General features: G+C 73.2%; 51 protein-coding genes (2 of these 51 cut by a window edge). 24 read left to right on the top strand and 27 right to left on the bottom strand.

The window, feature by feature from the left end; all coding sequences use genetic code 11:
- Together cobU and ACIBMZ_RS13060 are read right to left on the bottom strand one after the other, a co-directional pair.
- Window positions 1-828, bottom strand: partial view of a bifunctional adenosylcobinamide kinase/adenosylcobinamide-phosphate guanylyltransferase gene (cobU, locus tag ACIBMZ_RS13065; RefSeq protein ID WP_396693208.1) — the start only. It extends 1080 nt beyond the left edge of the window; 828 of the gene's 1908 nt are visible here — the first part of the coding sequence; its start codon is at window positions 826-828; the stop codon falls past the left edge of the window.
- Window positions 829-901: 73 nt separating this feature from the next.
- A complete protein-coding gene (locus ACIBMZ_RS13060; RefSeq protein ID WP_396693206.1) occupies window positions 902-1108 on the bottom strand; it encodes a hypothetical protein in 207 nt (68 codons plus the stop codon).
- A gap of 175 nt (window positions 1109-1283) precedes the next feature.
- Here ACIBMZ_RS13060 and ACIBMZ_RS13055 point away from each other — a divergent pair, with 175 nt between their 5' ends.
- Both ACIBMZ_RS13055 and ACIBMZ_RS13050 read left to right on the top strand, forming a co-directional pair.
- Window positions 1284-1484 carry a hypothetical protein gene (locus tag ACIBMZ_RS13055; protein ID WP_396693204.1) on the top strand — a complete coding sequence of 67 codons (201 nt, stop codon included), beginning with the start codon at window positions 1284-1286 and terminating at the stop codon, window positions 1482-1484.
- Window positions 1484-2275, top strand: a complete 792-nt coding sequence (locus tag ACIBMZ_RS13050; RefSeq protein WP_396693202.1) for a site-2 protease family protein — start codon at window positions 1484-1486, stop codon at window positions 2273-2275. The genes ACIBMZ_RS13055 and ACIBMZ_RS13050 overlap by 1 nt, the downstream gene beginning before the upstream one ends.
- A gap of 52 nt (window positions 2276-2327) precedes the next feature.
- Here ACIBMZ_RS13050 and ACIBMZ_RS13045 read toward each other — a convergent pair whose 3' ends face one another.
- The 3 genes from ACIBMZ_RS13045 to ACIBMZ_RS13035 form a co-directional block, all read right to left on the bottom strand.
- Window positions 2328-3326 carry an aldo/keto reductase family protein gene (locus ACIBMZ_RS13045; protein WP_396693200.1) on the bottom strand — a complete coding sequence of 333 codons (999 nt, stop codon included), beginning with the start codon at window positions 3324-3326 and terminating at the stop codon, window positions 2328-2330.
- A 138-nt stretch (window positions 3327-3464) separates the two neighbouring features.
- Window positions 3465-8054 carry a WG repeat-containing protein gene (locus ACIBMZ_RS13040; RefSeq protein ID WP_396693198.1) on the bottom strand — a complete coding sequence of 1530 codons (4590 nt, stop codon included), beginning with the start codon at window positions 8052-8054 and terminating at the stop codon, window positions 3465-3467.
- Window positions 8055-8479: 425 nt separating this feature from the next.
- Window positions 8480-9040 (bottom strand): helix-turn-helix domain-containing protein, encoded by a 561-nt coding sequence (locus ACIBMZ_RS13035; protein ID WP_396693196.1) that lies wholly within the window; start codon window positions 9038-9040, stop codon window positions 8480-8482.
- A 66-nt stretch (window positions 9041-9106) separates the two neighbouring features.
- Between ACIBMZ_RS13035 and ACIBMZ_RS13030 the strand changes: the two genes are divergently transcribed.
- Window positions 9107-9979: an AzlC family ABC transporter permease gene (locus tag ACIBMZ_RS13030; RefSeq protein ID WP_396693194.1), complete on the top strand. Its 873-nt coding sequence runs from the start codon at window positions 9107-9109 to the stop codon at window positions 9977-9979.
- Window positions 9973-10281, top strand: coding sequence for an AzlD domain-containing protein (locus tag ACIBMZ_RS13025; protein ID WP_396693192.1), 309 nt, complete (start codon window positions 9973-9975; stop codon window positions 10279-10281). The genes ACIBMZ_RS13030 and ACIBMZ_RS13025 overlap by 7 nt, the downstream gene beginning before the upstream one ends.
- A gap of 64 nt (window positions 10282-10345) precedes the next feature.
- Here the strand turns inward: ACIBMZ_RS13025 and ACIBMZ_RS13020 are convergent, their stop codons facing one another.
- The 3 genes from ACIBMZ_RS13020 to nadA all read right to left on the bottom strand — a co-directional run bounded on the left by ACIBMZ_RS13020 (window position 10346) and on the right by nadA (window position 13766).
- Window positions 10346-10948: a DUF3043 domain-containing protein gene (locus tag ACIBMZ_RS13020; protein ID WP_396693191.1), complete on the bottom strand. Its 603-nt coding sequence runs from the start codon at window positions 10946-10948 to the stop codon at window positions 10346-10348.
- A gap of 73 nt (window positions 10949-11021) precedes the next feature.
- Complete coding sequence (gene murA, locus ACIBMZ_RS13015) at window positions 11022-12377, bottom strand: UDP-N-acetylglucosamine 1-carboxyvinyltransferase (protein ID WP_396693189.1); 1356 nt, start codon at window positions 12375-12377, stop codon at window positions 11022-11024.
- 213 nt (window positions 12378-12590) lie between these two features.
- Window positions 12591-13766 carry a quinolinate synthase NadA gene (gene nadA / locus ACIBMZ_RS13010; protein ID WP_396693187.1) on the bottom strand — a complete coding sequence of 392 codons (1176 nt, stop codon included), beginning with the start codon at window positions 13764-13766 and terminating at the stop codon, window positions 12591-12593.
- Window positions 13767-13834: 68 nt separating this feature from the next.
- Between nadA and ACIBMZ_RS13005 the strand changes: the two genes are divergently transcribed.
- The 3 genes from ACIBMZ_RS13005 (at window position 13835) to ACIBMZ_RS12995 (ending at window position 16757) form a co-directional block, all read left to right on the top strand.
- The gene (locus ACIBMZ_RS13005; protein ID WP_396693185.1) at window positions 13835-14974 is read left to right on the top strand and encodes a glycerate kinase; all 1140 of its coding nucleotides are present in this window, start codon (window positions 13835-13837) and stop codon (window positions 14972-14974) included.
- Between the two features lie 185 nt (window positions 14975-15159).
- Window positions 15160-15528, top strand: coding sequence for an iron-sulfur cluster insertion protein ErpA (gene erpA, locus ACIBMZ_RS13000; RefSeq protein ID WP_007072244.1), 369 nt, complete (start codon window positions 15160-15162; stop codon window positions 15526-15528).
- 251 nt (window positions 15529-15779) lie between these two features.
- Window positions 15780-16757, top strand: a complete 978-nt coding sequence (locus ACIBMZ_RS12995; RefSeq protein WP_396693183.1) for a carbohydrate kinase family protein — start codon at window positions 15780-15782, stop codon at window positions 16755-16757.
- A 70-nt stretch (window positions 16758-16827) separates the two neighbouring features.
- Here ACIBMZ_RS12995 and ACIBMZ_RS12990 read toward each other — a convergent pair whose 3' ends face one another.
- Together ACIBMZ_RS12990 and ACIBMZ_RS12985 are read right to left on the bottom strand one after the other, a co-directional pair.
- On the bottom strand, window positions 16828-17052 hold the full coding sequence (locus ACIBMZ_RS12990) for a sulfurtransferase TusA family protein (RefSeq protein WP_396693181.1): 225 nt from the start codon (window positions 17050-17052) through the stop codon (window positions 16828-16830).
- Complete coding sequence (locus tag ACIBMZ_RS12985) at window positions 17049-18200, bottom strand: cysteine desulfurase family protein (RefSeq protein ID WP_396693179.1); 1152 nt, start codon at window positions 18198-18200, stop codon at window positions 17049-17051. Before ACIBMZ_RS12985 ends, ACIBMZ_RS12990 begins: the two co-directional genes overlap by 4 nt.
- Before the next feature lie 195 nt (window positions 18201-18395).
- Here ACIBMZ_RS12985 and coxB point away from each other — a divergent pair, with 195 nt between their 5' ends.
- Both coxB and ACIBMZ_RS12975 read left to right on the top strand, forming a co-directional pair.
- The gene (gene coxB, locus ACIBMZ_RS12980) at window positions 18396-19364 is read left to right on the top strand and encodes a cytochrome c oxidase subunit II (protein ID WP_396693177.1); all 969 of its coding nucleotides are present in this window, start codon (window positions 18396-18398) and stop codon (window positions 19362-19364) included.
- 11 nt (window positions 19365-19375) lie between these two features.
- Entirely contained in the window at window positions 19376-19804 is a 429-nt protein-coding gene (locus ACIBMZ_RS12975; RefSeq protein ID WP_396693175.1) for a cytochrome c oxidase subunit 4, read from the top strand.
- 177 nt (window positions 19805-19981) lie between these two features.
- On the opposite strand, the gene ACIBMZ_RS12970 is transcribed toward ACIBMZ_RS12975, so the two are convergent.
- The 4 genes from ACIBMZ_RS12970 to ACIBMZ_RS12955 form a co-directional block, all read right to left on the bottom strand.
- Window positions 19982-20185 (bottom strand): hypothetical protein, encoded by a 204-nt coding sequence (locus tag ACIBMZ_RS12970; protein ID WP_396693173.1) that lies wholly within the window; start codon window positions 20183-20185, stop codon window positions 19982-19984.
- A gap of 146 nt (window positions 20186-20331) precedes the next feature.
- Window positions 20332-21375, bottom strand: coding sequence for an anthranilate phosphoribosyltransferase (trpD, locus tag ACIBMZ_RS12965; protein WP_396693171.1), 1044 nt, complete (start codon window positions 21373-21375; stop codon window positions 20332-20334).
- Window positions 21376-21463: 88 nt separating this feature from the next.
- Window positions 21464-21859 (bottom strand): hypothetical protein, encoded by a 396-nt coding sequence (locus tag ACIBMZ_RS12960; protein WP_396693169.1) that lies wholly within the window; start codon window positions 21857-21859, stop codon window positions 21464-21466.
- A 174-nt stretch (window positions 21860-22033) separates the two neighbouring features.
- Window positions 22034-22984 (bottom strand): cytochrome c oxidase assembly protein, encoded by a 951-nt coding sequence (locus ACIBMZ_RS12955; protein WP_396693526.1) that lies wholly within the window; start codon window positions 22982-22984, stop codon window positions 22034-22036.
- 171 nt (window positions 22985-23155) lie between these two features.
- On the opposite strand from ACIBMZ_RS12955, the gene ACIBMZ_RS12950 reads away from it, so the two are divergent.
- The 5 genes from ACIBMZ_RS12950 (at window position 23156) to ACIBMZ_RS12930 (ending at window position 28235) form a co-directional block, all read left to right on the top strand.
- A complete protein-coding gene (locus ACIBMZ_RS12950) occupies window positions 23156-23755 on the top strand; it encodes a heme-copper oxidase subunit III (RefSeq protein WP_162854382.1) in 600 nt (199 codons plus the stop codon).
- 72 nt (window positions 23756-23827) lie between these two features.
- The gene (locus tag ACIBMZ_RS12945; RefSeq protein ID WP_396693167.1) at window positions 23828-24664 is read left to right on the top strand and encodes a cytochrome c; all 837 of its coding nucleotides are present in this window, start codon (window positions 23828-23830) and stop codon (window positions 24662-24664) included.
- A gap of 20 nt (window positions 24665-24684) precedes the next feature.
- Window positions 24685-25758 carry a ubiquinol-cytochrome c reductase iron-sulfur subunit gene (locus ACIBMZ_RS12940; RefSeq protein WP_396693165.1) on the top strand — a complete coding sequence of 358 codons (1074 nt, stop codon included), beginning with the start codon at window positions 24685-24687 and terminating at the stop codon, window positions 25756-25758.
- Complete coding sequence (locus ACIBMZ_RS12935; RefSeq protein WP_396693163.1) at window positions 25755-27380, top strand: cytochrome b N-terminal domain-containing protein; 1626 nt, start codon at window positions 25755-25757, stop codon at window positions 27378-27380. Before ACIBMZ_RS12940 ends, ACIBMZ_RS12935 begins: the two co-directional genes overlap by 4 nt.
- Before the next feature lie 168 nt (window positions 27381-27548).
- Entirely contained in the window at window positions 27549-28235 is a 687-nt protein-coding gene (locus ACIBMZ_RS12930) for a DUF4142 domain-containing protein (RefSeq protein ID WP_396693161.1), read from the top strand.
- 196 nt (window positions 28236-28431) lie between these two features.
- Here ACIBMZ_RS12930 and ACIBMZ_RS12925 read toward each other — a convergent pair whose 3' ends face one another.
- The 5 genes from ACIBMZ_RS12925 to ACIBMZ_RS12905 form a co-directional block, all read right to left on the bottom strand.
- On the bottom strand, window positions 28432-28719 hold the full coding sequence (locus ACIBMZ_RS12925) for an Lrp/AsnC family transcriptional regulator (protein WP_117228404.1): 288 nt from the start codon (window positions 28717-28719) through the stop codon (window positions 28432-28434).
- Window positions 28720-28820: 101 nt separating this feature from the next.
- Window positions 28821-29729 carry an NDP-sugar synthase gene (locus ACIBMZ_RS12920; protein ID WP_396693159.1) on the bottom strand — a complete coding sequence of 303 codons (909 nt, stop codon included), beginning with the start codon at window positions 29727-29729 and terminating at the stop codon, window positions 28821-28823.
- Window positions 29726-30268 carry an NUDIX hydrolase gene (locus ACIBMZ_RS12915; RefSeq protein ID WP_396693157.1) on the bottom strand — a complete coding sequence of 181 codons (543 nt, stop codon included), beginning with the start codon at window positions 30266-30268 and terminating at the stop codon, window positions 29726-29728. The genes ACIBMZ_RS12920 and ACIBMZ_RS12915 overlap by 4 nt, the downstream gene beginning before the upstream one ends.
- Window positions 30269-30321: 53 nt before the next feature.
- Window positions 30322-32103 carry a RelA/SpoT family protein gene (locus tag ACIBMZ_RS12910; protein ID WP_396693524.1) on the bottom strand — a complete coding sequence of 594 codons (1782 nt, stop codon included), beginning with the start codon at window positions 32101-32103 and terminating at the stop codon, window positions 30322-30324.
- A gap of 130 nt (window positions 32104-32233) precedes the next feature.
- A complete protein-coding gene (locus ACIBMZ_RS12905; RefSeq protein ID WP_396693155.1) occupies window positions 32234-33988 on the bottom strand; it encodes a DEDD exonuclease domain-containing protein in 1755 nt (584 codons plus the stop codon).
- A gap of 136 nt (window positions 33989-34124) precedes the next feature.
- Between ACIBMZ_RS12905 and ACIBMZ_RS12900 the strand changes: the two genes are divergently transcribed.
- The 3 genes from ACIBMZ_RS12900 (at window position 34125) to ACIBMZ_RS12890 (ending at window position 38114) form a co-directional block, all read left to right on the top strand.
- Window positions 34125-35549: an NYN domain-containing protein gene (locus ACIBMZ_RS12900; RefSeq protein WP_396693153.1), complete on the top strand. Its 1425-nt coding sequence runs from the start codon at window positions 34125-34127 to the stop codon at window positions 35547-35549.
- Window positions 35550-35733: 184 nt separating this feature from the next.
- On the top strand, window positions 35734-36993 hold the full coding sequence (locus ACIBMZ_RS12895) for a M48 family metallopeptidase (RefSeq protein ID WP_396693151.1): 1260 nt from the start codon (window positions 35734-35736) through the stop codon (window positions 36991-36993).
- The gene (locus ACIBMZ_RS12890; RefSeq protein WP_396693149.1) at window positions 36990-38114 is read left to right on the top strand and encodes a glycosyltransferase family 4 protein; all 1125 of its coding nucleotides are present in this window, start codon (window positions 36990-36992) and stop codon (window positions 38112-38114) included. The genes ACIBMZ_RS12895 and ACIBMZ_RS12890 overlap by 4 nt, the downstream gene beginning before the upstream one ends.
- 77 nt (window positions 38115-38191) lie before the next feature.
- Here the strand turns inward: ACIBMZ_RS12890 and ACIBMZ_RS12885 are convergent, their stop codons facing one another.
- The 5 genes from ACIBMZ_RS12885 to ACIBMZ_RS12865 all read right to left on the bottom strand — a co-directional run bounded on the left by ACIBMZ_RS12885 (window position 38192) and on the right by ACIBMZ_RS12865 (window position 45111).
- On the bottom strand, window positions 38192-39847 hold the full coding sequence (locus tag ACIBMZ_RS12885) for a putative bifunctional diguanylate cyclase/phosphodiesterase (protein WP_396693522.1): 1656 nt from the start codon (window positions 39845-39847) through the stop codon (window positions 38192-38194).
- A 79-nt stretch (window positions 39848-39926) separates the two neighbouring features.
- Complete coding sequence (locus tag ACIBMZ_RS12880) at window positions 39927-40736, bottom strand: SAM-dependent methyltransferase (protein WP_396693147.1); 810 nt, start codon at window positions 40734-40736, stop codon at window positions 39927-39929.
- Window positions 40737-40926: 190 nt separating this feature from the next.
- Complete coding sequence (locus ACIBMZ_RS12875; RefSeq protein WP_088972416.1) at window positions 40927-41595, bottom strand: response regulator transcription factor; 669 nt, start codon at window positions 41593-41595, stop codon at window positions 40927-40929.
- Between the two features lie 7 nt (window positions 41596-41602).
- A complete protein-coding gene (locus tag ACIBMZ_RS12870; protein ID WP_396693145.1) occupies window positions 41603-43297 on the bottom strand; it encodes a histidine kinase in 1695 nt (564 codons plus the stop codon).
- 14 nt (window positions 43298-43311) lie between these two features.
- Window positions 43312-45111 carry an AMP-dependent synthetase/ligase gene (locus ACIBMZ_RS12865; protein ID WP_396693143.1) on the bottom strand — a complete coding sequence of 600 codons (1800 nt, stop codon included), beginning with the start codon at window positions 45109-45111 and terminating at the stop codon, window positions 43312-43314.
- A 137-nt stretch (window positions 45112-45248) separates the two neighbouring features.
- Here ACIBMZ_RS12865 and ACIBMZ_RS12860 point away from each other — a divergent pair, with 137 nt between their 5' ends.
- From ACIBMZ_RS12860 to ACIBMZ_RS12835, 6 genes are all read left to right on the top strand, one after another.
- Complete coding sequence (locus ACIBMZ_RS12860) at window positions 45249-45704, top strand: SRPBCC family protein (protein ID WP_396693141.1); 456 nt, start codon at window positions 45249-45251, stop codon at window positions 45702-45704.
- Between the two features lie 40 nt (window positions 45705-45744).
- Window positions 45745-46506, top strand: a complete 762-nt coding sequence (locus tag ACIBMZ_RS12855; protein ID WP_396693139.1) for a hypothetical protein — start codon at window positions 45745-45747, stop codon at window positions 46504-46506.
- Between the two features lie 68 nt (window positions 46507-46574).
- A complete protein-coding gene (locus ACIBMZ_RS12850; RefSeq protein WP_396693137.1) occupies window positions 46575-47522 on the top strand; it encodes an ROK family glucokinase in 948 nt (315 codons plus the stop codon).
- Window position 47523: 1 nt separating this feature from the next.
- Window positions 47524-48228 carry an endonuclease/exonuclease/phosphatase family protein gene (locus ACIBMZ_RS12845; protein WP_396693135.1) on the top strand — a complete coding sequence of 235 codons (705 nt, stop codon included), beginning with the start codon at window positions 47524-47526 and terminating at the stop codon, window positions 48226-48228.
- A 91-nt stretch (window positions 48229-48319) separates the two neighbouring features.
- On the top strand, window positions 48320-49729 hold the full coding sequence (locus ACIBMZ_RS12840) for a flavin-containing monooxygenase (protein WP_396693133.1): 1410 nt from the start codon (window positions 48320-48322) through the stop codon (window positions 49727-49729).
- A gap of 103 nt (window positions 49730-49832) precedes the next feature.
- Entirely contained in the window at window positions 49833-50636 is an 804-nt protein-coding gene (locus ACIBMZ_RS12835) for an alpha/beta hydrolase (protein ID WP_396693520.1), read from the top strand.
- Window positions 50637-50758: 122 nt separating this feature from the next.
- Here ACIBMZ_RS12835 and ACIBMZ_RS12830 read toward each other — a convergent pair whose 3' ends face one another.
- Together ACIBMZ_RS12830 and ACIBMZ_RS12825 are read right to left on the bottom strand one after the other, a co-directional pair.
- Entirely contained in the window at window positions 50759-52174 is a 1416-nt protein-coding gene (locus ACIBMZ_RS12830; protein WP_396693131.1) for a trehalose-6-phosphate synthase, read from the bottom strand.
- A 186-nt stretch (window positions 52175-52360) separates the two neighbouring features.
- Window positions 52361-53209: a DUF308 domain-containing protein gene (locus ACIBMZ_RS12825; RefSeq protein WP_396693129.1), complete on the bottom strand. Its 849-nt coding sequence runs from the start codon at window positions 53207-53209 to the stop codon at window positions 52361-52363.
- A 328-nt stretch (window positions 53210-53537) separates the two neighbouring features.
- On the opposite strand from ACIBMZ_RS12825, the gene ACIBMZ_RS12820 reads away from it, so the two are divergent.
- Window positions 53538-54242, top strand: a complete 705-nt coding sequence (locus tag ACIBMZ_RS12820; protein ID WP_396693127.1) for a lysophospholipid acyltransferase family protein — start codon at window positions 53538-53540, stop codon at window positions 54240-54242.
- Window positions 54243-54261: 19 nt separating this feature from the next.
- On the opposite strand, the gene ACIBMZ_RS12815 is transcribed toward ACIBMZ_RS12820, so the two are convergent.
- Window positions 54262-56424: the 3' portion of an ATP-binding protein gene (locus tag ACIBMZ_RS12815; RefSeq protein ID WP_396693125.1), read on the bottom strand. Its footprint extends 1404 nt past the window's final position; 2163 of the gene's 3567 nt are visible here — the last part of the coding sequence; the start codon falls outside the window, past its right edge; its stop codon occupies window positions 54262-54264.

The raw sequence follows: 56424 nt of genomic DNA, 5'->3' as shown, positions 1-56424 counted from the left end.
ACCGGCGTAGTCGTCGGGCATCGGCAGTTCCATGCCCGGCTGGATGACCAGACCGGTGTCGGCCACCGGCAGCGTCATGGTGGGTGCGGTCCAGCCGGTGTCGTCGGCGGCCGGGACCGGGGCCGGTGCGGCCGGTGCCGCCGGGGCGCTCACCGGAGGCGAGGCGGGCAGCGGCGCGGCGGGACGCGCGTGGCTCGGGCCGCCCTGTGCGGGTACCGCCGTGCCGTTGACGGCGACGGACGGGCCCGGCGCGGACTCGGTGGCGGTAACCGGGCCGGGTGCGGTCGGCTTCAGCCGGACCGGCTGGCCGGCGACCACCAGCACCACGGCGTCGCAGGCGTCGGCGACGGCCCGGTTGACCGCGCCGAGCGCGTCGGTGAAGGCCCGGCCCAGCGGCGTGGTCGGGACCAGGGAGAGGCCGACCTCGGGACTGACCAGCACCAGCCGTGCCGGGCAGTCCCGGACGGCGGCGGCCAGCTCGGCGACGGTGGCGGTGTCGTCGGCCGGCTGGTGGGCCGGGTCGAGCAGCACGGTGACCCAGCCGCCGAGGTCGTCGACGAGCAACGTCTCGTCCGGCCGTGCGGCGGCGAGCACGTCGGCCAGCCGGCGTGGGTCGTCCGCCGTCTCCTCGGTGCTCCAGGTCGCCGGCCGGCGCTCCCGGTGCGCGGCGATCCGTGCCGCCCACTCCGCGTCGTCGTCGCCTCCGCCGGCGGCGGTGGCCACGTACCGGACCGTGGCCGCGTCGGCCACCAGGGACTCGGCGAACTCCGACTTGCCGGAGCGGATGCCGCCGAGCACCAGGAGCGTGTTCCACCCGTCTAGGGACATGGCTCGTACCTTAACGGCCAGCCGCGCGCGGGCGGCATTCGCAGGGCGGTGCGGCGACGCCTCCCGCGCCAGCTCACCGATGCTCGGGGGACTGGTACATGTAGTCGTTGGGGTTGACGTCCGCCGGCTTCGGGTCCTCCTGCCAGGCACCCTCGCCGGGACGGGCGACCAGGGCGTCGATCAGTTCCTCCCGGTCCATCTCCCGAGCGCCCTCGATACCGCCGTGTACCGCGATGTCGCGAAGCTGTGCCGTGTCCATCTCCGGGATGGGTGTCGTCATCGTCTCGCCTCCGTGAAGATCCGGTTCCTCGGGAGATACCCGGCCCGGCGAGGGTCAACCGCGTGCCGGAGCACCCTCGACCGGCGCCCGTGGTCGGGCGGTCGGCCGTGCGGTACGACTACGCTGGCGCCAGGTCCGTCCCAGCGGGACATCAGCGGCGAGGGGAGACGCGCACATGGCGTGGAGCTGGCGGTACGAGGGCGCGAACGGCGAGTCGGTCGACGGGCCGGGGGAGTCGTTCGGCAGCCAGGCGGACGCCGAGTCCTGGGTCGGCCAGACCTGGCGCGAGCTCGCCGCGTCCGGCGTCACCTCGGTCGCCTTGCTGGAGGACGACCGGGTGGAGTACCGGATGAGCCTGCAACCCCCGGCGGAGTGATGACGCCCCGGGACTCCGAGCCGCTGGTGCTGGGGGTGCCCCGGGCCGCGTTCCGGCCCAGCCCGGTGTTCCTGGCCCTGGTCGCGTTGCTGGTCACCAGCGCACTACTGACCTGGCACGGGGTGGGCAACGTCCGCCTCGCCGTGTTCGGCTTCGTGGTCACCGGCTGGCTGGTGTCGCTCTGTCTGCACGAGTACGCCCACGCCCTGGTCGCGTACCGGTTCGGTGACCGGGGGGTGGCCCACCGCGGCTACCTGACGCTCAACCCGCTCAAGTACAGCCACCCGCTGCTGTCCATCGCGTTGCCGGTGGCGGTGGTGCTGCTCGGCGGCATCGGACTGCCCGGCGGCGCGGTCTGGGTGGACCGGCACGTGATCGCCGGACGACTGCGGCACACCCTGGTCAGCCTTGCCGGCCCGGCCACCAACGTGGTGTTCGCGCTGGTGCTGGTGGCGGTGCTGCGCCTCGGCTCGTCGGGCGGCGGGCCGGTGGAGTTCTGGGCCGCCGTCGCCCTGCTCGCCTTCCTCCAGGTCACCGCCAGCCTGCTCAACCTGCTCCCGGTGCCCGGACTCGACGGCGGCAACATGATCCAGCCGTGGCTGAGCCCGCCCTACCGGCGGATGTACGACCTCTTCGCGCCGTACGGCTTCATCCTGCTGTTCGCGCTGCTCTGGAACCCGACGATCGGCGGCTGGTTCTTCGACGCGGTCTTCGCCATCGGTGACCTCCTGGGCCTGCCGCCCTGGCTCTACGCCACCGGCCTGGACCTGGTCCGCTTCTGGCAGAGCTGAACCGGGGGTCCCGGCCGGGGCAGGTGAACGCCCCGGCCGGAAACGGACCGGATCAGGGGCGCTCGGCCGGGGACTCGGTACGCGCCGGGTCCCGCTCGGTGACCGGCTCCACGATCTCGTCGATCGCCTTGAGCAGACCGGCGTCGAGCTTGACCCCGGCCGCCTTGACGTTGTCGTGCACCTGCTCGGGGCGGGACGCGCCGATGATCGCCGAGGAGACGTTCGGGTTCTGCAGCACCCAGGCGACGGCGAGCTGGGCCATGGTCAGCCCGGCCTGGTCGGCCAGCGGCCGGAGCTGCTGCACCCGGGTCAGCACGTCGTCGGTGAGCCACTTGGCGATGAAGCCCGCGCCGGACTTCTCGTCGGTGGCCCGGGAACCGGCGGGCGGCGGCTGGCCGGGAAGGTACTTGCCGGTGAGGACGCCCTGCGCCATCGGCGACCAGACGATCTGGCCGATGCCCAGCTCCTCGGAGGTCGGTACGACCTCGCTCTCGATGACCCGCCAGAGCATCGAGTACTGCGGCTGGCTGGAGACCAGCGGGATGCGCAGCTCCCGGGCGAGGGCGTGGGCCTCGCGGATCTGCGACGCCTTCCACTCGGAGACCCCGATGTAGTGCGCCTTACCGGCGTGCACGACGTCGGCGAACGCCTCCATCGTCTCTTCCAGCGGCGTGCTGTAGTCGTACCGGTGGGCCTGGTAGAGGTCGACGTAGTCGGTCCGCAGCCGGCGCAGCGACCCGTTGATCGACTCCATGATGTGCTTGCGGGACAGTCCCCGGTCGTTGCGGCCCGGACCGGTGGGCCAGTACACCTTGGTGAAGATCTCCAGGCCCTCGCGCCGCTCCTGCTCCAGCGCCCGGCCGAGGACGTCCTCGGCGCGGGTGCCGGCGTACACGTCGGCGGTGTCGAAGGTGGTGATGCCGGCGTCCAGGGCGGCTCGGACACAGGCGAACGCCGCATCCTCCTCGACCTGCGAGCCATGGGTGATCCAGTTGCCGTACGAGATCTCGCTGACCATCAGGCCGGAGCGGCCCAGGTGTCGGAATTCCATGCCACGACCCTAGCCCCACCGGGGGTGCGAACGGCCAGGGCGATTCTCGACGCACCGGCGGGCGTGGCCGTCCGTCCCCGGTGGCGTGCCGGGCGCGGACGGACCGTGTCCCCGGCGGCGACGGCCGGACCGTCCAGGTCAGAGCGTCGGGCTGGTGTCGCTGAGCAGCCCCTCGATCTCCGCGACGACCTCGTCCGGGTTGCGGAACATCGGATCGATGAGCGACCCGCCGCGCCGGTCCAGCGCGCCCCACTGCCCGACCCCGTTGGTCGCCAGGAACGCCACCGGATGGATCAGCAGCACCGGGTGGGCCGGGGCGACCAGCACCTGACCGGTCCGGTCCACCACGCCCTTGCGCCCGGCCAGGTCGACCACGGCGAGTCCCTCGTCGGTGAAACCGTCGACGTACCGGCCGTCGGCGAGCGTGGTGTGGAAACCGTGGTAGCGGGTCGGCACCACGATCTGCCCGGTGCGGTCGACGGCACCCCATCCGTCGCGGCGGACCGCCGCCACGCCCCGGCGAAACGGTCGCACCTCGGCGAAACCGGGCGGCACCACCACCGCACCCGCGGTGTCCACCGCCAGCCAGCCGCTCTCGTCCCGCACCACCCAGGCCAGCCCGTCGGAGAAGGGCCGGGCCGCCAGGTAGGTCGGTTCGACAACCGTCTCGCCGGTCAGGTCGATCAACGACCACCGGTCGTTCGGCGCGCCGCGTACCCAGGCCAGACCCTCCCGGAACGGCTGGGCCTCGGCGTACCGGGCCGGGACGACCAGGTCACCCTCGCCGTCGGCGTACCCCCACATGCCCTCGTCGCCGTCGCGGGTGGGCACCGGGGGTCGCTCCCGCTCCAGCACCTCGTCCCAACTGCGCGGGTACGGCCCGAAGCCGCTCTCCTCGGCGCGCGCGGCGACCGCGTCCAGCCCGGTGCGTACCCGGGCCAGCAACTCGGCGTCCCCCTCGCCGCGCAGGTCGAGGGCCCGCTCGAAGTGGTGGCACGCCTCCATCAACCGGCCCTGGTCATAGCAGGACCGCGCGGCGTGTTCGTGCAACGCGGCGCGCAACCGGTCCGGCAGCTCCACCGAGTTGGCCTCCGCGAACAACCGGTCGGCCTCGGCGAACTCGCCCCGCCACCGCAACACGTGCGCCAAGCGCGCCTGTGCCAGCGCGGACCGCCGCAGCTCGCCGGTCGCCTCCGCGTAGGTCAGCGCCAACCGGCCGTCGTCCAACGCGTCGTCGAGATCACCGAGGACACGCGACGCCACCGCCCGCAGGCTCAGCAACCGGGCCCGGGACCGGTTGTCCAGGGCGGAGGCGAGCTTGTCGGTGAGCCCCTGCCGGAGTTCCCGCAGTTCCTCCGGATCGTCGACCGTCTCGCGCAGCGTCGTCGGGTCGAGCCGCCAGGGGTAGTGCGTCAGCACCTGCTCCGGGTCGGCCGGTGCCTCGGGCTCCTCCTCCGGCTCCGGCTCGTCCCGCTGTTCCGGCCCGGCCGCTGGTTGCGGCTCGTCCCCCGGCGCTGTCGGGTCGGTGTCCGCCGCCGGCCGGTCGTCGCCAGGCCGGAGGTCGCCGGTCCCGCGCAGGAGGTCGTCGGTGACCGTCGGCGGGGGGCCCGCCGCCGTGGTGCCGATGGTCTGCGGCACTGAGGTGCCCGGGGACGTCTGGCCGTGCGGCGGTGCGGACACCGGCGCGGCCGACGCCGACGGGCCGTCGAGATCCGCGAGGGTCTCCGCCTGCGGCGGGGCGGGCACGGCGGAGACCGGGGCGGCGGGTGGCGCGGAGACCGTCGCTGGCAGACCCCGGTCGGCTGCGTGTGGGCCGGGTGGTGCGGAGACCGGTGCCGACGTGTCGAGGTACGGCGGTGCGGAGATCGGTGCCGGCAGGTCCCGGTCGGCCGAGCGTGGAGCAGGTGGTACGGAGATCGGCGTCGAGAGGTCGAGGGCCGGTGGTGCGGAGACCGGGATGGCGAGCTGCGGAATCCGGTCCGCCGGATCGAGATCGGACGGACTGGCGGCGAACGGCGCGGACGTCTCCGGGAAGACGGGCGCGGACACCGGCCGGTCCGGTGGTCCCGAGACCGGCCGGTCCGGGATTCCGGAGATCGGGCGTGCGGGCGGCCCGGAGACCGGGCGTGCCGGGGCGTCGGTGTCGGAGTGCAACGACGGCGTGGCAAGAGCCGGCGTCGGCGGTCCCGAGACCGGCCGCTCCGTCTCCGTCGGTCCGGCGGCGAACCACGATGGCTCCGGTGCCTCCGGGGAACCGTGACGGGCGGGCCGGTCGGGGGTGACCGCACCGGGACCCGCCGCCCCGAACCATCCCGCGCCGTTCTCGGGCGGCGGCGGGGACGGCGAGTGCGCGGCCGGTTCGGCCGGCGACGGCAGGAAGCGGGTCGGCTTCCGGTCGGCGGGCCGAGGCTCCGGCACGGACCGCTCGACCGGTGGTCGCTCGATGGGCGGGCGTTCGACCGGCGGGCGTACCGGCCCGACAGCCGCCGGCGCGGGCGGTGCGGAGACCGGGCGGTGGCCGGGTGGCCCGCTGACCGGGCGGTGCGCGGGCGGTGCGGAGACCGGACGGACCGGTGGCGGACCGGCGGCGGGCGGTGCCGCCGCGACCGAGGGCGCCGGGCTCGGTGGCGGGGTCGCGACGACCGGCTGGTCGTGCAACGGAGCGGGACGGACCTGGTGCTCGTGCAGCGGCGCCGGGCGTACCTCGTGCTGGTGCAGCGGTGCGGGGCGGACGGTGTCTCCGGTCGGCGCGCGGTTCCCGGCGGCTGCGGCAGGCCGGTCCCGGTTCGGGTCCGGGCGGTCGAGGCGGTCCCGGTCGGGGCGAATGCCGGTGGGCCGGTCGCGGTCGACGTCGTCGGGCCGGTCCGGGACCGCGGCGAGAGGCCGGTCCCGGTGCGTGACGTCGGGCCGACCCCGCTCCGGAGCGGGGGAGACCGGCCGGGCGCGGCCGGCCGCGGGCGACACCGGACGGTCCGAGTCAGGTGCGGGCGACACCGGTCGGTCGGGGACCACCGACAGGTGGGGACGACCGGGCCGGGGCACGTCGCCGTCCGCTGCGGGGGAGACCGGGCGGTCGAGGTCGGGACGCCGCGCGGCCGGGCGGTCCGCCTCGAACCGCTCGGGCCCGGCCGGGGCCGGGAGGTCGGCGCGACGACGCTCGTCCGGCTGGTACCGCTCGGTGTCGGGCTCGGCAGCCGCCGGCCGCTGGTACTCGCGGTGGTCGCGCCCGGTGCTCGGACGCAGCGGCCCCGGCGCGGGCCACGGCAGGTCTCCGCCTGCGGGCGGCTCCGGTCGCGCTGGGTCGGGACGATCCCACTCGTCGCGGGGAGCGCGGATCGGCTCCTCGTCGACGTAGCCGTCCGGGTACGGGGCGCTGTCCGGGTCACCCACGCTGAAGTCGTCGCGGTAGTCGTACCGTTCCACCGCCGGTCTGTCGTCGAACGACGGCTCGCCGGGGTGGCTGCTCCACTGGTAGCGGGGTCGCGAGGAGGATTCGCCGGGCGGTCGGCGGTCGGCGTCCTCGGCCGGTCGACGCGTCGCGGCGGCCCGCCGCCGGTCGTCGTCCGGCTCCGACGTCCAACCGGGTTCCCGACGACTCGCCGGCGAGACGGGTGCGTCCCGGTCCCAGCGCCCGTCGCGCCCCACGGGTTCGGCACGGCGCGGACGCTGGGGGCGGCGGTCGGGGTCGCGCTCGTCCCATGGGTCCGGGCCGCGCCGGGCATAGCGCTCCGGGTCCCGGTCGTCGTGTCGGTCCGGATCCCGGCGGGCGTAACCGTCCCGGTCGTCGCGTCGGTCCGGCTCGCGTCGCGCATAGCGGTCGGGGTCACGTCGGTCGGGGCCGTGTCGGTCAGGGCCGCGCCGGGCGTACCGGTCGGGGTCTCGGTCGTCGCGTCGGTCGGGGTCGCGCCGGGCGTACCGGTCCGGGTCGCGGCCGTCGAGGTCACGTCGGTCGAGGTCACGTCGGTCGGGATCGCGTCGGTCGGGATCGCGGTCGCGCCAATCCGCGTCGCGGCGCTCGGGAGCGTCCCAGCCGCGTCGGTCCGGGTCGCGTCGGTCCGGAGCCCGGCGGTCGTACCGGTCGGCGTCGCGGCGGTCCTCCTCGGGCCGGACGTGACGGTCGGCGTCGTGTCGGGCGTACCGGTCCGGTTCCCGAGGGTCGCGTCGGTCCGGGTCGCGTCGGGCGTAGCGGTCGGGCTCCCGCTGGTCGCGGCGGTCCGGGCCGGGTGGGGCGTACCGGTCGCGTCGCTCCGGGTCCCTGGGCGGGAACCGGTCCGGGTCGCGTTGGTCGCGGCGAGTCGGTGCACCGGCGACACCCTGCGCGCCCGTTTCGGACCAGGTGATCCCGTCCCGTCCGCGTTCGGACCAGCGACCCTCGGCGTCGGGCCGTTCCGGACGCGGACCGGCGGGGGACCGGTCGTACGGTGGCGCGCTGGTGGGTCCGTCGGGGCGTCGGGGCTCCGGGACGTCCTGCCGTCCCGGGCGGCCGTCCGGCTCGTCGTCCCAGGAGCGGCCGACGTACGTGCCGTCGGGTCGGGTCGGGGCGAGTGGTGGCACCTCGGCGCGGCCGACGGCGCTGGACCGGCTGCGGCCGGGTGGCGGCTGGTGGTCGAGGCCGATGTCGCCCGGGTATCGCTGGCCCGGGAACTGGGGTTGCCATTCGGCCGTCGGTTCGAGGACCCAGGAGGGGTCGGCGGGGCCGGGCCACCGGTCGGCGTAGCCGCGACTCATCCGCCGGGCCCGTCGCTGCGGCCGGGACGTCGCCGGGTGGCGGCGCCGGCTGCGGCACGGTGGTCTCGGGGTGGCCCGGCGGGCGGGATGGCACCGGAAGGCACGATCACGGCAGACCACGGGACCGACGTCCGCCCGCTCACGGGCGTGCCCCGGTGGTCGGCTCGCGTCCGCTCGCTCACGCCGATGTCACCTCGTCGGAAATGGTCGCGCTGGGCACCCCCGCAGGCCGGTGAAGTCGCTCGTCCCGGCACCGAATGGCTGCGCATGGAGGGTAGCGGCGCGGGCTCGTTCACCGCCACTGCGGCACCCTCGTCGAACCTAAACGTTATCCTATTGATCAGGACATTTAGGTCTTTGGTCGGGTCGGAATTCCGGCGATCCGCCACCCTTGGTCAACTCGTCGTCGCGCCGCCCGTCGCGGCTCAGGGATGCTCCATCACCAGCACCGCGAAGGTACCCGGCGCGAGGGCCTCGTAGCGGTGCGGGGCGTCGCCGGGGAAGGTCGCGTAGTCTCCCGGGTCGAGTTCCACCTGCTCCTGCTCGGGGCCGCAGCGCAGTCGGCCGGAGCCCACCACCACGTGTTCCACGCTGCGCGGGGTGTGCGGGTCGGCGGTACGCACCCGGCCCGGTTCCAGCTCGATCAGGTACACGTCCCGGCGGGCGTGGGCGGCTCCGGCGGTCAGCAGCGTGCCGACGAAGTCGGCGTGCTCGGAGCGGATGCGGGGGCCGTCGCCGGCCCGGATCACCCGGACCGTGGTGGCCGGCGGCTCGACCAGTCGGCTGAACGGCACGTCGAGCGCCACTCCCAGCGCCCACAGTGTCTCCACGCTGGGGTTGCCGACGCCGGACTCCAGTTGCGACAGCGTCGACTTGGCGATGCCGGCCCGCCGGGCCAGCTCGGTGAGGGAGATGCCCACCCGCCGCCGTTCGTAGCGGAGGGCGGCGGCGATGGTGGCCAACGGGGGAGTGGGTTCGGGGGCCATGGTTCGCTCCGTCGGTCATGCTGTTCTATTTGACGAACATCAGCGGCGTGTTCATCATGATGAACCATGCGTACGCCAGAACGAACACCGGGGGCCGGCGGACTTCGGGACGTCGCCGCCATCGCCGCGGCGATGATCGCCGTGGGCGCCTCGTTCGGCGCGGTCGCCGTGGCGGCCGGAATCCCCGGCTGGGCCACCGTGACCATGTCGGTGCTGGTGTACGCCGGTGGCGCCCAGTTCATGGCGGTCGGGTTGCTGGCCGCCGGCAACCCGGTCGCCGCCGTCTTCGCCGGGCTGCTGCTCAACGCCCGGCACCTGCCGTTCGGGCTGACCCTCGGTGACACGATCGGCCGCCGGTTGCGGCACCGCCTGCTCGGCAGTCACCTGATGACCGACGAGGCGACCGCCTTCACCCTGGCCCGACCGCCCGGTGCGGACCGTCGCCGGGCGTTCTGGCTCGCCGGGGTGCTGCTCTTCCTCGCCTGGAACGTCGGCACCGTGCTCGGCGTGCTGGCCGGCGGGGTGGCCGGTGACCCGGCCGCGCTCGGGCTGGACGCGGCCTTTCCCGCCGGCCTGATCGCCCTGCTGCTGCCCAGCCTGCGTGACCCGGAGACCCGGCGGATGGCGCTGGTCGGTGCCGTGGTGGCGGTACTCACCACGCCGCTGCTCCCTGCCGGACTGCCGGTGCTGCTCGCGTTGGCCGGCCCGGCACTGCTGGCCGTCCGGCGGATCCGGACCGGTCCGACGTCGGCCGACGCGCCGGTGTCCTCGGCGGCGGTCGACGCACCGCAGACCCGTGCGCCGGAGGGTTCCGTGCCGGGCGGCCTGATAGAGAACGCTGCGCCAGGGGACGGCCCGGTACCCGCCGACACGCCGACGGTGGACGCGCCGGGGACCGAGCCGGTGCCGGCCGGGCGAGGGGAGAAGGAGCCGTGCTGATCGCGGCGATCGTGGCGCTGGCCGTCGGGACGTACGCCTTCCGGGTCGCCGGGGTGCTGCTGCGGGACCGGCTCGACCTGCCGGCGTGGGCGCGGCAGTTGTTGCCGGTCGGCGCGGCGGCCCTGCTGGCGGCGCTGGCGGCCACTGCGGCGCTGACCGAGTCGGGCGGGTTCGCCGGTTGGGCCCGCCCGGCGGGGGTGCTGGTCGGGGTGGCGCTGGCCTGGCGGCGCGCGCCGTTCGTGGTGGTGGTCCTCGCCGCCGCCGGCACCGCCGCCGGGCTGCGCCTACTCGGCGTGCCGTGACCGCTGTCGGTCTGCGACGGGAACCTGCCGGAGCGGTCGCCGCCGGGTGGCGGCGACCGTCGGATCAGACCGGGTCGCCGATGGCGACGCGCGGCTCCGGCGTACGCAGCTTGCGGAAGGTGATCGACCGCATGATGGCGTAGAAGTAGAGCGAGCCCATCCGCTGGTCGGTGCGCGGGAAGCGTTCCCGGACCAACTTCTTGATCTTGCGCGAGATGAGCACGGAGTCGATCACCACGCCCAACGCCAACGCGCCCCAGAGCAGGTTGGACGCGAGCCGGATCTCCGGAGGCATCGCCTGGTTGGAGCCGATCAGCACGACCAGCGCGCCGCCGAAGAACCAGGTGCCGACGGTACGCCGGGAGTCGACCACGTTGCGGGCGAGCAGCCGCTCCGGCCCCCGGTCACGGGGGCCGCCCTCACGCCGGAACTCCGCCGACGCCTCGGCCCGCCGCTGGCGACGCAGCGCCTTGGCCTCTTCCTTGCTCAGCGGCTTGGTCGCGCCGGCCGGTCGACGGCCGGTGGTCGGCCGCTTGGGCGTCTCCCGCCCCTTGCTCGGCGTGTAACCACGCGCACGAGTGGACTCCGACTCCTCCTCGGCCGGGGTCTCCGGCTCGGTGACGGGATCGGCGAGGTCGGCGGACTTACGACGAAACAGCGACGGCACGCGGCAAGGGTAGCCAACGCCACGAGCCCGGTGCACATCGCGGGTGCACCGGGCTCGTACGGGAGTGGCCGGGTCAGGGGCGCTCGACGTGCGCGCCGAGGTCGGCGAGCTTCGCCTCGAAGTCCTCGTAGCCCCGGTTGATCAGGTCGACGCCGTACACCCGGGAGGTGCCCTCGGCGGCCAGCGCGGCGATCAGGTGGCTGAAACCGGCCCGCAGGTCGGGGATGACCAGGTCGGCGGCGTGCAGTTTGCTCGGCCCGGCGATCACCGCCGAGTGCTTGAAGTTGCGCCGGCCGAAGCGGCACGGGGTGCCGCCCAGGCAGTCCCGGTAGACCTGGATGTTCGCACCCATGGTGTTGAGCGCCTCGGTGTAGCCCAGCCGCTGCTCGTAGACCGTCTCGTGGACGATCGACAGGCCCCGCGCCTGGGTCAGCGCCACCACCAGGGGCTGCTGCCAGTCGGTCATGAAGCCCGGGTGCACGTCGGTCTCCAGGGCCACCGCGTTCAGCTCGCCGCCCGGGTGCCAGAACCGGATGCCGCCCTCCTGGCCCGGGTGCCCGAGCTTGGGCGGACGGGCGTCGGTCACCTCGTACTCGCCGCCGACCGAGCGGAAGACGTTCAGGAAGGTCATCATGTCGGCCTGCTCGGCACCGAGCACCTCGACGTGACCCCGGGTGGCCAGGGCCGCAGCGGCCCAGCTCGCCGCCTCGATCCGGTCCGGGATCGGCCGGTGGGTGTAGCCGTGCAGCCGGGGCACACCCTGGATCTCGATGACCCGGTCGGTGTGCACCTTGATGATCGCGCCCATCTTCTGCAGGACGCAGATCAGGTCGATGATCTCCGGCTCCACGGCGGCGTTGCGCAGCTCGGTGACGCCCTCGGCCATCACGGCGGTGAGCAGCACCTGCTCGGTCGCGCCGACACTCGGGTAGGGCAGCGAGAACTTCGTGCCGTGCAGGCCGTTCGGGGCGGACAGGTGCAGCCCCTCGGGCGTCTTGTCGACGGTGGCGCCGAACTCCCGCAGTGCCTGGAGGTGGAAGTCGATCGGGCGGGGCCCGATGTGGCAGCCGCCGAGGTCCGGGATGAAGGCGTGCCCGAGACGGTGCAGCAGCGGCCCGCAGAACAGGATCGGGATCCGGCTGGAACCGGCGTGCACGTTGATCTGGTCGGTGCTGGCGCTCTCCACGTTGGCCGGGTCGAAGACCAGCTCGCCGTCCTCGAGACCGTCGGTCACCTTGACGCCGTGCAGCCCGAGCAGACCCCGGACCACCTCCACGTCGCGAATCTTGGGTACGTCGAACAGCCGGCTCGGGCTGTCGCCGAGCAGGGCGGCGACCATCGCCTTGGAAACCAGGTTCTTCGCACCGCGCACGCGGATCCGCCCTTCGAGCGGGGTGCCTCCGTGTACGACCAGGACGTCGTCGGTCAACGCAACCTCCAGCGCGTGCGTGCTGCCGTATCGATGTGGGTCACCGCGGGTGGCTACCCACGGCGCGGTCGCGGCCAAACGCACACGCCCGCGGTGTCTCGTCCGCCCGGCAGCATAGCCCTCTGTGATGAGAATGGATCCGGTCACACTACCCCTGGGGGCATTTATCGGTGATCCGGCACTTTTGTGTACGGCAATGGTTGCCGAGAGTGATCAGGAGCCCGGTAGTGCGAGCATCTGGTCCAGCGCCACCCGCGCGTGGTGCGCGGTGTCGGCGTCGACGGTGATCCGGTTGACCACCCGACCGGCGACCAGCTCCTCCAGCGCCCACACCAGGTGCGGCAGATCGATGCGGTTCATCGTCGAGCAGTAGCAGACGGCCTTGTCCAGGAACATGATCTGCTTGTCCGGGTGTGCCAGCGCGAGCCGGCGGACCAGGTTCAGCTCGGTGCCGACCGCCCAGGCCGAACCGGCCGGCGCCGCCTCGATCGTACGGATGATGTACTCCGTCGAACCGACCAGGTCGGCGGCGGTGACCACCTCGTGCCGGCACTCCGGGTGCACCAGCACGTTCACCCCGGGCACCCGCTCGCGGACGTCGTTGACGCTGTCGAGGGTGAACCGGCCGTGCACCGAACAGTGCCCCCGCCACAGGATCATCCGCGCGTCGCGAAGCTGCTCGGGCGTCAGCCCACCACCCGGCTTGTGCGGGTCGTAGAGCACGCAGTCGTCCAGCGTGAAGCCCATCTCCAACACCGCCGTGTTGCGGCCCAGGTGCTGGTCGGGCAGGAAGAGCACCTTCTCGCCCTGCTGGTACGCCCAGTGCAGGGCCCGCTCGGCGTTCGACGAGGTGCAGACCACCCCGCCGTTGCGGCCGACGAACCCCTTGATGTCGGCCGACGAGTTCATGTAGGTCACCGGGACCGTCTGCGCCGCGATGCCCAGCTCGGTCAGGACGTCCCACGCGCTCTCGACCTGCGGCAGCGCGGCCATGTCCGCCATCGAGCAGCCGGCGGCCAGGTCCGGCAGGATCACCTGCTGCGCGTCCGAGGTGAGGATGTCGGCGCTCTCGGCCATGAAGTGCACGCCGCAGAAGACGATGTACTCCGCGTCCGGCCGGGCCGCGGCCTCGCGGGCCAGCTTGAACGAGTCACCGGTCACGTCGGCGAACTGGATAACCTCGTCACGCTGGTAGTGGTGCCCCAGCACGAAGACCCGGTCACCGAGCGCGGCCTTGGCCGCCGCCGCCCGGGACACCAGATCGGGGTCGCTCGGTGCCGGCAGGTCACCCGGACACTCCACGCCACGCTCGGTGGCGGGATCGCTGCCACGGCCGAGAAGCAGCAGCGCAGTCGCGGTGTTGGAGGGCTCAACCCAGGTCGACGTCACGCTGACCATGGTCCCACAGCATGACCAGCGTGCCGCCCGAGCCGGTGTGGGCTGCCACACTGCCAGGCATGCGCGTACTGCTCTGTCCGGACAAGTTCGCCGGCACGCTGCCGGCCCCCGAGGTCGCCGCCGCGGTGGCCGACGGCTGGCGGGAGATCGCACCCGGCGATGATCTGCTGGTCAGGCCGTTGGCCGACGGCGGGCCGGGCTTCCTCGACGTACTCGCCGGTGCGCTGTCCGGTCGGCGGGTGCCGGTGCCGACGACCGATCCGCGGGGCCGTGCCGTGCCCGGTGAGATCCTGCTCACCGACGACGGCGCGACCGCCTGGCTGGAGAGCGCCCAGGCGTGCGGACTGCACCTGCTCGACCCCGCCGAACGGGACCCCAGGGCCACCACGTCGTACGGACTGGGCCAGTTGATCGGCGCCGCCGTCGAGGCGGGCGCCCGGACGGTGGTCGTCGGGCTGGGCGGCTCCGGCACCAACGACGGCGGCGCCGGGATGATCACCGCGTTGGGCGCCGTGCCGCTGGACGACACCGGCAACGCCCTGCCGTACGGCGGTGCCGCGCTGGCCGCCGCCGCCACGCTCGACGGGGCGCCCCGGCTGCGCGACGTACGCCTCATCGCCGCCACCGACGTCGACAACCCGCTGCTCGGGCTGCACGGCGCGAGCAACGTGTTCGGGCCGCAGAAGGGCGCCGACCGCGCCGACGTGCTGCTGCTCGACGCCGCGCTCGGACGCTGGGCCGAGGTGCTCGAACGCGACCTGCCGGGCTGCCCGAGCGGGCTCGGCGCGCTGCCCGGTGGCGGCGCGGCCGGTGGCGTCGGCGCCGCGCTGCTGGCCCTCGGCGGCCGGTGCGAATCCGGGATCGGACTGGTCAGCCGCGCGATCGGGCTGGAGACCGTGCTCGACGAGGTCGACCTGGTCGTCACCGGCGAGGGCAAGTTCGACCACCAGTCGCTGCGCGGCAAGGTGGTGGCCGGGGTGGCGGGCGCCGCCCGGGACCGGGGCGTACCGTGCGTCGTACTCGCCGGCCAGGTCAGCACCGGGCGGCGCGAGGCGGCGTCGGTCGGCGTGACCGACGCGTACAGTCTGGTGGAGCACTTCGGCGGCGAGGAACGCGGCGGCCTGGCGGCGGCGATGGAACGACCGGCCCAGGGGCTGCGGGAACTCGGCTCCCGCCTGGCGAGGCAGTGGAGTCGCTGACCTCCGGTCGTCCCCGGCGTGGCCCCGGTGTCCGGCCCGCCCCGGAGGAGCTGGTCACGCTGCCGGGTCACCCGGCGCTCGGCGGCCTACAATCAGAAGCTGGACCGCTGTGGGAATCGCTGACCGGCGAACGACGTTGGCCAGGGGAAGACCACTTCTTCGAACGCGCGCAGGGAGAATTCCACGTGACCACGCCAGCGCAGACCGAGTCGACCGAGGCCAAGGCCCCCACGTCCGTCGTCCTCACCGACGTCGCGGCGCAGAAGGTCAAGGCCCTGATCGAGCAGGAAGGCCGCGACGACCTGCGGCTCCGCGTCGCCGTGCAGCCGGGTGGCTGCTCCGGCCTGCGGTATCAGCTCTTCTTCGACGAGCGTTCGCTCGACGGTGACGTCGTGACCGACTACGACGGTGTCGAGGTGGTCGTCGACCGGATGAGCGCCCCGTACCTGACCGGCGCCACCATCGACTTCGCCGACCGGATCGACGCCCAGGGCTTCACCATCGACAACCCCAACGCAGGCAACTCCTGCGCCTGCGGCGACTCCTTCAGCTGAGTCTCGACGCCCCGACGGCGGGACGGCCCAAGAGGGCCGTCCCGCCGCCGCACCCCCCCGCGCTCCCGCCTGCCGGCGGTGATCAAGAGGTTTTGGTCGTGTGGGGGCCGGTGGGAGGGCGAAAACCCCTTGATCAACCTCGCCGGTCGGGGGTAGGTGGGCGGTGGGGGGGGAGGTTGGGCGGGCTGGTCGCTCGGCGGGCGTGGTGCCGGTAGGCTGACCGCGCCCTGATCCCGACCCCGAGGGTTGACATGAAGATCGCCGTGACCGGCTCGATCGCCACCGACCACCTGATGAGCTTCCCGGGCCGGTTCGCCGACCAGCTCATCGCCGACCAGCTACACAAGGTCTCGCTCTCCTTCCTGGTGGACGACCTGGTGCTGCGCCGGGGCGGAGTGGCGGCGAACATCGCGTTCGGGATGGGGCAGCTCGGCCTGCGCCCGGTGCTGCTCGGAGCCGTCGGCGCCGACTTCGCCGACTACCGCTCCTGGCTGGAGCGGCACGGGGTGGACTGCGACTCGGTGCACGTCAGCGAGGTGGCGCACACCGCCCGCTTCGTCTGCACCACCGACACCGACATGTGCCAGATCGCCTCCTTCTACGCCGGTGCGATGAGCGAGGCGCGCAACATCGAGCTGCACCCCGTCGCGCAGCGGCTCGGCGGGCTGGACCTGGTCCTGGTCGGTGCGAACGACCCGGCGGCGATGCTGCGCCACTCCGCCGAGTGCCGCGAGCGCGGCTACCGGTTCGCCGCCGACCCGTCCCAGCAACTCGCCCGGATGGAGGGTGAGGACGTGGTGGCGCTCATCGACGGCGCCGAGTACCTGATGACCAACGACTACGAGAAGTCGCTGTTGCAGAGCAAGGCCGGGCTGAGCGACGCGCAACTGCTGGACCGGGTCCGGATCCGGGTCACCACGCTGGGCAAGGAGGGGGTGGAGATCGCCGGGCGGGACTTCGCGCCGATCCACGTGCCGATCGCCCGCGAGGCCCAGGCGATCGACCCCACCGGCGTCGGCGACGGTTTCCGCGCCGGCTTCTTCACCGCGCTCTCCTGGGGCGTCGGTCTGGAGCGTGCCGCGCAGGTCGGCTCGCTGCTGGCCGCGCTGGTGCTGGAGACCGTCGGCACCCAGGAGTACCAGGTACGCCGCGACCTGTTCGTCAAGCGCCTCGCCGAGTCGTACGGCGACGAGGCCGCCGACGAGGTCCGCCCGCACCTGCTGCCCTGACCGTCGCACGGTCGCGTTGTTAGCAGGGGACCCCTGCTATGCACGAGGCGTTAATAAGGTGCCCTTCCTTTCACAGCGACCGGCGGACGTCGTACCCGGGGCCGGGTGCGCTTCCCAGGAACTCCTGTTGGCGCATCCGGCACCAGGCGGGGATGTCCACCGCCGCCGCCGGATCGTCGGCGAGGACGCGGATCACGGCGCCGACGGGTAGGGACGGCAGCCGGCGGGCCAGCGCGATCACCGGCAGCGGGCATCGCTGACCGAGACAGTCGAGTACCTCGTCGGGGGTGGTCACAGCCCCACCACCCCCGCCTCGGCCCGCAGGTCGGCCACGATCTGCGGCAACTCGGCGAGGAAGCGGTCCACGTCCGCCTCGGTGGTGCCCCGGTGCAGTGAGACCCGCACGTTGCCGTGGGACAGCACCCCCATCGCCTCCAACACGTGCGACGGGCGCAGCGTCGACGAGGTGCAGGACGAACCGGACGACACGGCGAAACCCCGCCGGTCCAGCGCGTGCAGCAGCGCCTCGCCGTCGACGTAGAGGCAGGAGAAGGTCACCAGGTGCGGCAGCCGGCGCACGGGGTCGCCGACCACCTCCACATCCGGCACGTCGGCCGCCACCCGGGCCCGGATCCGGTCCACCAGCGGCGCCATCCGGGCCGCCTCGGCGTCGGCGTCGGCCGCCGCCGCGCGCAGGCTCGCCGCCGCCGCGACCACCGCCGGCAGATTGACCGTGCCGGGCGTACGCCCCGACTCGTGCTCGTCCGACGGCCACGGCGACTCCCAGCGGGTGCCCTTGCGGACAGCCAGCAGCCCGACGCCGGGCGGCCCGCCCCACTTGCGGGCGCTCGCGGTCAGCACCGACCAGCCGGCCGGCACCGGCATCCGCCCCACCACCTGGGCGGCGTCGACGCACAGCGGCACCCCCGCCTCGGCGCAGGCCGCCGCCGCGTCCTCGACCGGTTGCACGGTGCCCACCTCGTGGCTGGCGGCGATCAGCGCGGCCAACGCCACCCCGGGCCCGGCCACCGCCGCCGACCAGGCGTCCAGATCCAGCCGGCCGGACCGGTCGACCGGGACCTCGGTGGTGGTGCCGCCGCGCGCCACGTGCTGCTCGGCGGCGTGCAGCACCGCCGAGTGCTCGATCGCCGAGTGCACCAACCTCGCCCCGACACGTCGCCGACCAGCCAGGCCACCCAGCACGGCGGCGTGCGCCGCGCTCGTGCCGCTGGGGGTGAAGGAGAGTTCGTCGGGGCGTACGCCGAGGGTGTCCGCCGTCGCCTCGCGCGCGGCGTCGAGCAACTGGCGGGCGCGGCGGGCCTGGGTGTAGAGCCGATCCGGGTCGGCCCATCCGTCGTCGAGGGCGGCCAGCAGCGCCTGCCGGGCGACCGGATGCAGCGGCGCGGCGGTGGCCGCGTCCAGATAGACCGGGGAAGGAATCACGTCTGCCCACGCTATCGCCTCGGTCCGCGCAAGATCCCCCGTCCAGGGCCGAGACTGACCCCAACCGGGTCGAGCCCGTCATGGTCGAGTAATCTGCGACCGTCGGTGACGCCTTTGCCGCTGGTGTGGCGGCTCCGCTGGGCGGAGCCGGCCGGACCGAGGAAGCACCGCGGCGCGCTAGGGAGGCAGGACCAGGTGGTCGCAAGGAGTTCGGAGGTACGGCCGACGGCCGTACGGCGCAGCGCATCCCCGGGAGCCGTCGGGCGTCGGGGGCGTCGTGTCGGGCGTCTTGCCGGGCTCGGCTTCGGCGGGGCGGCGCTGCTGGTCCTGCTCACGGGTTGTGACGTCGGCGCGGCGTTCGGCGGCTTCGGCTGGCCCCAGGGCGGCATCACGCCGGAGTCCCGGCGGATGTACGACCTGTGGATCGCCTCGTGCATCGCCGCGCTGGTGGTCGGCGTCTTCGTCTGGGGCCTGATCTTCTGGTGCGTGGTGCGTTACCGCAAGCGCGGCAACGAGCTGCCCGTGCAGACCCGCTACAACCTGCCGATGGAGTTCCTCTACACCATCGCCCCGGTGCTGGTCGTGGCCGTGCTCTTCTACTACACCGCGGTCGTGCAGACCGACGTGGTGAAGACCACCAACAACCCCGACGTGACCGTCGAGGTCGTCGCCTTCAAGTGGAACTGGCAGTTCAACTACCGCGACGGCCAGGGCGTGGACGCCAACACGACCGCCTCGGTGCTCGGCACCAGCGAGGTCATCCCGATCCTGGTGCTGCCGAGCAACCGGTCCATCCGGTTCGAGGAGACCAGCCGCGACGTCATCCACTCCTTCTGGGTGCCGGAGATGCTGTTCAAGCGGGACGTGATGCCGGGCAGCATCCGCAACGTCTTCGAGGTCTCCTCGCTGGAGTCCGAGGGCGCGTACGTGGGCCGCTGCGCCGAACTGTGCGGCAGCTACCACGCCTTCATGAACTTCGAGCTGCGGGTCGTCTCGCCGGAGAACTTCGACCGGTTCCTCGCGGCCAAGCAGGACGGGGCGTCGACCCAGGACGCGCTGACCTCGATCGGCGAGGAGCCGTACGCGGTGACCACCAAGCCGTTCGAGACGCGCCGCACCCAGGACAACTTCAACCAGGCCACCACGGCCGGCGCGGGAAGCTGAGGTAACCCCCGATGAAGACCGAGTGGCGCATCTTCCTGATCATCGCGGCGTTCCTGCTCTTCGCGACGTTCCTCTACGGCGGCTGGACCTGGGCCGACTCGGACGGCCGGGTCGAGTGGATCGGCACCGTGGCCCTGCTGCTGTCGTTCCTGCTCTGCTCGATGTGCGGCGGCTTCTTCTGGTTCGTCTCCCGCCGGATCGACCTGCGTCCCGAGGACCGTCCCGACGGTGAGATCGCCGACGGCGCGGGCGAGATCGGCTTCTTCAGCCCCGGCAGCTACTGGCCGTTCGGGCTGGCCCTGTCCGCCGCCATCGCCGGCCTCGGCCTGGTGTTCTGGCAGCTCTGGCTGCTCGTCGCCGGCATGGTGGCGGTGGTCTTCGCCACCTGCGGCCTGCTGTTCGAGTACTACAGCGGCACCCGGCGCACCGCCGAGCACTGACCGGCACCCCGACCTGCGGCGAAGCCCGCCTCCCTCCGGGGGAGGCGGGCTTTCCCGTGTCCCGTGGCCGCTGTTCACCCTCATGATCCGCACAACTTCTCGGATAGTGCTGTGCGCCGGGCTGGAGTGCGTGGCGTGCGGGTGGTGCGTCAGGCGAGGCGGCGGCGTGGGGGTGTGTCAGGCGGCGTGGCGCGGGCGGACCGTCCGGCGGACGGGCGGGGTGGCACGCGCGAGCGAGGCGTAGGGGGCGACGAGGATCGCCGTGCCGCACCCGGTGCAGAGGAGTTCGGGACAGTCGGGGCCGTGGCCGTCGGCACAGGGCGGCGTCTCGAAGGCGCGGATGTCGTCGCAGGTCTCACAGTGCAGCTCACGTACCAACATGGGCGTCTCCTCCCGCGCGTGCCGCCGGCGGCGTGTGGCGAACTACTCGCCTGTAGTTTTCCACGGCCGTGCGACAGCCCGCGCACGCGGAGGCGCCGGACGGGACGGCGGAGCCTGCGCGGCGACCGGCCCTGACGGGGGGCGGGTCAGGCGGTGGCGACCTCGATCCAGCGGTCGAGCGTACGGGCGGCGGTGCCGGAGTCGATCGACTCGGTGGCCCGGGCCAGGCCGGCGCGCAGGGCGTCGGTCAGGTCGCCGTCCAGCGGGCCCTGGGTGGCCAGCGCGGCGGCGGCGTTGACCAGCACGGCGTCGCGTACCGGGCCGGGTTCACCGGCGAGCAGCCGACGGGCCACGTCGGCGTTGTGGGCGGCGTCGCCGCCACGCAGGTCACTGAGGGCGGCCCGGGGTATCCCGAGGTCCGTGGCGTCCACCACGGTCTCCCTGACGGTGCCGCCCTGCGCGATCCAGAAGCGGGTGGGCGCGGCGGTGGTGAACTCGTCCAGGCCGTCCTCGCCCCGCATCACGACCACCGAGTCGCCCCGGGCGGCGAAGACGGCGGCCATCACCGGTGCCATGGTCGAGTCGAAGCAGCCGACGGCACCGGCGCGGGGGCGGGCCGGGTTGGTGAGCGGGCCGAGGAAGTTGAAGGCGGTGGGTACGCCCAGCTCGCGGCGGACCGGACCGGCGTGCCGCATGCCGGGGTGGAAGCGGGCGGCGAAGCAGAAGCCGATACCGGCTTGCTCGACGCAGCGGGCTACCCCCTCGGGACCGAGGTCCAGCGGGATGCCGAGGAACTCCAGCAGGTCGGCGGTGCCGCAGGAGGACGAGGCGGCCCGGTTGCCGTGCTTGACGACGCGTACGCCGGCTCCGGCGACCACCAGGGCGGTCATCGTGGAGATGTTCACGGTGTGCGCCAGGTCACCACCGGTGCCGACCACGTCCAGCGCGGTGGCGCGTACCTCCTCGGGCAGCTCGACCGGGACGGCCTGGCCGAGCATCGCCTCCACCAGCCCGGTCACCTCGGCCGGTGTCTCGCCCTTGGCACGTAGCGCCACGGCGAAGCCGGCGATCTGGGCCGGCGCGGCCGAGCCGGACATGATCTCGCCCATCGCCCAGGCGGTGTCGGCGGCGGAGAGTTCCTCGCCGCGCAGCAGCGCGGTGAGCAGGTGTGGCCAGGTCCGATCGCCCATGACGGGCCTCCCGAGCAGACGAGTGCGGGTGGGACGGGACCGGCGCCGGCTCGCCCGGCGCCGTGGCGGTGCCGGAGTCGGGCGTGCGTCAGGCGGGGGCGTGCGTCCGCAGGACCTCGGCCACCGTGGCGGCGGTGGTCACCGGGTCGAGCGGGTGGACCAGGGTGGCGTCGACCTCGGCGTACGCGGCCAGCCACCGGTCGGCGGCACGGGCGATCACCACGCAGGTCGGCGGGGAGTTCTCGTAGTCGTCCTTGATCTGCCGGGCGATGCCGAGACCGCCACCGGGGCTGGCCTCACCGTCGAGCAGCATCAGGTCGATCTCGTAGTCGTCGACCACCCGGACGCACTCGGCGTAGGTGGACGCCTCGACGAACTCGACGCGCAGGTCGGACGCGGGGCGGGTGCCCACGGCGAGCCGCATCCTGTCCCGCACCTGCGGGTCGTCGCTGTAGAGCAGGACGGTGCACAGACGCTCACTCATGCCGACACTCCGCTTCGCTCCGTGCCGTCGCCTGGCACCACCGCACCGAGTCCGATGACTCGCTCGCCGCGCTCGCTCATGGTCAGACTTGCTCCCACCTCGTAGCTGCGCCGCCGATCGTACCGGTCGTGCCGACGCGCGGGACACGCCGCCCCGCACGCCCCGCCGACCGGCTCAGGTGGCCGAGCCGGCGGCGGTCTCCGCCGCGCGTTGGCGGGCCTCCTGGCGGTCCAGTTCGCGGTCGACCCGGCGCGCCTCCCGTTCGGCCGAGCGCATCCACTGCACCACCAGCACGCCGAGCATCGTCACGCTGACGAACTCGCCGCCGGCCCACAGGATGCCGCCGGCCAGGACCTGGTCGTCCCACGGGTCGGCCCAGCTCAGCCCGAGCGAGGGGTACCAGTCGCCGCCGAACAGGGTGCTGCTCTGCATGACGGTCAGCCCCAGCACGGTGTGGAACGGCACCGACAGCAGCATCAGCAGGGCCCGGCCCGGGTACGGCCAGCGGCCGGGCAGCGGGTCCAGGCCGACCAGCGGCCAGAAGAACAGGCAGCCGGTCATGATGAAGTGGGCGTGCACCACCTCGTGCGCCCAGACGTTCTCCAACGTGAAGCGGTACAGGTCGGTGAAGTAGAGCGCGAACGGGTTCACCACGAAGATGGCGAACGCCACCAGGGGGAACGTCCAGATCCGCACGATCCTGCTGTGCAGCACCGCCAGCAGTCGCTTGCGGGGGCGGGTCGGCAGCGTACGCAGGGCCAGCGTCACCGGCGCGCCCAGCGCCAGGAAGATCGGCGCGATCATGGAGAGCACCATGTGCTGGACCATGTGCACCGAGAGCAGCGTGGTGTCGTACGCGTGCAGCCCGCTGACCGTGACCGAGGCGATGCCGCCCAGGCCGGGCCCGAGGAAGAAGACCGTCCGGGCGATCGGCCAGCGGTCCCCGCGCAGCCGCAGCCGGTGCACTCCGTAGAGGTAGAGAGCGGCGGCGACGACCAGGACCACGGCGAGCCAGTTGTCCAGCCTGGCCTCGGTGACCACGGCGGTGATCTGGAAGGGCGGCGGGCCGGCGTCGGCCGCGAGCCACCCGGCACCACCGGTCACCGGGGCCGTCGCCGGGCTGATCGCGCCCGCCGTCAGCGACGACGCGGCCGATGCGGCCAGCGTGATCGGGTCGGTTTCCAGCACGCCAATCAGCCTAGGTCAGGCGAACCGGACGGTACCGATCGGGCCACTCGGACCACGGGTTTCACCCCCCGCTGATCGCCGGCCGTGGTCAACGGCAATAATGACCGCGTGACTGCGGCCCCAGCCATTGACAAGAGCCGGATCCACTCTCTGACGCGGCCCAACATGGTCAGCGTCGGGACGATCGTCTGGCTCTCCAGCGAGCTCATGTTCTTCGCGGCGCTGTTCGCCATGTACTTCTCCATCCGCGCGGCGGCGCCGGAGCAGTGGGCGATGCACACCGAGGTCCTGAACATCCCGTACGCGACGACGTTCACGACGATCCTGGTGCTGTCCTCAGTGACCTGCCAGATCGGCGTGTTCGCCGCCGAGCGGGGTGACGTGCACGCGCTACGGCGCTGGTTCACGATCACCTTCGTGATGGGCCTGATCTTCCTGCTCGGCCAGCTCAACGAGTACCGCGAGCTGGTCCACCACGGCATCAAGATCAACGCGGACGGTTACGGGTCGATGTTCTACCTGACCACCGGCTTCCACGGCCTGCACGTGGCGGGCGGTCTGGTCGCCTTCGTGATCTTTATGATCCGCACCACCATGGGCCGGTTCACGCCGGCCCAGGCCACCTCGGCGATCGTCGTGTCGTACTACTGGCACTTCGTCGACGTGGTCTGGATCGGGCTCTACGCCATGATCTACTGGCTTCAGTGATCTTGGCGCGTCTCGCGCCGTGCCGCTGCTTCACCCCCGCAGACAAGGTCCAACCGGTTAAGGACACAGGTCATGACTTCTGACAACGACCGCCGACGCGGCCTGCTCGCGCGGCTGCGCGGGCGGCCCGCGGCGCCCAGCAGGGGCCGCCGCCGGCTGGGTGCCGCGGTCCGGCTGGTCGCCGCGCTGATGCTGGCCGGCGGCGCCTACACCGTCCTCGCCCCGAGCGTGTCGGCGCAGGAAAACCCGCCGCTCAGCAGTGCCGCCGCAGACGGCAAGGCGCTGTTCGACGTGAGCTGCGTGACCTGTCACGGTCGCAACGCGCAGGGGGTCGAGGGGCGCGGGCCGAGCCTCATCGGCGTCGGCGCGGCCTCGGTCGAGTTCCAGGTCAGCTCGGGCCGGATGCCGATGGCCCGGCAGGAGGCCCAGGCGGCGCGCAAGCCCGTCGTGTTCAGCCCGGACGAGATCGACCAGCTCGCCGCGTACGTCCAGGAGCTCGGCGGCGGACCGGTCGTGCCGGCCGGCGACAACCTGCACGAGGACGGCAACATCGCGGTCGGCGGCGAGCTGTACCGGATCAACTGCTCGCAGTGCCACGCCTTCAGCGGCGGTGGCGGTGCCCTCTCCTCCGGCAAGTACGCGCCGAGTCTCGCGCCGGCCACCGACCGGCAGATCTACGCCGCGATGCTGAGTGGCCCGCAGAACATGCCGGTCTTCGGTGACAACCAGATCACGCCGGAGCAGAAGGCCGACATCATCGCCTACATCCAGCAGACGCTGAAGTCCGACGGCGACCCGGGCGGGTTCAACCTGGGTCGGTACGGACCCTCCACCGAAGGTGTGGCGATCTTCCTGATCGGCATCGTCGCGCTCGTCTTCGCCAGCCTCTGGATTGCGGGCAAGTCGTGACCGACCGAACGAGCACCCACATGGAGCAGCCGGCCCACGCGGGCCGCGAGACGGTGGACGTGAACGACCCGGCGCTGAGCCGGTTCGACATCGTCCGCGAGGGCGCCCGTCGGGACGACATCGAGATCGTCCACTACGAGGAGCAGGTCGCCCCGGGCAGCAAGGCCGAGCGCCGACTGGTCCGTACGGTGGCGGCGATGTTCCTGGTCACCGGGCTGGCCGCGACGGCCTTCCTGGTGGTCTACATCTGGTGGCCCTGGGAGTACCAGCCGGGCCGTGGCGGGGACAAGTACTTCACGCCGCTGCTCGGCACGACCCTCGGCATCGCCCTGCTGGGCATCGGCTTCGGCATCCTGACCTGGGGCAAGAAGCTGCTGCCCAAGGAGGTGTCGATCCAGGACCGGCACGAGGGCGTGGTGGCCACCGAGGACCGGACGATCACCGGGCAGACCATGCTCTACATGGCCGACGAGCTCGGCGTGAAGCGTCGCCCGCTGCTCGGCATGTCGCTGCTGGCCGGTCTGGCGCCGGTCGGTGCGGTCGCCGCGGCGCCGCTGATCGGTGGCCTGATCTCCGACCCGCACGCGAACGACCAGATGATGACCACCGGCTTCGCCCCACAGGACGGCCAGAAGATCCGGCTGGTCCGCGAGGACGGTCGGCCGATCCGTCCCGCCGACATCAGCGCCGGTGGCCAGATCACCGTCTTCCCGGGCATCGAGCACGGGGTCAGCAACCGGTACGCCGACTCGCCGACCCTGCTGATCCACCTGCGGGACGCCGACGCCGAGACCTCGCGCCGCAACAACGAGCGTGAGGGCCACGGCGACTACATGTGGGGCAACTACGCCGCCTACTCGAAGATCTGCACGCACGCCGGCTGCCCGGCGAGCCTCTACGAGCAGCAGACCAACCGCCTGCTCTGCCCGTGTCACCAGTCGCAGTTCCTGATCACCGACAACGCCAAGCCCATCTTCGGTCCGGCCAGCCGGCGACTGCCGCAGCTACCGATCGAGGTGGACTCCGAGGGCTACTTCGTGGCGACGTCCGACTACACCGAACCCGTCGGGCCCGACTTCTGGGAGCGGCCGTGAAGCGGCGCAAGTTTGACGTAGCAGCGGTTCCGGGCAACACCGCCCGGGCGGTCGACGACCGCTTCCAGGTGGCGACCCCCCTGCGCAAGCTGCTCAACAAGGTCTTCCCCGACCACTGGTCGTTCCTGCTGGGCGAGATCGCGCTGTTCTCGTTCATCGTGCTGCTGCTGACCGGTGTCTTCCTGACCTTCTTCTTCGAGCCGACGATGACCGAGGTCATCTACAACGGCAGCTACGCCCCGCTGCGGGGTACGCCGATGTCGGCCGCGTACGCCTCGACGCTGGACATCTCGTTCGACGTCCGGGGCGGCCTGATCATGCGGCAGATGCACCACTGGGCCGCGCTGCTGTTCATGGCGGCGATCGTGGTGCACATGCTCCGGATCTTCTTCACCGGCGCGTTCCGCAAGCCGCGTGAGACCAACTGGATCATCGGTTCGCTGCTGTTCTGGGTGGGCTTCCTGGCCGGCTTCACCGGCTACTCGCTGCCGGACGACGGCCTCTCCGGTACCGGTCTGCGGATCGCCTCGGCGATCATGCTGTCCATCCCGGTGATCGGCACCTGGGTGACCGCCGCGGTCTTCGACGGCGAGTTCCCCGGCACGATCATCATCAGCCGGTTCTTCATCGCCCACGTGCTGCTCATCCCGGGTCTGCTGGTCGCGCTGATCAGCGTCCACCTGGGCCTGGTCTTCAAGCAGAAGCACACCCAGTGGCCGGGGCCGGGCCGGACGAACAACAACGTCGTGGGCGAGCGGATGTTCCCCCGGTACGCGATCAAGCAGGGCGGCTTCTTCATGGTCGTCTTCGGCGTGATCGCGCTGATGGGCGGCCTGATCCAGATCAACCCGCTGTGGCTGTTCGGCCCGTACGAGGCGTGGGTGGTCTCGGCGGCCAGCCAGCCCGACTGGTACGTGATGTTCCTGGACGGCTCGACCCGGTTGATGCCGGACTGGGAGATCACGATACCCATCGGCGACGGATACGTGATCCCGCCGCTGTTCTGGCCGACGGTGGTGCTACCGGGCATCCTGGTCGGGCTCTCCACGCTCTATCCGTTCATGGAGGCCCGCTACCTGAAGGACTACCGGAGCCACAACCTGCTCCAGCGTCCGCGCGACGTGCCGTTCCGCACCGGCCTGGGCGCCATGGCCATCACGTTCTACGTGCTCCTGACGCTCTCCGGCGCGAACGACGTCATCGCCGACAAGTTCCACATCAGCCTGAACGCGATGACCTGGGCGGGCCGGATCGGTCTGCTGCTCCTGCCGCCGCTGGCGTACTACGTGACCTACCGGATCTGCCTCGGTCTGCAACAGCACGACCGGGAGGTGCTGGCCCACGGTGTGGAGACCGGCATCATCCGGCGCCTGCCGGACGGTCGGTTCGTCGAGGTGCACCAGCCGCTGACCACGCCGGACGAGCACGGTCACACCGAGCTGGAGTACGCGGGCTGGGTGGTGCCGAAGAAGATGAACCGGCTCGGTGCCCTCGGCCCGGCGATCCGGGGCTTCTTCTACCCGATCGAGAAGCCGGCCGAGGCGCCGGTCTCGCCGGGTCACCCGCCCGTCGAGCCGCGCCCCGAGCGCGAGGAGATCGGCAGCGGGGAGCCCCGCCGCTGAGGTCCGTCACCGTGTGACGTGGCGCCCGCCGGAGTCCTCCGGCGGGCGCCACGCCCGTTGTGGGCCATCCACCCCGTCGTCGGCGGTTCCCGGCCCGTCGCGGGATCGCAGGAATAACCCCGGCCAGCCGGGTATCCGTGCGGTCCAACGTCTCAACGGGGAGGAAGCATGTTGGGTATCAAACGCCTCGGCCTGCTGGCCGCACTGGTGCTGGTGGGTGTCGCGCCCGCCGCGGCAGCGCAGGCGGCGGCGCAGCCTTCGGAACAGGACACCCAGTACCTGCAGGCGGTGCACCAGGTCAACCTGTACGAGATCGCCGCTGGTGAGCTGGCCCAGAAGAAGGCCGAGAACCAGCAGGTCAAGGACCTGGCGCAGCAGTTCGTCACGGACCACACCGAGCTGGACCAGTCGGTGCAGGACGTGGCCGGGCAGCTCAACGTCCAGTTGCCGAACGAGCCCACCCCTGATCAGCGGACGGCTCTCGACCAGCTGAACAACGCCAGTGGTGCGGAGTTCGACCGGCTCTGGGTGACCCAGGGTCTGGCCGGCCACCTGCAGGCCATCCAGGCGACCCAGACGGAGATCTCGCAGGGTACCGAGCCGCAGGTGGTGCAGCTCGCGCAGACCGCGCTGCCGGTGCTGCAGGCGCACTACGACGCCCTGGTGACGCTGGCCGAGGAACTGGGCATCCCGGTTCCGGAGACCAGCGCCAGCGGTACGCCGGGCCCGGGTGGCACGGTGCCGGCTCCGGGTGGCACCACCCCGGCTCCGGGCGTCACCGAGGAGACCCCGGGTGGCACCACCGAGTCTCCGGTGCCGGGTGGCACCGAGGTCCCGGTGCCGCAGGAGAGCTGATCCGGCGGTGACACGCGGCGAGTCGGTCCGTCCTACGGGATGGACCGACTCGTCCCGTCGTGGTGGAACGTGGGCCACGTCCTCGACACGCGTGCTGGTGCGGGAGGCGGGCCACGTCGTCGACCCGGCTCGTCCGGGCGGACCTTTCAGCGTCAGTGGTGCGCGAAGGATCCCGTACCGGGGCCGGGGTGGCGCGTCAGTCGGTGGCGCCCAGGCCGATCGCGAACGCCTCCTCCAGGTCGTGCCGGGAGTACGCGCGGAAGGCGATGTGCGACTCGGTGTTGAGCACCCCGGGCACCTTGGAGATGCTGCCGGCGATGATCTGCGCGATCTCCTCGAACTCGCGGACCCGGACCATGGCGATCAGGTCGACGTGTCCGGCCACCGAGTAGACCTCGCTGACCCCGGGCAGGTCGGCCAGCGCCTCGGCCACCTCGGGGATCGAGTCGGTGGCGCAGTCGATCAGGACGATCGCGGTGATCACGGCAGGTCTCTCCGTTCGTCGGCGTCGCTGCTCATGCTATGGCCTGCCGCCCGGACCCGCCGCGGAGTACCGGTGCCGCACCCGACCGGCCGGAAGCGGGGTCAGGTGGCCGGGACGGTGAGCCCGGTGGCGGCGCGGATCACCTCGTACAGGCGTTCGCCGGTGTCCACCGTGGCCCCGGGCCAGACCACGCTGCGGGTCACCTCGCCGGCCACGGTGGCACCCGCGCCGACCACGCTGCGGTGGCAGTCGCCGGTGACGGTGGCGCTCGGGTCGACCAGGCTGCCGTCGCCCGCCGCGTGCAGGTTGGCGGCGAGGTAGTCGGCCGGGGTGCCGGTGTCGACGAAGATCCCCGGGTAGGGGACGACGGTCAGCCGCCCGTCGGCCTCGGCCGGTCGCCAGACCGCCCGGACCAGGTCGCCGAAGACCGGCGGCAGGTCGCGGACCAGCCGCCAGGGGAGCAGGGAGAAACCGGTGAAGACGTGACCGTCGAAGGTGCCCGGTGCGGTCGGGTCCGGCGCGGGTCGGCCGAGCAGGCGTACGGAGTCGCCGTCCCAGTCCCGCAGCAGCGCGGCGATGTCCGGCCCGGGCGGTGCGGCCGGGTCGGCCAGGTACGCGTCGGCGTTGCCGACCAGCACGCCCCGTCCGCCGATCCAGTCCCGGAGCCGACCCAGCCCACCTGCGGTGCCGAGTGGACCGTCCGGTTCGACGGAGAGGTGGGCGCGCGTGCCGACCCGCTCGACGACCTGCTCGCCGAGGTAGCTGGCGTTGACGGCGACCGTCTCGGGCCCGGTCAGGCCGAGACCGCCCAGCCGGGCCAGGGCCCGGTCCAGCAGCGGCACGTTGCCGACCGGGCAGAGCGCCTTGGGCACCCGCTCGGTCAGCGGGCGCAGCCGGGTGCCCTCCCCGGCGGCGAGCACCACCGCGCAGATCCCGCCGGCCGGTGTGCCGGTGTGACCGGCGGCGCCGGTGTCCGGGCCAGCCTCTCGGCCGGTGTCCGGGCCGCTCATGGTGCCGTGTCGGGTAGCGGCGGCGGGAACCGGTCGGTCAGCGGGCCGATGCCGTAGTAGGCGAGCAGCCGGGCGGTGGGCCAGGTCAGCTTGGGCAGGTCGTCCAGCGGATGCCAGGCGGCCTCGAAGACCTCCGCCCCGTCCACCGTCAACTCGGTGGTCGACGCCGGCACCTCGGCGGTGAAGACCATGTCGACCCAGCCCTTGGCGTGCACGATCGCGTTCGGGGTGGCCGGTGTCAGCCGGGCCGGAGGGAGCCGGACACCGGTCTCCTCGTGCAGCTCACGGGCCGCGCCGACCGCCGGGTTCTCGCCGCGTTGCAGCAGCCCGGCGGGAAGTGTCCAGCCGCGACCCGGTGGCTGGCGCAGCAGCAACAGCCGGCCGGCGCCCTCGGTCTCGCTGTCACGCAGCAGCGTGACGGCGCCGACGATGTACTTGGGTACGGCCATCCGGACCAGTTGCCGACGTACCGGCAGGGGCAGCCGGTAGAAGACCTGGTACGCGACGGCACGTGCGGCGCGGCGCGAGCGGGGGATCATGGTTCCAGGCTAGTGGCCGTACGCCGGGTGCGCGCCGCGGGACGGCGGGACGGTCACTGCCGGTGGTCGACCAGGTCGATGAGCTGGCGTACCACGGTGTCCGGTTCGATCACCCGGTCGAAGACCGCGACCAGCAGGGTCTCCAGGTCCGGGTAGCCGAGTTCCTCGGAGAGCCGCAGCAGCGGCAGGTCGCTGGCCAGGCCCCGGTTGTGCTGGCGCAGGGCCAGCCCGATGGTGGCCCGGCCGAGACGGACCTTGTCGCTGATCGAGATGCCGGGTTCGCTGTGGTCGGCGAACCACCGGTTGATCTGCATCTGCGCGTGCGGCGACTTGACGAAGCCGAGCCACTCCCGACGTGGGCCGCGCGGGGCGACCTCGGCGTCCAGGCCGCACTCCGCGTCGGTCTCGGTGAAGATCTCGACCACGTCGCCCTCCTCCAGTTCGGAGGAGAGCGGCGCCAGCCGGCCGTTGATCCGGGCGGCCAGGCACCGGTCACCCCGGTCGTTACCCAGCTCGTACGCCAGGTCGACCGGGGTGGCCCCGGCGGGCAGCACGACCTGCCGACCGTCGGCGACCACCTGGATCTGCGCCTCGGACAGGTCGCAGCGCAGTGTGTGCAGGAACTGCGCCGGGTCGGCGGCGTCCTGCTCCCAGTCGAGCACCCGGCGCAGCCAGTCGAGCTGCTCGGCGCGCGCGGTGCCGGAGCGCGGGAAGCGGAAGTCGGCGACCACGCCGTACTCGGCGGAGCGGTGCATCTCCTCGGTGCGGATCAGCACCTCGACGGTGCGGTTCTTGGGGCCGCAGACGGTGGTGTGCAGCGAACGGTAGAGGTTGTTCTTCGGCGAGGCGATGAAGTCCTTGAACCGGCCCGGCACCGGCCGCCACAGCCCGTGGATCGCGCCGAGGGCGGCGTAACAGTCGGTGGACGGGCCGTCCACCACGACGGTGATCCGGGGCAGGTCGTACGGGACGGTGTGCCCGCCGGCGACGGTGTCCTTCCAGATCGAGTAGAGGTGTCGGGGGCGTGGGGCCACCGTGGCGTCCACCCGGTCCCGGCGCAACGCCACCCGGGCCTGGGTCACCACCTCGGCGAGGTAGCTGTCCCACCCGGGGCGGTCGTGCACGTGCCGGGCGATGCGGGAGTGCTCGTCCGGCTCCAGGTGCAGCAGCACCACGTCGTCCAGCTCCCGTTTCAGGGTCTGGATGCCGAGCCGGTCGCAGAGGGGCACCAGCACCTCCTGCGTCTTGCGGGCGATCCGCTCCCGCGAGGCCGCCGAGCGCACGCCCAGGGTGCGCATGTTGTGCAGACGGTCGGCGAGCTTGATGACCAGGACCCGGACGTCCTTGCCGGCCGCGATGATCATTTTGCGGATGGTCTCCGCCTCGGCGGCCTTGCCGTAGAACGCCTTGTCGAACTTGGTCACCCCGTCGACCAGGTGCGCCACCTCGTGGCCGAAGTCCTCGGCCAGCGCCTGCAACGTGTAACGGGTGTCCTCCACCGTGTCGTGCAGCAGCGCCGCGACCAGGGTGGTGGTGTCCATGCCCAGGTCGGCGCAGATCTCGGCGACCGCGAGCGGGTGCGTGATGAACGGCTCCCCGCTCTTGCGGAACTGCCCCCGGTGCATGTTCTCCGCGATGGTGTACGCCCGGCGCAGCACCGCCGGGTCGGTGCCGGTGTGGATGGCACGGTGGGTGCGGACCAGATGGCCGACCGGTTCGGCCTCGGCCGTGGGCCAGGTCAGCAGCGAACGGAGCCTGCGGGCCAGGGGCAGCTCGCCCGGCTGTGTCGGGAGCGCACCGCCCAGGGCGCCGCCGTGTCCGGCGTCGACGTCCACCTGGGACACCCCCTCACGCCCACCCCTCGGGCGCCGGGAGACCGGCAACCGGGAGCAGACCCTCGAAACGGGCAGGACTGCACTTCCTTAACAGAGTAAGTGAGCCGACGTAGTCCGATCGGACAGTTGCTCATGAGCGTTCGGACCAGAGTTGGTGAGATGCGCCGCTCTCGGCCTTCTCCAGCAGGTCGCGGAAGCGGCCTGCGCCGGCCACCGGGGAGGCCCATCCGTCCGACATCTCGACCAGCCGGGTCTCCGGTCGCTCCAACCAGGACAGGATCCGTTCCGACTCCTCCGGGGTGGCCGCCGGGACCGGACCGTGACCGGGCGACACCGTCTCGGCGGTGGCCCGGATCGCGGTCAGCGTCGGTCGGGGGTGGATCCCGGCGGGGGAGACCCCGGCACCGGCCAGTCGGCCGTGCCGCACCAGCGCCAGCTCCCAGCCACCTCCGGCGGCCGGGTGGGCGGCGGCCAACTCGGCGATCCCGCTCAGCGCGGCGAGCCGCTGCATGCGGACGGTGGCCCGCAGCACCGCGGCCAGCCGGGACCGCAGCGTGGCGGCCTCCTCGTAGCGCTGGGCGGCGGCGAGCGTCTCGATCCGGGCGAGCAGGGCGTCCACCACCGGCTGCGGGTCACCGGTGGTGGCGGTGGCGAACGGCCGCACCGCGCGGTCGTCGTACTCCTCGGGGGTGATCCGGTGCTCGCAGGGCGCCGGGCAGCGACCCAGCTCGGCCAGGGCGCAGGCCGGGGTGATCGTGCGCAGCGACAGTCGGTGGGTGCACTGGCGCAGCGGCACCGCGTCGTGGAAACCGGCGGCGGCCAGCTCCGCGGTGCGCCGCGAGGTGAACGGGCCGAGGTAGGCGCGGTCGTCGGGGGAGATCGCCCGGACCACCGACAACCGGGGATACGGCCCGTCGGTCAGCTTCAGCCAGACCATCCGCTCCGGGAACTTCGACCGCCGGTTGTACGGCGGCGCGTGCGCCCCGATCAGCCGCAGCTCGCGGACCTCGGCCTCCAGCGAGTGCGCGCACTCGACCGCCTCGACGCGCTCGGCGGCGGCCAGCATCTCCGACATCCGGGCGCGTTTCTCGGCGGCGGTGAAGTAGCTGCGGACCCGGGTGGCGATGTCCCGGGAGGTGCCCACGTAGAGGGGCCGGTCGTCGGCGGCCCGGAAGATGTAGACGCCGGGGGAACGGGGCAGGCCCTCGGCGAGGTGCCGCTTGCGGCGTTGGGTCGGGGTGACCGCGCGGGAGAACTCGATGGCGTCGCCGACGGTGTCCACCCGGTGACCGCCGAGCCGGCCGATGAGCCCGTGCAGGACGTCCACGGTGGCCCGGGCGTCGTCCAGTGCGCGGTGGGTCGGCTGGGTGCCGGCCCGGAAGTACGCGGCCAGCGTGGCGAGCTTGCGGTTGGGCACCTCGTCACGCAGCAGCACCCGGCGGGCCAGCGCGGCGGTGTCCAGCACCCGGGGATTGGGCCAGCGGTAGCCGTGCCGGGCACAGGCGGCCTTGAGGAACCCGACGTCGTACGGCGCGTTGTGCGCCACCAGCACGGCGTCCGCGACGAACTCCAGGAAGCTCGGCAGCACCTGCTCGATCGGTGGCGCCGGCAGCAGCATCGCCTGGGTGATGCCGGTCAGCACGGTGATGAACGGCGGGATCGGCACCCCGGGATTGACCAGGGTGCCCAGCACCCCCAGCTCCTCGCCGCCGCGCACCTTCACCGCGCCGATCTCGGTGATCCCGCCGCCGTCCGGGGCACCACCGGTGGTCTCCAGGTCGACCACCACGAACGTCGTCGCGTACAGGGGCAGCGCCGGGTCGACACCGTCGACGGTCGGGTCGAGCCCGGCCAGCGCCGGCTGGAGATACTCCTGTTGTGCCATCGCGGGCACGCTAACCGGCCGGTGCGACACTCCGGTCCCAGGCGTCCCACCGGCCCCGCGCGTCGGCCCCGGTCTAGGATGAGAGATCGGCTCACTCACCAGGCGGTGGGCCCGGTCGCGGTGGGAGACTTGCCACATGCCCCTCACCGAGCCGTCCGACGACAACCTCCCAGCGGAGGAGCAGGTCGTCGCGGTGCCGGCTGCCGGTGAGGCGGGTTCTGCCGACGGGGCGGCGACCGCTGGAGAGCCGGCGGAGCCGGAGCCGAGCCTGCCCGAGCCGGTCCGCCAGCGGATCGTCTCGCTCACCGCCGCCGTGCTCCCCAGCCTGCCCTCCGACGAGGTGCCCGTGCCGCTGCGCCGGGTCGCCAAGTTCGCCCCCAACCGCCGGGCCCGCCTCGGCGCGCCCGTGATCGCCGCCCAACTCACCGCCGATCCGCTGTTCCGGCAGCGGGTCACCGCCCGGGTCCTGGCCGACGCCGGTGACCTCGGTACCGCCGTGGTGGAGGGGACCGCGCCCGCCGCCGCCGACCCGGTCGAGGTGGCGGCCCTGGCCTACCTGGCCCGACCCCGGGGCTGGCGCGAGTTGATCGACGCCAGCGGCGCGGCGGTCCGGGCCGAGGCGGACAGCGCGGTGGTCGCCGAGCTGGTCCGCCTGGCCGAGCAACGGGCCACCCGCGCCGAGCACGACCGGGCGGTGGCCCGGGTCGAGGCCGACAAGCTGCGCGACGAACTCGCCCGGGTCCGCGAGGAACTGGGTCAGCTCCGGGAGGAGGCCCGCCAACTGGCCCGTACGCTCCGGGAGACCCAGGTCCGCGAGCGCCGGGCCGCCGAACTGCTCGCCACCGAGCGGGGCCGGGCCGCCCGCGCGGCGGCCGACGCCGACGCCGAGCTGCGTCGGGCCCGGGCCCGGCTGGCCGAGGCCGAGTCGGCGGCCGGGGTGGCCCGGGCCAGCGCCAAGGAGGCCCGCTCGGTCGACGACGCACGGCTGTGGCTGCTGCTGGAGACCATCGGCCAGGCCGCCCTCGGGCTGCGTCGCGAGCTGGCCCTGGACCCGGTCGACAAACTGCCCGCCGACTTCGTCGCGGACAGCTACGCCGACTCGTCGGCGGGCGCCCCGGCCGGGGCCGCCGCCCGCGCCCAGGACACCGACGACCCGGGCCGGTTGGACCAACTGCTCGCGCTGCCCCGAGCCCACCTGGTGGTCGACGGCTACAACGTGACCAAGCGCGGCTTCGGCGAGATGTCCCTGGAACAGCAGCGCAAACGCCTGATCACCGGCCTCGGCGGCATCGCGGCGCAGACCGGCGACGAGGTCACCGTCGTCTTCGACGGGGCCGAACGCATGCACGGCCTGCCGCCCACCCCGCGCGGGGTGCGGGTGCTGTTCTCCCGCAAGGGGGAGACCGCCGACGAACTGATCCGTCGGCTGGTCCGCGCCGAGCCGCCGGGACGCGCGGTGGTGGTGGTCTCCTCGGACCGGGAGGTCGCCGACGGCGTACGCCGCCACGGCGCGTACCCGCTGGGGGCCGACTCGCTGCTGCGGCGGCTGTCCCGCTCCTGACCGGGCCGGGTGTGACCGCCCGGCGCGGAGGTCGGGTCGACGGCGTGCTCGGTGTGATCGACGGGGCGTGGCCCCGGTCGCGGCGGGCAATAGGATGAGCGCCCATGGCGAGGAGGAACGGCGAGATGAGGCGCACCGCGGGCGTCGGGCCCGGTGCCGTCCGTGGCGACGGCGGGGTGCCGCGGTGAGCCCGCGCGGCTGGGCGGTGCTCACCCTGGCCCTCCTCGGCCTCGCCGTGGTGCTGGCCGCGTTGGTGCTGGTCCCGTGGCAGCGCCCGCCGGCACCCCGCGCCGACCAGCTCGCGGCGTTGCGTGACCTGCCCACCGAGCAGGTCGAGCGGGCCCGGGAGTTCCGGGCGGCGCTGCGCCCCGGCGGCTGGGCCGCGTTGGGCATCGGCCTGCTGGTGGCGCTGGCGCTCGGGCTGACCCCGCTGGGCAGCCGCCTGGTCGAGCTGGCCGGGCGCCCGTTCGGCGGGCACTGGATCGCCCAGGCGATCCTCGGCGGGCTGGCCGTGGTGCTCGTCGCCGACCTGCTGACGCTGCCCTTCTCCGCCTGGCGGCACAGCGTGCTCACCCGCTACGGGCTGGCCACCAACGGGTGGGGCGGCTGGACGGTGGACCTGCTCAAGTCGTACGCGGTCAGCGCGGTGATCGGCGCGGTGGCCCTGCTCGGCTTCTACACCGTGATCCGGCTGGCGCCCCGCTGGTGGTGGGCGTTCGGCGCGGCCGGCGCGGCGACCCTGGTGGTGCTGCTCTCCTTCGTGCTGCCGGTGCTCGTCGAGCCGGTGTTCAACCGGTTCAGCCCGATGGAACCGGGCCCGTTGCGGACCGAGCTGATGGACATGGCCGCCCGCGACGGCGTACCGGTGCGCGACGTGCTGGTGGCCGACGCGTCCCGGCGCACCCGCGCGGTCAACGCGTACGTCTCCGGGCTCGGCCCGACCCGGCGGGTGGTGGTCTACGACACCCTGCTGCGGGAGGCGACCCCGACCGAGGTGAAGGCCGTCGTGGCGCACGAGCTGGGCCACGCGCGCGACCGGGACGTACCGATCTTCACCCTCACCGGCGCGCTGGGCGCGGCGGCGGCCGTGGTGGCGCTCTACCTGATCGGTTCCTGGCCGCCGCTGCTACGCATGGCCGGGGTCGACTCGATCGCCCAGCCCCGCGCGTTCCCGCTGCTGCTGGCTCTGGTCACGGTGGCCGGGCTGGTGTCCACGCCGGTGCAGGCGCTGATGTCACGGCGGCTGGAGGCGCGTGCCGACGCGCACGCGCTGGCGCTGACCGGCGACCCGGCCGCCTTCGAGGCGATGCAGCGCCGGATCTCCTCGGTCAACCTCGGCGACCCGGACCCGCCCCGCGGGGAGTACCTCTACTCCGCCACGCACCCGTCCACCGTGGAGCGGATCGCCGCCGCCCGCGCCTACGCCCGAGAGGCCGGCCGATGAGCCGCACGTTGTTGATCACGAACGACTTTCCGCCCCGACCGGGTGGGATCCAGTCCTTCGTGCACAACCTCGCGGTGCACCAGCCCGCCGGCTCGGTGGTGGTCTACGCGTCCAGTTGGCACGACGCCGACAAGTTCGACGCCGACCAGCCGTACGAGGTGGTGCGCGAACGCACCCGGGTGCTGCTGCCCACCCCGCTGATCGCCCGACGGGCGGCCCGGCTCGCCCGCACGTACGACTGCGACACGATCTGGTTCGGCGCGGCTGCCCCGCTCGGTCTGCTCGCGGACGGGCTGCGGCGGCGGGCCGGCGTACGGCGGGTGGTCGCCCTCACCCACGGGCACGAGGTGGGCTGGGCGGCGCTGCCGATCGCCCGGACGGCGCTGCGGCGCATCGGCCGTGGGGCCGACGTGGTGACGTACCTGGGCGAGTACACCCGCACCCGGTTGGCGCGGGCGTTGGACGGGCTGACCGACCTGCGGCGGCTCGCGCCCGGGGTGGACGTGGACTTCTACCACCCGTCGGTGGACGGCAGCGGGGTACGGCACCGGTTGGGGCTGTCCGACCGGCCGGTGGTGGTCTGCGTGTCCCGGCTGGTGCCGCGCAAGGGGCAGGACATGCTGATCCGGGCACTGCCGCTGGTCCGCCGCCGGGTGCCCGACGCCGCGCTGCTGGTGGTCGGCGGCGGCCCGTACCGGGCGACGCTGGCCCGGCTGGCCCGCCAGGCCGGGGTGGAGCGGGACGTGGTGTTCACCGGTTCGATCCCGGCGGCCGAGCTGCCGGCGCACTACGCGGCCGGTGACGTCTACGCGATGCCCTGCCGCACCCGCAACCGGGGACTGGACGTCGAGGGCCTCGGCATCGTCTACCTGGAGGCGTCGGCGGCCGGACTGCCGGTGGTGGCCGGCGACTCCGGCGGCGCGCCCGACGCGGTCCGTGAGGGGGAGACCGGCTACGTGGTCGACGGGCGCGACGTCGCCGCGCTGACCGACCGGCTGGTCACCCTGCTCACCGACCGGGACCTGGCCCGCCAGTTCGGGGCGGCCGGTCGTGCCTGGGTGGAGCAGGAGTGGCGCTGGCAGACCCAGGCCCGACGGCTGTCCGACCTGCTCACCGGCTGACCGCAGGGGCAGAGGTAAGGAAGGGTCCCCTGCTAACGCCTGGTGTATAGCAGGGGACCCTTCCTTACCTCTCGACGTCAGCGGATGAGGGCGTGGATGTCCTCGGCGGGGGCCGGACGGCCGAAGTGCCAGCCCTGGCCGGCGTCGCAACCGATCGCGCGCAGCCGCTCGGCCTGCCCGACGGTCTCCACTCCCTCGGCGGTCACCGTCAGGTCCAGCGCGTGCGCCAACGAGACCAGCGAGGCGAGGATGCGCTCGTTGGCCCGGTCGCCCGGGGAGCGCAGCCCACGGACGAACTCACCGGCCACCTTCAACTCCGTCACCGGCAGGTCACGCAGGTACGCCAGGTTGCTGTAGCCGGTCCCGAAGTCGTCGATGGCGATGCGGACGCCCAGGTCGGCCAGGGTACGCAGGGCGCGCACCGGCTCCTCGGCGCTGCTCATCATGGTGCTCTCGGTGATCTCCAGTTGCAGCCGCTGCGGCGGTAGGCCGGTCCGCCGCAGCAGGGCGCGTACCTCCTCCACCAGGCCGGGCCGGCGGACCTGGCGTACCGCGAGGTTCACGCTGACGTACGGCGGTTCGCCGGTGGCGGCGGTCCAGCCGACCGCCTCCCGGCACGCCTCGGCGAGGACCCAGGCACCCAACGGCACGATCAGCCCGGTCTCCTCGGCCAGCCCGATGAAGCTGTTCGGCCGCAGCACTCCCAGGTCCGGGTGACGCCAGCGCACCAGCGCCTCCACACCGAGCACCGAGCCGTCGTGCAGCGACGTCAACGGCTGGTAGTCGAGGTAGAACTCGCCGCGTTCCAGGCCGGCGGGGATCGCCGCGCTCAACGCCTGGCGGGCCTGCTCGCGGCTGTCGCGTTCGACGTCGTACAGCGCCCAACCACCGCCACCGGCGGTCTTGGCCCAGTGCAGCGTGCTGCCGGCGGCGCGCAGCAGATCGTCGGGGGAGGTGTCGGCGGCCCGCCGTTCCACGATCCCGACGCTGGCGGTGACCGTCACGTCGTGCCCGCCGACCACCACCGGCTCGGAGAGCGCGGAGAGCGCCGCCTCGGCGACCGCGACCACGTCACCGGTGCCGGTGGACCGCTCCACCAGGACCACGAACGCGTCGCCGCCGAGTCGGGCCACCAGGTGCGGCTCCACCGCCCGGGACAGCCGCCGGGCCGCCGCCACCAGGGCCCGGTCGCCGACCGAGTGGCCGTACGAGTCGTTGACCCGCTTGAAGCGGTCCAGGTCGAGGAAGCACAGCCCGACCCGCCGCCCGGCACCGATCGTGCCGTCGAGCGCGGCGACGAGCCGCTCGGCGAACAGCGTGCGGTTCGGCAGACCGGTCAGCGGGTCGTGGGTGGCCTGGTGACGGAACCGGGCCTCGCTGGCCCGCAACGCCCGCTCCGCGTCGACTCGGGCGGTCAGCGCGGCCCGGCGGATCGACTCCTGCTCGTCGAGCGTCCGGTCGTGCAGGGCCCGGGCGTAGCCGGTGGCGATCGCGGCCAGCAGCCGGGCCATCCGGTCCTCGATGTCGTCGGCGACCAGGTCGAGGTCGCGGACCAGCCGGAGTTGGATCACCTCGACGGTCCGGCCGAGCGCCTCGGCGGAGGCGATGTGCGCGGCGACCAACTCGTTGGCGACCCGGTGGCCCACCCGCAGATCGAGCGGCTCCGCCCGGAGCGCCTCCGCGAGCTGGTCGGTGAGCCGCTGCAACAGCAGCTCCAACTGCGCGTGCGGCATCGGCAGGTAGCTGGTCCCGGAGACCGCCTTGGCCCAGGCGCGGGCGAACGTGCCGGCGCAGGACCGGCCGTCCGGGGGCTCAACCACCGAGCCGCCCGACCCCGCCCAGGAATACCGCCTGCTCGGCGTTCTCGGCGCTCTCCGGAGTCTCCGGACGCCACTGCGGCACCCACACCACCCCGGGCTCGACCAGCTCGAAGCCGTCGAAGAACGCGGTCAGCTCGGCCCTGCTGCGCACCCACAGCGGGCTGTCGGTGCGCTGGTAGACCTCCTCGGCCTCGGCCCGCTGGGCCTCGTCGCGACCGTCGTCACTGGCCTGCGAGAGCACCAGGTGGCTGCCGGGCGCCAGCGCATCGCGCAGCGTCCGCAGCACGTCGGCCGGGCGGTCGTCGTCCGGCACGAAGTGCAGCACCGCGACGACCAGCACGGCGACCGGCTGGGAGAGGTCGAGCAGGGCGTTGACGTCGGGATGGGCGAGGATCCGCTCGGGATGGCGGAAGTCCTCCTGGACCACGGTGGCCCGTTCGGCGTCGGCCAGGATCTCCCGGCTGTGCGCCACCGCCACCGGGTCGACGTCGACGTAGACCACCCGGGAGTCGGGGGCGTGCCGCTGGGCGATCTCGTGCACGTTGCCGACGGTCGGGATGCCCGACCCGATGTCCAGGAACTGCCGCACTCCGGCGGCGGTGAGGTACTGCACGGCGCGGCGCAGGAACGCGCGGTTGGCCTGGGCCATCAGCGGTGCCTCCGGCACCAGCGCCATCATCGACCGGGCCGCCGCCCGGTCGGCGGCGAAGTTGTGCGAGCCGCCGAGATAGTAGTCGTACATGCGGGCGACGCTGGGTCGTTCGACGTCGATCGTCTCGGGTGACCAGTCCGGCCGCTGCATGCCACACCCCTTCGCGCCAGCCGGGGCGAACCCGCCCCGGCCGGTATTCTGCCCCGCCTGGGCGCAGGAGGCCATAGCGCGATCACGGAGAAGGTCATTGACGTGCGGAGATGCGTTTTCCCGCCGGTGCGGAGACCCACCGCCCCGGCGGCGAGGACGTGCCTCGACGCCGGGTGTCGCGACGGGTGGGTCAGAACTTCGGCGCGTCCGGCGCTTCGAGCAGGCCGAGCCGCAGCGCGGTCATCAGCGCCTGGGCCCGGTTGGCCGCACCCAGCTTCTCGTACAGCTTGGAGATGTGGGTCTTGGCGGTGGACTCGCTGACGAAGAGCTGCTTGGCGATGCCGGCGACGCTCATCCCGTCGGCGAGCAGGCGCAGCACCTGACCCTCGCGGGGGGAGAGCTGCGGACCGGACGGGGCGAGCCGCCGCTTCATCGCCTCGGCCAGGTCGGCGGCGGTGAAGGCGCTGGGCGAGGAGGCGGCGTGCCGGGCGGCGGCCACCACCTCGTCGGCGGGCGCGGTCTTCGGCACGAACGCGCTGGCCCCGGCCTCCAGGGCACCGAAGAGCTGGTCGTCGCCCGCGTACATGGTGAGCACCACGATGCCCATGGTGGCGCTGGACTTGCGCAGCGCGCGGGTGGCCTCCAGGCCGCTGCCGTCGGGTAGCCGCAGATCCATGATCACCACGTCCGGCTGCAACGCACCGGCCTGCCGCACGCCCTCGGCCGCCGTCGCCGCCTCGCCGACGACCTCGAACTGCCGGTCACGCTCGAAGGCGTGGCGCAGGCCCTTGCGGATCAAGTCGTGATCGTCGACAAGGAGGACCTTGGTACGAGTGGCCGGTGTCGGGCTTGTGGTCATCCTCGGGTTACTCCCCTTCTGCTGCTGCGGCGCTACCGCGAACGTTATCGCGCCGGGGCGACGAACCGACCACCACCGCTACGGTCGTCCCGCTCGGCTGTCGCGGCCTGATCTCCAACCGGCCTCGGATACGTTCCGCTCTCTCGGCCATGATCGCAAGACCATAGTGCCCGTCCGAGCGCTGGTCACCTATGCCGTGACCGTCATCCGACACTTCGATCTGCGCGTACGGCGGATCCACCTCGCAGGTGACCCAGAGATTGGACGCTCCGGCGTGCTTGCGCGCGTTGGTGACCGCCTCCTGGGCGATGCGCAACAGCTCCGCCTCGGTGGCGGCGGGCAGCCGCGCGGTGGACTCGTCCAGCGACAGGTGCACCCGCAGCCCGCCGGAGGCGCCGACGGTCCGGGCGTACTCGGCGATGGCGGCGGCCAGGCCACCGTGCCGGTCCACCTCGCTGCGCAGCTCGAACAGGCTCAGCCGCAGCTCGGTGATCACCCGGGTGACCTCCTGGCGCAGCGTCCGCAGCGAGTCGGCGGTCTCCTCGGCGTCGTCGTGCACGGTGGCCAGGGCGTTGTCGATGCCGTAGCCGACCATCACGAGTTCCTGCGCCACCCCGTCGTGGATCTCCCGGGCCAGTCGCTGCCGTTCCTCGTTGGTGGCCAGCGAGCGGACCTCGTCGAAGAGCAGCGCCGCCTCCAGGCGCAGCGCCGCCGGTCCGGTCAGCGCGGTCACCTGGGACACCACCGTCGGCGGGTACGCCTGCCCGGCATCGGCCTCCAACACCACCAGCCCGACCGTACGCAGCCCGGCGACCAGCGGCACGATCAGCGCGGAGACGTCGTTGCCCCGGTGCGTGCGGGACTGCGAACGGGCCGCGGTCTGCGGCTGCTGGCTGGCCCAGGCGTCGGCGATGGCCGAGTCGGCGTCGAGCGTCGTCTCCCAGTCGACCCGGTCGGCGCCGATCTGGGCGAGCACCACCAGCCGCCCGCCGCCGCTGGCGGAGAGCACCGCACCCCGGTCGGTGCGGGCCACCGTGCGCAACTCCTCCAGCAGGTGCTCGGAGATGCCGCCCGGATCGAGGGTCGCCCCGGGCAACTGCCGGGCCACCGTACGGAGCTGGGTGAGCAGGCGGGTCGCCTCAGCGTACGGCTGCGGTTTGCCCTCCTGCCGGACCTGCATCACCCGGTGCAGGGTGCTGGCCGCGTACAGGCCGAGCGCGGCCAGGATCAGCCACTGGGCGCAGACCGCCAGGTAACCGGGCTGGCTGAGTTGGCGTACCCCGCCGACCTCGGTCAGTGCCCCGGCGACCAGCAGGGTCCCGGCGACGACGGCGATCAGCGTGGCGCCCTCGCGGAAGCGTCGGCGCAGCGCGGTCACGGTGACCGGTACGGCCAGGTAGGGCAGTACCGCCGAGGCACCCAGCCCGCCGACGTGACCGCCGACGGTGGCGACCGCGGCGACCTGGCTCGCGGCCAGACCGAGCACCATCACCTCGGCCACCCGGCTCAGCGGCCCGACCAGGCGGTGCTGGGGCGCCAGCAGTGCGGGCACCCCGGCGACCGCCAGCAGGGCGATCCACCACAGTTGTGCCACGTCGCGGGTGGCGAGCAGGGTGAGGACGGCGACCAGCGCGAGTACGACCACCCGCGCCGCCGCGGCGAGCGGGTGGGAGCGGGCCAGGGCCGATGTCGAGGCGGGCACGTGACGGATCGTAGTCAGGCGCCGTAGATGTCGGCGATCTCCGCCGCGTACGTCTTGTGGACGACCTGACGCTTGACCTTCATCGACGGGGTCAACTCGCCGGTGGCCTCGGTGAAGTCGCGGGGCAGGATCCGGAACACCTTGATCGCCTCGGCCTTGGAGACCGACTGGTTGGCCTTGTCCACCGCGGCCTGGATCTCCGCCCGCAACGCCTCGTTCTCGCGCAGCGACTCGACGTCGGTCCCGGCCGGCAGCCCGGTCGACTCCAGCCAGGCCGGCAGGGCCTCCTCGTCGAGGGTGACCAGCGCGGCGATGAACGGCTGTCGGTCGCCCACCACCAGGCACTGGCTGACCAGGCGGTGCGCCCGGACCTGGTCCTCCAGCACGGCCGGGGCGACGTTCTTGCCGCCGGCCGTCACGATGATCTCCTTCTTCCGGCCGGTGATGGTCAGGTAGCCGTCGCCGTCGAGCGAGCCGAGGTCACCGGTGTGGAACCAGCCGTCGGCACTGATCGCCTCGGCGGTGGCCGCGTCGTTGTGCCAGTACCCCTGGAACACCAGGTCGCCGGCGATGAGGACCTCGCCGTCGTCGGCGATCCGGATGGTCACGCCGGGCAGCGGGCGTCCGACGGTGCCGATGCGGGTGAAGTCCGGCAGGTTCGCCGAGGCGGCGGGGGAGGTCTCGGTCAGGCCGTACCCCTCGCAGACGGTGACCCCGACGCCCCGGAAGAAGTGCCCCAGGCGTGCGCCGAGCGGCGCGCCGCCGGAGATCGCGTCCCGGCACCGGCCGCCCAGCGCGGCCCGCAGCTTGGCGTAGACCAGCCGGTCGAAGAGCGCGTGCTGCACGCGCAGGCCCAGGCCCGGTCCGGACGAGGTCTCCAGCGCCTCGCTGTACGCGATGGCGACCGCCTCGGCCCGCGCGAAGATCTTGCCCTTGCCGGCGGCCTCGGCCTTCTGCTTCGCGCCGTTGTAGACCTTCTCGAAGACCCGGGGCACGGAGAGCACGAAGGTCGGCTTGACCTCCTGCAACTCGGCGACCAGGTGCTTGGGGTCGGCGCAGTGCGCCATGGTCACCCGGGCGTGCACCACGCCGATCTGGATGAGCCGGGCGAAGGAGTGCGCCAGCGGCAGGAACAGCAGGGTCGACGCGTTCGGGCGGAACAGGTTCGGCAGCACCGGGACGGCGTTGGCGATGTCGGCGTACATGTTGCGGTGGGTCAGCACGCAGCCCTTGGGCCGTCCGGTGGTGCCGCTGGTGTAGATGATGGTGGCGACGTCCGAGGAGCGCAGGGCGGCGCGTCGCTGGTCGATCTCGGTCGGTTCCACCGCCGCGCCCGCGGCGACGAGGTCGTCCACGCCGCCGAGGTCGATCTGCCAGAGGTGGGCCAGGTCGGGCAGGTCGTCGCGGACCCCGGCCACCAGGGTGGCGTGCGCGGTCGTCTCCACCACGACGCCGACCGCACCGGAGTCGGCCAGGATCCAGGCGGCCTGCTCGGCGCTGGAGGTCTCGTAGATCGGCACGGTGACCGCGCCGGCCGCCCAGATCGCGTAGTCGACCAGGGTCCACTCGTACCGCGTCCGGCTCATCAGCGCGACCCGGTCACCGGGCTGGACCCCGGCCGCGACCAGGCCCCGGGCCACCGCCACCACCTCGTCGCGGAACTGCCGGCAGGTCACGTCGACCCACCCGCCGGAGGCGTCGCGCCGGACGAACTGGACCGAGTCGGGTGCGGCTTGGGCGTTGTCCCAGACCGGGTCGGTGAGGTTGGCGGAATCGCCGACCGTGACGATCGGCGGGACGGAGAACTCGCGCACCTGCACTCCCTCGTGCTCGCTGGCCGGATCTGCCGCCCGAGCGGCTGGAGTGAAACCTACCGTCTGGCCGGCGTACGAGCACATCGCAGGTGGGGCGGCGCGGCGCGGGGCCCAGCACGGACGGGTAGCCTCCCCCCATGGCGGACTCCTCCACCCAGTCGATCACCATCGGCGCGCCACCGGACCGGGTGGTGGCGGTGATCTGTGACTTTCCGAGCTATCCCGAGTGGGCCGAGGCGGTGCGGCAGGCCGAGGTCGTCGAGGAGTACGAGGACGGCTATGCCAGCCAGGTCCGGTTCGTCCTCGACGCCGGGGTGATGGCCGACGAGTACGTGCTCGAGTACGGCTACTCCGAGGACCTGTCGCACATCGAGTGGCACCTGGTGGCCCCCTCGAAGATGCAGAAGTCCCAGCGCGGTTCGTACGACCTGGTCGCCGCCGCCGACGGGGGCACCACCGTGACGTACACGCTGGAGGTGGAACTCGCGGTCGGGATGCTCGGGATGTTCCGCCGCAAGGCCGAGAAGATGATCATGGACGCCGCGTTGAAGCAGCTCAAGCGCCGGGTAGAAACACTCGGTGCGGCGCAGTGACGCGTCCGGCGACCCGGTCGCCACGGTAGAGGAGCCCAGCATGGGTGCGACAGATCCGGGTACGGCCCGGGAAGAGGCGGAGCGGCTGGTCGCCACTCTGCTGGCCGGCGTACGGCTGGCCGCCGCCGATCCCGGCGCCGGGCCCCTCGGCCCGCTCGGTGGGATGGTGACAGGTGTCCTCGGTCACAAGGGCGCCCCCGGCGGCCGGGGCGGCCACCCCGAATCCACCGGCGCCGGTTTCGCCACCGGTGCCGCAGAATGCTGTGTCTGTCCGGTCTGTCGAGGTATCGCCGCGTTGCGCGACCCGAGTCCGGAGTTCGCCGAACGACTCGCCACCGGTGCCGGCGACCTCGCCGCCGGTCTGGCCAGCTTCCTGCGGGCCTTCACCCCGGCCGAACCGCACGCCGACCCCACCGCCCCGCCCCGGTCCGATCCCGGCCACGCCGGGGCCCCGTCCGCCTCCTCGGCACCCACCGCCGGCCCGTCCACGCCCAGCGGGCGCAGCCCGGACAGCGACCACGTGTGGCGCGAGGCCACCCGTACCGGGCATGATTCTCAGCCGGCACCGGAGCGGGACGTCTGGTCCGCCGCCACCCGGGCGGAGGACGACGCCGCACCGGTCGCCACGCCCGTCGACGCCGCCGGGCCGGTCGGGCCGACCGCACGCCGCACGCCGGGCGACCGCCCGGTGGTGCCCGCCTCGCGGGTGCCCGACGGCGCGCCCGCGCCGGCTGACGAGCCCGCAGCGGAGGCGGAGGCCGTGCCCGGCGGACCGCAGGGCGAGCCAGGCGACGGGGCCTGACCAGGGAGGACCCGTACCACCGGCGAGGGCAGGTGCGCGGGGCGGCACAGCAGAGGGGAGTGGCGGCGGTGACGCTGACCATCGGAGTCGACGTCGGTGGCACGAAGGTGGCCGGCGGTGTCGTCGACGACACCGGCAGGGTTCTCGTGCAGACCCGACGGGACACCCCCGCCGACGACGTCGGCAAGACGCGGGACGTCATCATCGAACTGGTCACCGAGCTCGCCTCCGGACACGAGATCCAGGCGGTCGGCATCGGCGCGGCGGGCTGGATCGACGCCGGCCGTTCGACCGTCCTGTTCGCCCCCAACCTGGCCTGGCGCGACGAGCCGCTGCGCGCGTACGTCAGCGCCGCCGTCGGGCTGCCGGTGATCGTCGAGAACGACGGGAACGTGGCCGCCTGGGCCGAGTTCCGCTACGGCGCCGCCCGACAGGCCGACGACTCGATGGTCATGTTCACCATCGGCACCGGGGTCGGCGGCGGCATCGTGCTCGGTGGTGAGCTGGTCCGGGGCGCCAACGGCATCGCCGCCGAACTCGGGCACATGCTCACCGTGCCGGACGGCCACCAGTGCGGCTGCGGGCGGCTGGGCTGCATCGAGCAGTACGCCAGCGGCAGCGCCCTGGTCCGCTTCGCCCGTGCCGCCGCCCGGCAGGAGCCGCACCGCGCCACCGCGTTGCTGGAACTCGCCGACGGCGAGGCCGAGGCGATCACCGGCCCGATGGTGACCGCCGCGGCCAAGGGCGGTGACCCGGTGTCCGCCGAGGCGTTCGCCCAGGTCGGGCGCTGGCTCGGCACCAGCCTGGCGGACATGGCGCAGATCCTCGACCCGCAGGTCTTGGTCGTCGGCGGTGGCGTCATCGACGCCGGTGACCTGCTGATGGGCCCGACCCGGCGCTCGTTCACCGATGCGCTGGCGCAGCGCAGCCGGTTGCCGGTGGCCGACATCCGCCCCGCCGAACTGGGCAACTCCGCCGGCGTCATCGGCGCGGCCGACCTCGCCCGACGGATCTGAGATGAGCACTCCCGACGTGCCGCTGCGCGTCGTGTCGTACAACGTGCACGGCCAGCGCGACGACACCGCCGCGCTGGCCGAGGTGGTCCGCACCACGGCACCGGACGTGGTGGTGGTCCAGGAGGGCCCGCGTCGATTCCGGTGGCGGGAGAAGTCGGCCGCGCTGGCCGAGTCGTTCGGCCTGGTGGTCGCCGCCGGTGGACTGCCCGCCCTGGGCAACCTGGTCCTCACCGACCTGCGGGTACGGGTGACCGACGCCCGGTGCCGGCGGTTCCCGCTCACCCCCGGGCGGCACCTGCGCGGCGCCGCGTTCGCCGACTGCGTGGTAGGCCGGTCCGCCCGGTTCACCGTGGCCGGCTCGCACCTGTCCACCGACCCGACCGAGCGGCCCGGCCAGGCGGAGCTGTTCCGGCGGGACCTGACCGCCGCGCCGTACCCGGTGATCGCCGCCGCCGACCTCAACGAGGAGCCGGGCGACCCGGCGTGGCGGACCGTCGCGGAGGGGCTGACCGACACGGCGGTGGCCGCGGACCGCGCCGACCGGCTCACCTACTCCTGCGCGAACCCCCGGCGGCGCATCGACGCCCTCTTCGTCGACCCCCGGATCACCGTGGTCGACTACGACGTGCTGGACACCCCGCTGACCCGCCGCGCCAGCGATCATTTTCCGATCCTGGTCGACCTGCTGATACCCGCCGCCGACTGACGGTTGGCGCTCCGGCGGGCTGGACAACCCGCTCCGTAGTGGAGAGGATTTCGCGCGACCCGGCACCCGTGCGGAGACGAAGGAGACCCCGGTGCCCACCCCCACCGAGCACCACGGTCGGTCCGAACCGGAGACGACCCCCCTCGCCCGCAGCCGTGACGGTAGTCCGGTCTCCGACCGGGGCGACACCGTCTGCGTCATCGGCGCGGGCGCCAGCGGCCTGACCGCCGTCAAGAACCTCGCCGAGCACGGCTTCGGTGTCGACTGCTACGAACGCGAGACGGGCATCGGCGGTGCCTGGAACTGGCGGCACGACCGCAGCCCGGTGTACGCCAGCACGCACCTGATCTCGTCGCGACCGTTCACCCAGTTCCCCGACTTCCCGATGCCCGACGACTGGCCCGACTACCCGCACCACAGCCAGGTGCTGTCCTACTTCGAGCGGTACGCCGACCACTTCGACCTGCGCCGGTACATCTGGTTCGGCACCGAGGTGGTGCGGGTCGAGCCGGTCGGCGACGACCGCTGGGACGTCACCACGCGCAGCACCGGCGGGTACGGTCCGGAGCGCACCTCCCGGTACGCCGCCGTGGTGATCGCCAACGGACACAACTGGTCGCCGAAGCTGCCCCGCTACGAGGGACTGGAACAGTTCCGGGGCGAGGTGATGCACGCCTCGTCCTACAAGGACCCGGCCCAGTTGCGGGGCAAACGGGTGCTGGTGGTGGGCGCCGGCAACACCGGGTGCGACATCGCGGTGGAGGCCGCGCAACAGGCGGCACGCTGCTGGCACTCCACCCGTCGGGGCTACTGGTACGCCCCGAAGTACGTCTTCGGTCGCCCCGCCGACCAGGTCAACGACACGCTGCTGGCGTTGCGGGTGCCGCTGCGCGTACGGCAGTGGCTCTATCACCGTACGCTGCGGCTGACCGTCGGCGACCTGACCCGTTTCGGCCTGCCCCGGCCCGACCACCGGGTGTACGAGACGCACCCCATCGCCAACAGCCAGCTCGTCTACTACGTCGGCCACGGCGCGATCACGCCGGTGCCGGACGTGACCCGGTTCCACGCGCACTCGGTGGAGCTGACCGACGGCCGGCAGATCGACCCGGAGATGGTCGTCTTCGCCACCGGCTACCTTCCGCGCTTCGAGTTCCTGGACGCGGGTGTCCTCGGCGACGACGAGGGGGTGGGCCGTCCCCGGTTGTGGCTGCACGCCTTCGTGCCGGAGCATCCGACCCTCGCGGTGACCGGGCTGGTCCAACCGGACTCCGGGTTGTTCACGCTGTCGCACTGGCAGGCGGTGCTCTTCGCCCGGCTGCTGCGGCTGCGGACCACCCGGCCGGACCGGGCGACGGCGTTCGCCGCACGGGTCCGGGCCGGTGCCGGTGAACGCTACTCGGGTCAGGTCAAGGACTCGACCCGGCACTGGTTCGAGGTCGGCCACGCCGACTACCTGCGTGTGCTGGAACGCGCGCTGCGCGACCTGGAGGCCAAGTGAGCGTGAGTGAGCGGAGTGAGCGAGCCATCGGGCTCAGTGCGGGGGTGCCTCGCGCCGCCGGGGAGCGAAGCGAGGCGGCGTCGTGAGTGACCGGGTGCGGGTGATGCGGGCGTGGGAGTGGGCGAGGCCGGTCCGTCCGGTGCGCCGCGAGGTGCTCAGCGCCACGCCCGAGCTGGAGGAGGGGCGGCCACCGCTGCTGTTCGTGCCCGGCTTCGGGCACGGTGCCTGGGTGTACGCCGAACACTGGCTCGGGCACGCCGCCGCGCGGGGTTTCCCCGCGTACGCGGTGAGCCTGCGCGGGCACGGCGGCAGTGGTGCGGCGCCGGACGCGACGCTGCGCGCGTACGCCCACGACGTGGTGCAGGTGGCGGCGGGCCTGCCGCGTCAGGCGGTGCTGGTGGGGCACGGCGCCGGGGCCCTGGTGGTCGCACACGCCCTGGCCCGGTATCCGGCCCGGGCAGCGGTGCTGGTGGCGCCGGTCCTCGGCGGATGGGCGACGTTCGGTGCGGCGCTGCGGCGCAATCCGCTCGGCACGCTGCCGGCGGTCTTCGGCGGCGGACTGCGCCTGAACCGCCGCCAGTTGTTCAGCGGTGAGCTGCCCGAGGCGGACGCGCGCCGCCACACCGGCCGGTTGGGGCGGGCGGCCCGGCGGGCGCAGTGGCGGCTGCTGACCGGGGCCGAGCCGGAGCCACCGGTGGGCCGTCCGCCGATGTTGGTGCTGGGCAGTCCGGACGACCGGGTGGTGCCGCCGTCGGCGCTGACCGGGGCGGCCCGCCGCTACGACTCGGCACCGCTGCTCTTTCCCGGCATGGGGCACGACCTGATGCTCGACGCGCGGTGGCAGGAGCCGATCGACGCGATCCTGGACTGGCTGGACAAGGGCCCGGCGCGCGACGTCCGTCCCTGAACACGCGACCGTGCGGCCCGGCCCGGTCCGTGCGGCCCGGCCCGGTCCGTGCGGCCCGGCCCGGTCCGTGCGGCCCGGCCCGGTCCGTGCGGCCCGGCCCGGTCCGTGCGGGCCGGGCCGGCTCAGCCGCTGGTGAGGTGGGTGACCAGGTCGCCGCTCTGGTCCAGGGTGGAGAGGTAGGACCGGGCCCAGGCCCGGATGTCGTGCTGGTGCAGGTGCTCGCGCATGGCCCGCATCCGGGTCCGGACGTCCGCCGGGTCGGCCCGCAGCGCCGCGAGCAGGCCCTGCTTGAGCCCCTCCAGGTCGTGCGGGTTCACCAGGTACGCCTGCGGAAGCTCGGCCGCCGCTCCGGCGAACTCGCTGAGCAGCAGCGCGCCCGCGTCGTCCACCCGGGCGGCGACGTACTCCTTGGCGACCAGGTTCATCCCGTCCCGCAGCGGGGTCACCGCCATCACGTCGGCGACCCGGTAGAGCGCGGCCAGTTCGGCCCGGTCGAACGGCTGGGTCAGGTAGTGGATCGCCGGCTCGCCGACCCGGCCGAACTCGCCGTTGATCCGGCCGACCTCGCGTTCGACCCGGTCGCGGAGGATCTGGTACTGGCCGACCCGCTCCCGGCTGGGCACCGCGACCTGCACCAGCACGGTGTCGCGGACCTTGACGTGGCCACCGGCCAGCAACTCGCTGTACGCCTTGAGTCGCTGCTCGATGCCCTTGGTGTAGTCCATCCGGTCGACGCTGAGGATCACGTGGTCCGGGCCGCCGAGGTCCTGTCGCAGCCGCCGCGCCCGCTCCGCCACGGTCGGTCGACCGGCCAGCGCGGCCATCTCGGCGGTGTCGATGGAGACCGGGAACGCGCCGATGCGCACGACCCGGTCCTCGACCGCGATGCGCCGGTCGGTGGCCGGCAGGCCCAGCACCTTGGAGACCAGTTGGGCGAAGTTGTGCGCGGCCTGGGCCCGCTGGAAGCCGACCAGGTCGGCGCCGAGCATGCCGTGCAGCAGCTCGGCACGGCGGGGGAGCTGCATGAACAGCTCCGGCGGCGGGAACGGCACGTGTAGGAAGAAGCCGATGCGCAGGTCGGGCCGGAGCGTGCGGAGCAGCCCCGGCACCAGTTGCAGGTGGTAGTCCTGCACCCAGACCACCGCGCCGGTCTCGGCGACCTCGGCGGTGGCCTCCGCGAACCGCTGGTTGACCCGCTGGTACGCGTCCCACCAGCGCCGGTGGTGCTCCGGCTGCTCGACCGCGTCGTGGTAGATCGGCCAGAGCGTCGCGTTGGCGAACCCCTCGTAGTGGTCGCGTAGGTCCTCGCCGCTGAGCGGCACGGCGTGCATCCGCACTCCGTCGACGTCCGGCAGGCTGGGCGCGGGACCGGTCCCGCCCGCCCAGCCGACCCAGGTCGCCGGGGTGTGTCGTAGCAACGGGTGTAGCGCACTCACCAGCCCGCCTGGGCTGCGGCGCCACTCACAGGCGCCGTCGAGCGCCACGTTGTCGTCGATGGGGAGGCGGTTGGCCACCACCACGAGAGAACTCTGTCGCATCTCGGGCATTCCGATCAGCAGGGGAGTGACCGCCACGAGAAAGGAACAACCGGGCAGTCGGCGGGTGACGTGACGTACTGCGGTATTCCTACTGACAGTAAGTTACACCACTGTTACGTCCCCTGGCGTGGGCGGTCCGCGTCCCGGTATCCGGGCGGCTACCGTACGCGGTGGGCGACGATCGGCTCAGACCACCGCGCCGTCGTCCGGCCCCCGGTCCTCGGCGTCGCCGGGCCGCAGCCGCCAGACCAGCGTGACGAACCCGGCCAGGATGCCGGTGAAGCCGAGCAGCGTCACGATGCTCGGGTCGGCGGGGAGCAGGTCCGGGAAGAGGAACAACACGAAGCCGAGCACCACGGCGAGGACGCCCGCCATGGCGTACTTCGACACCCGGGGCAGGGGCGGGGGCGGCGGCGGGACGTACCGTTCGTCGTCGTCGGGGTTGTCCGGCAGGTCCGCACCGAAGGTGTCCAGGCCCTCCAGCAGCGACGGGCCGTCGCCGTCGCGGGGACCGCGTCCCACCGAGACGCCGGAGACGTCGGCGGCGTAGGGCAACCGGCGTACGTCGGTGGCGGTCGGGCCGGTCGGCTCCTCGGGCGTCGGCCGGGGGGTGGTGATCGTGCTGCTGCCGCCGTCGGCCTGGTCGTCGACGTTCTCCGCGGCGGGCCACGGGCGGTCCCCGCTGCCGGGCGAGTCGTGGAAGCCGGCGACGATGCGTTCCCACTCGGCGTCGATGTCCGGTTCCTCGGCGCGGGGCGGGCCGGACTCGTCGGCGAGCTGACTGAGATAGTCCCGAGCGGTGCTCAGGTGCGAGCGGTCGACGTAGAGCCGGTCGACCGGCCGGGCCGGGACCGTGGTGGTGCGGGTGACCGGGTTCAGGTCGGCCGAGGGTTGCAGATAGGCGGCGATGCCGCCGGCGGCCAGCACGTCGAGCAGGTGCTCACCGACGCGCGGGTCCACGTCGCCGGCGATGGCGTACTCGCTGGCGTCGAGCCCGTTGTCCCGCCGTCCCCGGCGGGCCCCACCCGCTGACACCGGACCATCCTCCTCATCGCGCCGCCGGCGCGCCCCGCGTCCAGCCCCTCGGCGCGCCCCCGCACGCCGTGCTCTGAATCGTGACACGTCCGGGGTCGGTTCGGGGAGTGCCTTGTGGCGTGGGGTACGAAGTCGGTGTCCGTGCCGCTGGTCGTGGCCGTGCCTCTATGTCCGTTCTTGCTCGGAGCGTGCCAGGGGACACGGCCGCGACCACGCTCCGCCGGTGGGCGGGTCGGCCCGCTCGGACGTTGTGGCGGACGGTGGAGCTTCGTAGGCTTCCTGCCACGCGGCCGTGCCGTCGCGACGACCGCCTCGCGAAAGGACGCCGGTGCTGTACTGGCTCTTGAAGTACGTGTTCCTCGGCCCGCTGTTGAGAGTCGTCTTCCGGCCGCAGGTGGAGGGCCTGCACCACGTACCGGCGACCGGCCCGGTGATCCTGGCCAGCAACCACCTCTCCTTCTCCGACTCGATCTTCACACCGCTGATCGTGCCGCGGAAGGTCACCTTCGTGGCCAAGGCCGAGTACTTCACCGGCACGGGCCTCAAGGGCCGGCTGACGAAGATGTTCTTCGTCGGCACCGGCACCATCCCGGTCGACCGCTCCGGCGGCCAGGCCGCCCGCGCCGCGCTGGACACCCAGCTCACCGTGCTGCGCGCCGGTGGCATCGCGGGCATCTACCCGGAGGGCACCCGGTCACCCGACGGGCGGCTCTACCGGGGCAAGACCGGCGTGGCCCGGCTGGCGCTGGAGAGCGGCGCGCCGGTGGTGCCGGTGGTGATGCTCAACCTGGACGAGATCCAGCCGCCGGGCACGATCGTCCCGAAGCTCGCGCGGGTGCGGATCCGCTTCGGCCCGCCGCTGGACTTCTCCCGGTACGCCGGCATGTCCGGTGACCGCTTCGTCGAGCGCGCCGTCACCGACGAGATCATGTACGAGCTGATGGAGCTCTCCGGCCGCGAGTACGTCGACGTGTACGCGCAGAAACTCAAGACCGCGCCCACCCCCGCACCGGCCGCCCCGGTCGCCGCCTGAGCCGACCCCGGGGCGACGGTCAGGAGGCCAGCGTCCGGGCGCCCGACCCCGCCGGGTGGGCCAGGCGGAGCAGACCGGGCGCGCCGTTGCGGTGCGCGAACGCGCGTACCTCGGTCAGCGGCCCGCTGCTCGCCGCCGGGTCGTCCGCCGAGGCCAGCTCCCGCACCGCGAACGTCAGCGCCAACATCCGGTCGGTCACGTCGGGGATCCCGGCGTAGATCTCGGCGGCGGCCAGGTGCAACTCGGCCGCGCGCCGATGGTCGCCGTCGGCACCGGCCAGTGCGCCGGTCACGGTCCGCAACGCCGCCTCCGACCAGGGCGTACGGTGCCCCACCTGATCCAGCATGGCGCGGACCCGGGCCGCCGGCTTGCGTCCGGCCAGGGTGGCCGCCCAGCCGACGGCGGCGATCCACTCGCCGCTGGCCAGCGCGGGCACCGTCGTCCACGCCTCGGCCAACTCGTCGACGAGCGCGGCGGCCTCCTCGGTGCGCTCCTGCAACGCCCGGCACAGCGCGGCCATCGCCACCATCGTCCAGTGCAGCCGGTGGAAGCCGCTGCGCCGGGCGGTCTCCAGCGCGGCGGCCACGTCGTCGCCGGGCGTCTGCGCGTCCGTCGTCTGCCGGGGTGGCCCGGCGGCCGGCGGCACCGGCTGGCCCCGCAGCACCAGCAGGCAGGAACGCAGTCCGCGTACCTGCATGTCCCAACTGCCGGTGGGGGTGTCGACGAAGGCCTCGGCGGCGGTGAGCAGGCGCGGGAAGTCCCCCTCGAACCAGGCCCGCATCGCCTCGCCCGAGTAGCTGGTGGTCAGCGTCTGCCCGCTGGCGGTGCGGGCCGGTGCCGCCGAGAGCAGCGCGTCCGAGCGCAGCCAGTCGCCCTCCTCACGGACCGCGTACGCGAGGTTCTGGGTGGCCCGGGGCAGCGCCAGGAGCTGACCGGCCCGGCTGAACTCGACCAGGGCGTGCAACTCGTCCAGGCCGGCCCGGTCACCGGCCTGGTACCGGGCGGTGGCCGCGGTGATCCGCGCGTTGGTGCGGATCTCGGCCAACCCGAGCCGCTCGCCGATCTCGGCGGCGGTGGCCGCCGCCGCCACCGCCGGATCGCGCTCGTAGTTGAGCATGTGCAGCCGACCCAGCTCGGCGAAGGCGTCGGCCTTCTGGGCGCTGTCCGGCAGCGGCTCGAACAGCCGGACCGCCCGGTCCAGGCAGACCAGCGCCGCCGGCCGGTCGGCCCGCAGCCAGGCCGCCTGGCCGAGCAGCGTCCAGGCCCGCGCCGCGCACGCCTCGTCGCCGCAGGCCAGCAACCGGTCGGCAAGCGTCTGCACCTGCTCCGGCCCGCCGCCGGAGAGGAACGCGTTGCCGTCCCGGTAGAACGAGATCTCGGTGCTGAGCAGCTCCAGTTGCAGCCGGCCCACCGGATCGGAGTCGTCGGCGAGACCGAGTGCGCGGGCCGCGTGGCTGGCGGCGGCGTCCAACCCGTGCAACGCGTACGCCCGGCGGGCCGCCCGGTGCAGCGCGGCCCGGGCCGGACCGGCGTAGCGGCGGGTCTCCAGGTCCAGTGACCGGGCGATCTCGTGCGCCGCCCAGCGGTGGTGGGCCAGCACCTCGGCCAGGTCGGTGTCCCGGCTCTGCGACAGGGTGTCCAGCCAGTCGGCCGTCCGGTCGTGCCGGGCCACCCGCTCGGTACGCGGCAGCCGCTGATAGCACACGTCGCGGACCAGTACGTGCCGGAAGCGGTACTCCGGCTGGCCGGCCATCGTGGACGCGGCCTGTTCGTGCACGAAGTCACGCTGCTCCAACCGGCGCAACGCGCGCTCGACCGCCTCCACCGGCTGCCCGACGGCGGCGGCCACCGCGCCGGGCCAGAACTGCACGCCGACCACGGCCGCGGCCAGCAGCACCGCCCGGTCCTTCGGGTCGAGCAGGTCCACCCGGTTGGCGATGACCGCGTGCACGCTCTCCGGCATCGGCAGGTCCAGGTGCTTCTCCAGCGACCAGCCGCGCCCCGACTGCCGCAACGCGCCCTGCTCGATCAGCATCCGGACGTACTCGTGCGCGTAGAGCGGGTTGCCGCCGGCCACCTCGATCAGCGGGGTGAGCAGGTCGGCCGAGAAGGCGGCCTGACCGAACATGTGCGCGTACAACGCGGCGATGCCGGTGTCCCGCAGCGGCGGCAGGGTGATGGT

The sequence above is a fragment of the Micromonospora sp. NPDC049900 genome (assembly GCF_044461025.1).
Classification (GTDB): domain Bacteria; phylum Actinomycetota; class Actinomycetes; order Mycobacteriales; family Micromonosporaceae; genus Micromonospora.
The sequence above is the reverse complement of the archived record's forward strand: the minus strand, read 5'-3'. Positions and strand labels throughout refer to the sequence as shown.

Coding starts and splice junctions, on each gene's coding strand:
- ACIBMZ_RS13060 (WP_396693206.1), bottom strand. CDS start 1,108: ATGACGACACCCATCCCGGAGATGGACACGGCACAGCTTCGCGACATC.
- ACIBMZ_RS13055 (WP_396693204.1), top strand. CDS start 1,284: ATGGCGTGGAGCTGGCGGTACGAGGGCGCGAACGGCGAGTCGGTCGAC.
- ACIBMZ_RS13050 (WP_396693202.1), top strand. CDS start 1,484: ATGACGCCCCGGGACTCCGAGCCGCTGGTGCTGGGGGTGCCCCGGGCC.
- ACIBMZ_RS13045 (WP_396693200.1), bottom strand. CDS start 3,326: ATGGAATTCCGACACCTGGGCCGCTCCGGCCTGATGGTCAGCGAGATC.
- ACIBMZ_RS13040 (WP_396693198.1), bottom strand. CDS start 8,054: ATGAGTCGCGGCTACGCCGACCGGTGGCCCGGCCCCGCCGACCCCTCC.
- ACIBMZ_RS13035 (WP_396693196.1), bottom strand. CDS start 9,040: ATGGCCCCCGAACCCACTCCCCCGTTGGCCACCATCGCCGCCGCCCTC.
- ACIBMZ_RS13030 (WP_396693194.1), top strand. CDS start 9,107: ATGCGTACGCCAGAACGAACACCGGGGGCCGGCGGACTTCGGGACGTC.
- ACIBMZ_RS13005 (WP_396693185.1), top strand. CDS start 13,835: ATGCGCGTACTGCTCTGTCCGGACAAGTTCGCCGGCACGCTGCCGGCC.
- ACIBMZ_RS12995 (WP_396693183.1), top strand. CDS start 15,780: ATGAAGATCGCCGTGACCGGCTCGATCGCCACCGACCACCTGATGAGC.
- ACIBMZ_RS12975 (WP_396693175.1), top strand. CDS start 19,376: ATGAAGACCGAGTGGCGCATCTTCCTGATCATCGCGGCGTTCCTGCTC.
- ACIBMZ_RS12970 (WP_396693173.1), bottom strand. CDS start 20,185: ATGTTGGTACGTGAGCTGCACTGTGAGACCTGCGACGACATCCGCGCC.
- trpD (WP_396693171.1), bottom strand. CDS start 21,375: ATGGGCGATCGGACCTGGCCACACCTGCTCACCGCGCTGCTGCGCGGC.
- ACIBMZ_RS12960 (WP_396693169.1), bottom strand. CDS start 21,859: ATGAGTGAGCGTCTGTGCACCGTCCTGCTCTACAGCGACGACCCGCAG.
- ACIBMZ_RS12945 (WP_396693167.1), top strand. CDS start 23,828: ATGACTTCTGACAACGACCGCCGACGCGGCCTGCTCGCGCGGCTGCGC.
- ACIBMZ_RS12940 (WP_396693165.1), top strand. CDS start 24,685: ATGGAGCAGCCGGCCCACGCGGGCCGCGAGACGGTGGACGTGAACGAC.
- ACIBMZ_RS12930 (WP_396693161.1), top strand. CDS start 27,549: ATGTTGGGTATCAAACGCCTCGGCCTGCTGGCCGCACTGGTGCTGGTG.
- ACIBMZ_RS12920 (WP_396693159.1), bottom strand. CDS start 29,729: ATGAGCGGCCCGGACACCGGCCGAGAGGCTGGCCCGGACACCGGCGCC.
- ACIBMZ_RS12915 (WP_396693157.1), bottom strand. CDS start 30,268: ATGATCCCCCGCTCGCGCCGCGCCGCACGTGCCGTCGCGTACCAGGTC.
- ACIBMZ_RS12905 (WP_396693155.1), bottom strand. CDS start 33,988: ATGGCACAACAGGAGTATCTCCAGCCGGCGCTGGCCGGGCTCGACCCG.
- ACIBMZ_RS12900 (WP_396693153.1), top strand. CDS start 34,125: ATGCCCCTCACCGAGCCGTCCGACGACAACCTCCCAGCGGAGGAGCAG.
- ACIBMZ_RS12890 (WP_396693149.1), top strand. CDS start 36,990: ATGAGCCGCACGTTGTTGATCACGAACGACTTTCCGCCCCGACCGGGT.
- ACIBMZ_RS12885 (WP_396693522.1), bottom strand. CDS start 39,847: ATGCCGCACGCGCAGTTGGAGCTGCTGTTGCAGCGGCTCACCGACCAG.
- ACIBMZ_RS12880 (WP_396693147.1), bottom strand. CDS start 40,736: ATGCAGCGGCCGGACTGGTCACCCGAGACGATCGACGTCGAACGACCC.
- ACIBMZ_RS12875 (WP_088972416.1), bottom strand. CDS start 41,595: ATGACCACAAGCCCGACACCGGCCACTCGTACCAAGGTCCTCCTTGTC.
- ACIBMZ_RS12860 (WP_396693141.1), top strand. CDS start 45,249: ATGGCGGACTCCTCCACCCAGTCGATCACCATCGGCGCGCCACCGGAC.
- ACIBMZ_RS12855 (WP_396693139.1), top strand. CDS start 45,745: ATGGGTGCGACAGATCCGGGTACGGCCCGGGAAGAGGCGGAGCGGCTG.
- ACIBMZ_RS12845 (WP_396693135.1), top strand. CDS start 47,524: ATGAGCACTCCCGACGTGCCGCTGCGCGTCGTGTCGTACAACGTGCAC.
- ACIBMZ_RS12835 (WP_396693520.1), top strand. CDS start 49,833: ATGCGGGCGTGGGAGTGGGCGAGGCCGGTCCGTCCGGTGCGCCGCGAG.
- ACIBMZ_RS12830 (WP_396693131.1), bottom strand. CDS start 52,174: ATGCGACAGAGTTCTCTCGTGGTGGTGGCCAACCGCCTCCCCATCGAC.